A 57671-nucleotide genomic window follows, 5' to 3' on the forward strand; every position below is an offset into this window, starting at 1 on the left:
CGTGTTCGGCAGCACGTGGCGGAGCGCGATGCGCACCTCGCTCATGCCGATCGACTTGGCAGCTTCGATAAAGGGCAGCTCGCGCAGCGCCAGCGTGTTGGCGCGGACGACACGCGACACGGTCGGGATCAGCGGAATGGCAATGGCGATGATGACGTTCGGCAAGGACGGACCGAGTGCGGCGGTCATGATCAACGCCAGGACCAGCAATGGAAGCGCCTGGAGGACGTCGGAGACACGCTGGAACACCAGATCGACCCAGCCGGAGAGATAACCGGACGTCAGCCCGACGATCACGCCGATCGTGCCGCCGAGCGCGGTCGAGCCGATGCCGACGGCAAGCGAGATGCGCGAGCCATGAATGATGCGGCTGAAGACGTCGCGGCCGAAGGAGTCCGTTCCCATCCAGTGCGCCAGGCTCGGGCGAGCCAGCGCACGGGCGGCATCGATCGTCAGGGGGTCATAGCGTGCAATGAAATCGGCAAAGATTGCGGTCAGCACGAACGCCGTCATGATGACGAGCCCCGCAGCGCCGAGCACATGCCGCTGCGCCAGAAACAGCACGCGCCGCCAGCCCCCGGTCGCATGCATGCCGGCGCGTCTGAGTTCGAGATCATAGTCGATCGTGGCCAATCGGCTCTCCTAGTCCGTGTACCGGATACGCGGGTCGAACACCGCATACAGCATGTCGACGATGAAATTCGCGCTGACCACCACCACGGCGATCAACATCACGAGGTTCTGCACGATCGGATAATCGCGCCAGCGGATCGCCTCGACCAGGAAGCGTGCGACACCGGGGATGTTGAACACGGTCTCGGTGACGATCAGGCCGCCGATCAGGAACGCGGCCTCGATCCCGATCACGGTGATAACGGGCAGGATCGCGTTCTTCAGCGCATGCTGGTAGTTCACCGCGGCGTCGGACGCGCCCTTGGCGCGCGCGGTGCGGATGTAATCCTGCCGCAGCACCTCCAGCATCGAGGAGCGGGTGATGCGCATGGTCAGCGCCGAACTGCGGAATCCGACCACCATCGCCGGGATGCAATAGGTTGCGACCGCCTCCCCAAAACTCTGGGGGTTCGGATTGAACAGCGGCATCTGGCCGAACATCGCCACCGACGCCGTGAGGACCAGCAGCCCCAGCCAGAATGACGGCAGCGACAGGCCGGAAAGACTGACGACACGCAGCGCGTAGTCGAGCCGCGTTCCCTGCTTCACCGCGCTGATGACGCCCAAGGGAATCCCGATCGACGCCGAAAACAGCAGTGCCAGGCCGGCAAGCCGCGCCGTGATCGGGATCCGCGGCAGGATCTCCTGAAGCGCCGGCTTCTCGGAGACATAGGAGTAGCCGAAATCGCCGCGCAGGAAGCCGCTGATCCAGTGCCAATATTGCACCACCAGCGGCTGGTCGATGCCGAGCTCCTTCTCCAGATTGGCCTTGTCGGCGGGATCGACATAGCCGGCCGCGGCGAACAGGATGTCGACGATGTTGCCGGGCACGATGCGCAGCAGGAAGAAGATGACGACCGAGATCCCGAACAGGGTCACGAGCATCAGGAACAGGCGCCGCACCAGATAGGCAAACATCCCGCGCCCTCCCGTCGAACCGTTAGCGCGCTACTTGTCCATCCAAACGTCTTCGTACCGGTATCCATTATAGGAGCTGTTCGACATGACGGTCACGCCCTTGACATAGGGCTGCCAGCAACTGCCGGTGCGCGCGTGGAAGATGATCGGGCGCGCGACGTCCTCCTGCAACTTCTTGTCGATGTCCCACACCAGCTTCTTGCGTTTGGCGATATCGGTCTCCTGCGACTGCACGTCGAACAGCTTCTCGATCTCCTTGTTGCAGTAGTTGGTGTAATTGCGTTCGGAACCGCAGGAATAATTCTCGTAGAACGACTGGTCGGGATCGTCGACCGCGTTGCCGGTCAGGTTGAGCCCGAGCATGTAGTCCTTGCGCGCGATTTTCGGAAACCAGTTCGCGGTCTCGACCACGTCGAGCTCGCCGTCGATATAGATGCTCTTGAGCTGGTCGATCAGGATCACCGCGGGATCGCGGTAGACCGGAATGTTGCGGGTGGAGATCTTGACGGCGAGGTGCTTGTCCGGGCCGTAGCCGGCCTTCTGCATCAGCTTCTTGGCTTCCTCGCGGTTGGCGTTCACATCGGGGCCATAGCCCGGAATGGTCTCGAGCATCTCCTTCGGCATGCCCCACAGGCCGTTCGGCTGCGGCAGCATGGTGCCGCCGACATCGCCCTGGCCCTCGAACATGATCGAGATGAAGGCCTTGCGGTCGAGCGCCAGCGCCATGGCGCGGCGGATGTCGATGTTGTCGAACGGCGGCGAGGAGGAGTTGACGATGATGTTTGTCGCGACATTGTTGGGCTCGACCACGCAGACCGCGTTCGGCGCCTGGGATTTCACGTCCTTGAGCAGCGGAATGCTCACCTCCGTCGGGAAGGTCATGTCGAACTTGCCGGCGACGAAGGCGAGGATGGCGGTCGAGCGGTTCGGAATGATGGTGAGCTCGATGCCGTCGAGATAGGGCCGGCCCTCGCGCCAATAGTCGGGATTGCGGGTCAGCTTGATCGATTCATTGGCCTTGAACTCGACGAACTTGAACGGGCCGGTGCCGATCGGGTGCGTACGCATGTCGCCGGGCGAGACATGGCAGGGATAGACCGGCGTATAGCCCGAGGCGAGCAGCGCCAGCAGCGAAGGCTGCGGCCGCTTCAGGTTGAAGGAGACCTCGAGATCGCCGTTGGTCGAGATGTCGTTGACCTGGTCGTACCAGGTCTTGCGCGGGTTCTGCCGGAACTTCTGCTGCGATTTGCCCATCAGCATGTCGAAGGTGCATTTGACGTCCGCAGAGGTGAACGGCTTGCCGTCGTGCCATTTGACGCCCGGGCGCAGCTTGAAGGTCAGTGTCTTGTTGTCGTTCACCCAGGCCCAGCTCTCCGCGAGCTCGGGGACGATGGTGTCCATGCTGTTCTGCGCCACGTCCTGCTTGTAGATGACGAGGTTGTTGAACACAGGCATGAAGGGAACGTTGAGCGAGTAGGTCGCGCCTTCATGGATCGAGGCATTGCCGGGGCTGTCGCGGTGATACATCCGCAGGATTCCGCCCTGCTTGGGCCCGCCGGCCAATGCGATGGTCGAAAACGCCAGCAAAGATAGCGCCGCCGTCGCGGCAAGCGCCCGCACGCTCCGCATCCTCGTCCTCCTTGGACAACAGCCTTTTGCGGCCTGTTGAAGCGACGATAGCGACGCGCGCGTAGCGAGGCAACCGGCAAGGGTGGCGGCGCTCTCGACAATTCGGATGACGGAAGGCCGCAGGTCTCACTCTTTCACAATGAAAGAGTTCCCCCGGCGTCGTCCTGGCGAAAGCCAGGACCCATTACCCCAGGGAGGTGTTTGGCGAAGATCGTCGTCCGGTATTGCGACCTACAACAATCGCGAGATCACGCGGTATGGGTCCTGGCCTTCGCCAGGACGACACTGAATGTGTGGCGCAGGATTGCCCAAAACCGCTCACACAATCCGCGACGACTTGTTCCCCCAGTACCGGTCGCGCAGCAGCCGCTTGTACAGCTTCCCCGTCGGCAGCCGCGGCAATTCCTTCTCGAAATCGACCGAGCGCGGCACCTTCTGCCGCGACAGCGATTGGCCGCAGAAGGCGATCAGCTCCTCGGCAAGCGCCTCGCCCGGCACCACGCCCGGCATCGGCTGCACCACCGCCTTCACCTCTTCGCCGAGATCGGGATTGGGCACGCCGAACACGGCGGCGTCCGCAACCTTCGGGTGCGTGATCAGCAGATTTTCGCATTCCTGCGGATAGATGTTCACGCCGCCCGAGATGATCATGAAGGTCGCGCGGTCGGTGAGGTAGAGGAAGCGATCGGCATCGACATAGCCGACGTCGCCGACCGTGCTCATGCTGCCGTCGGCCGAGCGCGCCTCTTTCGTCTTCTCCGGATCGTTGAAATATTCGAACGGCGATGCGGTCTTGAACCACACCTGGCCCGGCGTGCCGGTCGGGCATTCCCGCATGTTCTCATCGAGAATGTGGAGGTCGCCCAGCAGCACCTTGCCGACGGTGCCGCGATGGCTAAGCCACTCTTCACTGTTGCAGGCGGTGAAGCCGAGGCCTTCGGTCGCGCCGTAATATTCGTGGATGATCGGCCCCCACCATTTGATGATGTCGTCCTTGACGAGGGCCGGGCAGGGCGCCGCAGCATGGATCGCGATCTCGAGCGAAGACAGGTCGTAGCGCTTTCGCACCTCTTCCGGCAGCTTCAGCATGCGCGAGAACATCGTCGGCACCAGCTGGGTGTGCGTGATGCCCCATTGCTCGACGAGCTGGAGGTAACGCTCGGGATCGAACGTCTCCATGATGATGACGGTGCCGCCCATGCGGATCGTGAGGTTCACGGCGGCTTGCGGCGCGGAGTGATAGAGCGGCGCCGGCGACAGATAGACCATGCCCTCGCGGTAGTGCCAGAGCTTCGTCAGGAAATCGAACAGCGGCAGATTGTGTTTCGGCGGCTCCTCCGGCAGCGGCCGCAGGATGCCCTTCGGCCGCCCTGTCGTGCCGGATGAATAGAGCATCGCGGTGCCGAGCCACTCATCCGCAATCGGGGTCTTCGGCAGACCGGCGGTCACTTCGGCAAGGCCGACGATGCGGTCACTCTCGCCGGGACCGTCGGCGACGATACAGAGCCTGATGTCGGGGCAGGCCTGGATCGCCTCACGCGCGATGTCGAGCTTCGCCACGGAGGTGATCAGGATTTTGGACTGGCTGTTGACCAGGAGATAGGCGAGCTCGCCGGGCGTGAGGAAGGAGTTGATGCAGGTGTAGTACAGCCCGGACCGCTCACCGGCGCCGCAGGCCTCGAGATAGCGCGAATTGTTCTCCATGAAGATCGAATAGTGATCGAGCCGCTTCAAACCGTGCTTGCGGAACAGGTGCGCCAGGCGGTTGCTGCGCGCCTCGAGCTCACGATAGGTGACGGTCTCGCCGGTCGCCGCCATGATGAAAGCGGGCTGGAGCGGGCGCAGGCGGGCATGGAGACCAGTGTACATCGATCCTCCGGCTTGAGGTTATGCGGCGAGAAGCAGGATTTCGCGCAACTGCGCGGGGCCGTCGATCTTGCGCGGGTTGCGCGGCACCCAGGGCGTGCGCATCGCCTGCTCGGCGATGGCGTCGAAATGCTCGGGCGACACGTGCACCTCCGCGAGGCTCCGCGGCATGCCGAGTGAGCGGATGAAGGCGTCCAGCACGTCGGCGGCGTTGTGGCCGGGAAAGCCCATGGCGGCGGCCACGATCATCTGGCGCTCGGCATTGTCGCGCGCATTCCAGCGCATCACCGCCGGCAGCATGATGCAGGAGGTGTAGCCGTGCGGCACGTCGAAGGCCGCACCCAGCACGTAGCCGATGCCATGGCTCGCCCCCATCGGCACGCCGGCCGCAAGCGCGCCCATCGACAGCCAGGTGCCGATCTGCGCATCCATCCGTGCGTCGAGGTCGGCGGGATCGGCCTTCACCCGCGGCAGCGCGTCGGCGAGCATGGCGAGGCCCTTGACCGATTGCGCGTCGGCATAAGGGTGCGTCTCGCGTGAGCAGATCGCCTCGACGCAATGGTCCACCGCGCGGATGCCGGTGGACAGGAACAGCCATTCCGGCGTGTGCACGGTGATGGCGGGATCGAGGATGGTCGCGCGCGGCACCGTGAGCGGATGCCGCAGCATCTGCTTCACATGCGTGCTGCGGTCGGTCACGCCCGCGATCGCGCTGAACTCGCCGCCGGCAATGGTCGTCGGCACGCTGATCTGCCGTACGGTCGGCGCGTTCATCTCCGGCGCGACGCCCTTGTGCACGCGGATGCGCTCGATGCCGTCGACATCGTCGATGCCGTTGGCAAGGCAGAGCTGCACCGCCTTGGCGCCGTCGGTGATCGAGCCGCCGCCAACCGTGACGATCAGGTCGGCGCCCACCTCGCGGGCCGCATTGGCGGCGGCGATCACCGCCTCGCGCGGCGTGTGCGCCGGCATGGCGTCGAACATGCCCGCACAGCGTGCGCCGAGCGCCTGTCTGATCTTCTCGATTTCGTCGGTCTGCCGGTTCAGCGTGCCGGAGACCATCAGGAAGGCACGGCGCGTCCCCAGCCGGTCCATCTGCGCGACGATGGCGCCTGCCGCAGGATGGCCGAAGACGACCTCCTCGATCGCGCCGTAAACGACACGTCCCTGGTGCACGTCTGTCCTCCCGGACAATTCGTCTTGTTCTTGTAGAGGTAATCTAGCCGAGCCTGCCCCGCCCGTCATGCGCGAAGACGCTGGCTACTCTTCTCCCTCTCCCCGCCTGCGGGGAGAGGGTTGGGGTGAGGGGGGCTCTCCGCAAGGGAGGTGACAGTTGGACTCGCGGAGACTCCCCCTCACCCGGATCGCAACTTGCGATGCGATTCGGCCTCTCCCCGCAAGCTGGGAGAGGCGAAGGAGCGCCATCTCCCTCCCTGTCAACCCGTCATCAGGCTAGGTCCTCTCGCCGAGCGTTGCGCGAGCCATCGTCTTGAAGATTTCATTATGGCAGCCCATCTTGTGTCCCCCGCGGGTAGGCGAGTACCCTGCGTTTTCTGCGGCTTTTATGCGAGGACCTGGGATGAGCGGACCGGATGGAAGCGAGCAACTTGTCAAAACGCACGATTTCGTTCGGCCGCGGCCTTACGCCATCGCCGGCCTTCTCGCCGCGGCGTTTGCACTCACCGGTTGCGGACAGCCGACCTCGCAGGCCGCGGCCCCGCCACCTCCGCCGGTGACGGTCGCCCAGCCGGTCAAGCGCACCGTCACCGATTGGGACGAATTCACCGGCCGCTTCGAGGCCGTGGAGGAGGTGCAGGTGCGCCCCCGTGTCGGCGGCTTCGTCAACTCCGTCGAATTCCAGGACGGCGCCATCGTGCACCAGGGCGATCTGCTCTACGTCATCGACCCGCGTCCGTTCGAGGCGGTGGCGGAGCAGGCGGACGGTCAGCTCTCCGATGCGCGCGCCAAGGTGGAGCTTGCCAAGCGCGAGCTCGATCGCGGCCTCAACCTGGTGCAGACCAGCGCCGTCTCCGAGCAGGTCGTCGATCAGCGCCGCCAGGCCTTGCAGGCCGCGCACGCGGCGGAAGTGCAGGCCGAAGGCGCGCTCAAGGCCGCCAAGCTCAACATCGAATTCACCCATGTGACCGCGCCCCTCACGGGCCGCGTCAGCCGCCATCTCGTCAGCCCCGGCAATCTCGTGCAGGGCAGCGATACCGGCACTTCGACGCTGCTCACCTCGATCGTCGCGCTGGATCCGATCTACGTCTATTTCGACATGGATGAGACGACGTTCATCAAATACAGCAAGCTCTGGTTCGAAGGTAAGCGCCCGAGCTCGCGCGATACGGCGAACCCGGTGCAGGTGACGCTGGCCGGCGAGACCAAGCCCTCGCATGAGGGCACCATCAACTTCCTCGACAACCGCCTCGATGTCTCCACCGGGACCCTGCGCAGCCGCGCCGTGATCAAGAACACCAATCTGTCGATCCTGCCCGGCCAGTTCGGCCGCGTCCGCCTGATCGGCAGCGCGCCCTACGAGGCGCTGCTGATCCCGGATGTCGCCGTTGCGACCGACCAGTCCCGCAAGATCGTGTTCGTGGTCAAGCCTGATGACACCGTCGAAGCGCGTCCCGTGGTGCTTGGGCCGATCGACGAAGGCCTGCGCGTGATCCGCGAAGGGTTGAAGGCTGACGACCGCGTCATCGTCAACGGCATCCAGCGCGCCCGCGTCGGCGCCAAGGTCGCTCCGTCTCCCGCGCCCGCGCCGGCCGGCGGCAAGCCCGGTGACAAGTCATGAACCTTGGCCGCCTCTCCATCAACCAGCCCATCCTGGCGATGGTGCTGTCGATCGTGCTGCTGATCGTCGGCGCGCTCGCCTATACGACGCTGCCGGTCTCCGAATATCCGCAAGTCGTGCCGCCGACCGTCGTCGTCACCACGCAATATCCCGGCGCCTCCGCGCAGACCGTGTCCGACACGGTCGCCGCTCCGATCGAGCAGCAGATCAACGGCGTCGAGGACATGCTGTATCTCTACAGCCAGGCGACCTCGAACGGGCAATTGACGATCACCGTCACCTTCAAGCTCGGCACCGACCTCGACAAGGCACAGGTGCTGGTGCAGAACCGCGTCGCGATCGCGCAGCCGCAACTGCCGGACGAGGTGCAGCGCAACGGCGTCGTCACCCGCAAGAACTCGCCCGACATCCTGATGGTCGTGTTCATGCTGTCGCCCGACGACAGCTTCGACCAGCTCTACATCTCCAACTACGCGCTGCTCCAGGTCCGCGACCAGCTGCTTCGCATCGACGGCGTCGGCGACATCCAGATCTTCGGCGCGCGCGATTATTCGATGCGGCTGTGGCTCGATCCCGACCGGATCGCCAATCTCGGCCTGACCTCGACCGAGGTGCTGGCGGCGATCCGTGCCCAGAACGTGCAGATCGCGGGCGGACAGATTGCCGAGCCGCCGATCGCCGATCGCGCCTTCCAGCCGAACCTCACCTTCACCGGACGCCTGAAGGACCAGAAGCAGTTCGAGGACATCCTGATCAAGGCCGGCTCCGACGGCCGCACGGTGCGGCTGCGCGACGTCGCCCGGATCGAGCTCGGGGCGCTGGCGTATTCCACCAACAGCTTCCTGTTGCGCAAGTCGGCGGTCGCGATGCTGGTGACGCAGCGGCCGGGATCGAACGCGCTCGCGACGGCCAAACACATCTCCGACACGATGACGAAGCTCAAGGAGAGTTTTCCGAAAGGCCTCGACTACAATATCGGCTACAACCCGACCGAATTCATCGCGCAGTCCGTCCATGAGCTGATCAAGACCATCTACGAGGCCATGCTGCTCGTGGTAATCGTGGTGCTGGTGTTCTTGCAGGGCTGGCGGCCCGCGATCATTCCGATCATCGCGATCCCGGTTTCGCTGGTCGGTACCTTTGCGGTGATGGCGGCGCTCGGCTTCTCCATCAACAATCTCACGCTATTCGGTCTCGTGCTCGCGGTCGGCATCGTGGTCGATGACGCCATCGTGGTGGTGGAGAATGTGGAGCGCCATCTTGAGCACGGCCTGAGCCGGCGCGATGCCGCGCTCAAGACCATGGAAGAGGTCGGCGGCGCGCTGGTCTCGATCGCGCTGGTACTGTGCGCGGTGTTCGTGCCGACCGCATTTCTGGGCGGCATTTCCGGGCAGTTCTTCCAGCAATTCGCCGTCACCATTGCGGTTGCGACCGCGATCTCCTGCTTCTGCTCGCTGACGCTGTCACCGGCGCTGGCCTCGCAGATCCTGACGCCGCACGAGGAGAAGCGGCCGCCGGCGAGCTGGAACGTCGTCGCGCGCGGCTGGAATGCCTTCACCGGCGTCTTCAACCGCACGTTCGACCGTCTCGCGCATGGCTATGCCGGCCTTGCCAATTTCGTGATCCGGCACTCGGTGGTGATGCTGCTAATCTATGTCGTGCTAATCGGCAGCGCAGGCTGGCTGATCGGGACGACGTCGCAGGGCTTCATCCCGGCGCAGGACCGCGGCTACGTCATTATCTCAGTGCAGTTGCCGGGTGCGGCATCGCTGGCGCGGACCACCGAGATTGTCCGAGAGATCGAGCGGATCTCGCTGGACACGCCAGGCATTATCCGCGTGGCGGCCTTCGCCGGCTTCTCGGGCGCGACACGAACGCAGGCCGGCAATGCGGCGGCGCTCTTCCCTGTGTTCGATGAGCCCGAGGTGCGGCTGAAGAAGGGTCTGACCGCGAATGCCATCACGGCCGAGCTGCGCAAGCGCCTCGCCGCGATCCAGGGCGCCTTCATCATCGTGATTCCGCCACCCGCCGTGCCCGGCATCGGCACGGGCGGCGGCTTCACCATCCGCATCCAGGACCGCCAGGGCCGAGGGCCCGAGCTGCTGGCATCCGCGACCGACGAGCTCGTCGCCGCCGCCCGCAAATCGCCCTCGCTGCTCGCTCCGACGGTGTTCTCGCCGTTCTCAGCCAACACGCCGCAGCTCTTCGTCGACATCGACCGCACCAAGGCGCAGAAGCTCGGTGTACCCATCGCCAACATCAACGACACGATCCAGACCTATTTCGGATCGACCTATGTCAACGACTTCAACCTGTTCGGCCGCACCTACCACGTCACCGCGCAGGCCGATTTCCCGTTCCGCAAAGAGCCGAGCGATCTCGCGCGGCTGCGCACGCGCAACGCCTCCGGCGACATGGTGATGCTCGGCAGCGTGGTCGACTTCAAGGATGTCTCGGGGCCCGACCGCGTCGCGCGCTACAATCTTTACGCGGCGTCCGAGCTCCAGGGCGAGCCGGCGCCTGGGACGAGCTCGACCACCGCGCTCAACGCCATCAAGAAGCTCGCCGACGACACCCTGCCGAGCGGCTTCACCTTCGAGTGGACGGATCTCTCTTACCAGCAGGTCACCGGCGGCAACGCGGGCCTGCTGGTATTCCCGATCTGCGTGCTGTTCGTCTATCTCGTGCTCGCCGCGCAATATGGCAGCTGGACCCTGCCGTTCGCGGTGATCCTGATCGTGCCGATGTGCCTGCTAGCGGCCACCATCGGCGTCCGCATCATGGGGCAGGACGTCAACATCCTCACCCAGATCGGCTTCGTCGTGCTGGTGGGACTGGCGGCGAAGAACGCGATCCTCATCGTCGAGTTCGCGCGCGACATCGAGAACGAAGGCAAGCCGCGGTTGGAGGCCGTGATCGACGCCTGCCGCCTGCGTCTGCGGCCGATCCTGATGACCTCCTTCGCCTTCATTCTCGGCGTGCTGCCGCTGGTGGTCTCGACGGGCTCCGGTTCGGAAATGCGCCAGGCCGTCGGCGTCGCCGTCTTCTTCGGCATGCTCGGCGTCACCCTGTTCGGGCTTCTGTTCACGCCGATCTTCTATGTGGTGGTGCGCAATCTGGCTGAGGGGAAGAACGACGGGAAGCCGAAGGTCGCAATGTGATGTTTCTCCAGCGTCGTCCTGGCGAAAGCCAGGACCCATTACCCCAGGGAGAAGTTGCGGCGCGAGCAGGTTGCGACCACCGGTCTTCGCCAAATTGCTCCCTGGGGTATTGGGTCCTGGATCTACGCTCCGCTTCGCTGCGCTTGTCCAGGACGACGGTCTTTTGTGGTGCCGCCCTTCATACTAACGACCAACACGCAATGGATGGGCATTCCCGGGGTTCTTCACTAGTATCCGCGCGATTTCAAAACAGAACACTGCTGGGAGCCAACACATGAAATCAGCCCTTTTGGCCGCCGTCGCAACCTCGGCCCTGCTGCTGGCAGCACCGGCCTCCGCGCAAGGCGTCAAGATCGGCATCCTCAACGACCAGTCCGGCGTCTATGCAGACTACGGCGGCAAATGGTCGGTCGAAGCGGCCAGGATGGCGATCGAAGATTTTGGCGGCGAGGTGCTCGGTCAGAAGATCGAGCTCGTCACCGCCGACCACCAGAACAAGCCGGATCTGGCGAGCTCGATCGCGCGGCGCTGGTACGATGTCGAGAACGTCGACATGATCACGGAGCTGACGACCTCCTCGGTCGCGCTCGCGATCCACGAGCTCTCCAAGGAAAAGAAAAAGATCGACATCGTCGTGGGCGCCGCGACCTCGCGCCTCACCGGCGATGCCTGCCAGCCCTACGGCTTCCACTGGGCCTATGACACCCGCGCGCTCGGCGTCGGCACCGGCGGCGCGCTGACCAAGGCCGGCGGCGACACCTGGTTCTTCCTCACCGCGGACTACGCCTTCGGCTACGCGCTGGAGAAGGACACCAGCGAGATCGTCACCGCCAATGGCGGCAAGGTGGTCGGCTCGGTGCGCGTGCCGCTCAATTCCTCGGACTTCTCTTCCTTCCTGCTGCAGGCGCAGAGCTCCAAGGCCAAGATCGTGGGCCTCGCCAATGCCGGCCTCGACACCACCAACTCGATCAAGCAGGCGTCCGAGTTCGGCATCGTCTCCGGCGGCCAGAAGCTCGCCGGCCTCCTGATGACGCTCGCCGAAGTGAACGGCCTCGGCCTGCAGGCCGCGCAAGGCCTGGTGCTGACCGAGGGCTATTACTGGGATCTCAACGACAAGACCCGCAATCTCGGCGAACGTTTCCTCAAGCGCACCGGGCGGATGCCGAGCATGATCCATGCCGGCACCTATTCGGCGACGCTGAGCTATCTGAAAGCGGTCAAGGCCGCCGGCACCAAGGATCCGGAAGCCGTCGCCAAGAAGCTGAAGGAGCTGCCGGTCGACGACGACTTCGCGCAGGGCGGCAAGGTTCTCGAGAACGGCCGCATGGTCCACGACATGTATCTGTTCGAGGTCAAGAAGCCCTCGGAGTCGAAGAAGCCCTGGGACTACTACAAGCTGCTCGCCACCGTCCCCGGCGACAAGGCGTTCTTCACCGCCAAGGACAGCGGCTGCCCGCTGACGAAGTAGGGGCGAGGACCGCGCTACAATCTCCGAGTCGTCCCGGCGCAGGCCGGGACCCATAACCCCAGGGAGAAGTGTGGCGCGAGATTCCCACTACGAGTCTTCGCAAAACCACTCCCTGTGGGTATGGGTCCCGGATCTGCGCTCCGCTTCGCTGCGCTTGTCCGGGACGACGGCGGAATGGCCGCAGCCCCCGCCTCACACCAGCCGCGACACCGCCGCCCCGATCGCCCCTACCCATAGCGCAATGGCTGCGATGGCCTGGATCAAGAAGCCCGGGCCGCGCTTTGCGGCGGCCTGCGAATAACCGATGAAATAGACGATGCGGCCGACGATCCAGAGCGCGCCGATCCCGGCTGCGAGGGCGTCGCTGATGTAGATCGCGAACAGCCAGAGCGACGGCAGGAAGATAGGCATCCATTCCAGCGTGTTGACCTGGATGCGGAAGGCGCGCTCGAAGTCCGGGTGTCCTGAGGTCGCCGGCACCTTGATGCCCGTCCTCGCTCGCGCGCGCGAGACGTTGATGGTGGCGAAGAAATAAAACGCAATCGCCAGCAGCGTGACGAGGGCGGTGAGGTGATACATCGCTCGCTTCCTTGAAGAGGTCGCGCTTCAATACCCGGTCAGCTCGAGATAGCCAACACCGTCATGCGTGCCGGCAAAGCTGATCGGCCCTTCCCAATAGGAGAAGCCGGTCCCCATCCAGGCCCTTGGATTGAGCGGCTTGCAGGAAATCGAGAACGAGCGCGAGGGAATGGCGATTTGCCACTCCACCGGCAGCTTGCGCCCCGCGACCTCGGCGGTCGCTCCCGGCGTCATCTGAATGTCGCTGCCCGAGATCATCTGCGTGCTGCCGGTGGCGGTGATCCAGTTGCCGAACGGATAGTCCTTGCCATCCTTCTGCCGCAGCCGGTACAGCATCAGCTTGTCGCCGGATGCAAGATGCAGCGACAGCCAGTCCCAGCCGGTCTGGTCGGCGTCGAGCGGCTGGCTGCTCCACTCGCGGTCCATCCAGGCCTGCCCCGACACATCGACCGGCTTGTCGTCGACGGTGAGCGTGCCGCGCGCGCGGTAGAACGGCTGGCTGTAATAGTAGGAGGCCTGGCCGCGCTCCGACTTGCGGCTGAAGCCGCCGTCACCCTGCAACACCACCGCACGATCGGCCTCCAACGTGAGCGCATAGCTGAAGTTCGTGCCGGAGGCCTTCAGCGTCAGGGGCGCCAAAGTGCGATCGTCGGTGCGCTCAAGACCCTTCATCTCCCAATCGTCGATCCACGCCGCGAAGGGCTTCACTTCGACGCCGGCCTGTCCGATCCCGCCGCGCGAAAACAGCTCGCTGAAGCGATGGGTGTCGGCACGCGTCACCGCGGCATGCGCCATCCAGATTTGCTGATTGGCCCAGCCTTCGCCTTGCGGTCCCGGCTGCGCCGCCTGACGGAACAGCGTCCATTGCAGGCCGCAAGCCGCGCCGCTGCTGTCGACGAGGTTCGCCGTGAGATACCACCACTCGATGCGAAATTCCGGATGCGGCCCGTGATCGGCGGGGAAGGCGAACGTCTTTCCCGGCGTGACCTTCGCAAAGCCGTCGGCCGTCTCGCCGAGCCCGGCATAGCCTTGCGCGCCGGCGCGGCGCGCAAGAGCGAGCGCGGCTATGCCGCCGGCAAATGCGCGCCGCGAGATCTTGTCAGCGCTCATTGGCAAACACCTTGACGAGGTTCGCCGGCTGCATCCGCGCCAGCCGTGCGACCGGCAGCAGCGCGGCGAGCAGCGAGGCGACCAGCGCGACCGCGACCAGCTCGACGAGTTGCAGCGGGAACACATGGAACGGCAGCCGCCAGCCGAACGCCTTCACATTCACGATCGCAATCAGGCACCACGCCACCAGCAGCCCGAGCGGCACGGCCAGCAGCGAGGTGAACAGCGCCACCGACAGCGTCTTGGTCAATTCGATCGCGGCGAGGCGCGGCCGCGTGATGCCGATCGCCCACAGCGGTGCGAGCTGCGGCAGGCGGGAGTTGGCCAGCGTCAAAAGACTGGTCAGCAGCGCGATGCCGGCGACACCGAGCGTGAAAGCGTTCAGCGCCGATGTCACCGCAAAGGTGCGGTTGAAGATGCGGATCGATTCCGCCTTCACCGTCGCCTGGTCGGCGACGCTGCGGTCGTCGAGTGCAAACCGCTTCTGCAAGGCCGCGATCAAGTCCGGAATCTTGTCCCGCGCGACGATGAGGCCGATCCGCGTCTGTGGCGTCTGCGGAAACTGACGGATCAGCGCCGCGACATTCACGGCCAGCTGTCCCTTGGGATTGCCGTAATCGGCATAGATGCCGACGATGTCGAGCTCCCAGGTCCCGCCCGGCGCCGGCACCTCGACGACGTCGCCGACGCGGACGTTGAGGCGGCGGCTCAATTGCTCGCTGATGAAGGCGGCATTGCCCGGCACCAGCTGGGTCCAGGCGCGTGGCGCAGTCTCCAGCAGCGGCCAGCGCTCGCGATAGAGTGCGTGATCGGGCAGGCCGAACAGCTCCACCGGCTGGCCCTGGACTTGCGTCTCGGCGCGGCCGCCCGACAGGATCGCCTGGACTTCGCTGCGCTCCTTCAGCCAGTTCCGGATCGCGACGCCGTGCGCATTGTCGGAAGCGCTGATGTAGACGTCGGCCGCGAGCCGCCCGTTGAGCCAGCCGACGAAAGTGCGGCTGAAGGTTTCCACCATGGTGGAGACGCCGACATTGACGGCGAGCGCGAGCAGCAGCGCCATCAGTGCCAGCGACAGCCCGGAGAGCTGCTGCCGGCTGTCCGCCCAGAACCACAGCGCGAGCGGTCCTCGCGCTGCGCGCTGGCCTATGAGCAGGATGATGTCGAGGAAGGCCGGCAGGATCAGTGCCGCGCCCAGCATCAGCGCCGCCAGCACGCCGAAGCCTGCGATCAGCGATTCGCCATAGTGAAGCAGCAGCAGCGCAACCGCGAACACCATGCACGCCGCAATGCTTTGCAGGATCAGCCAGCGGCGCTGCCTCTGCTGCCAGGCGTAAGGCTGCGCGGTCGCCAGCACCGGCATCCTGATCGCCTTGATCAGGCTGGTCGCCGCCGCAACGAGCGTGCCGGCAACGCTGATGCCGATGCCGGCGAGCCACCATTCAGGCCGCAACGTCAGTTGCCCCGGGATCTGCGCGCCATAGAGCCCGCGCAACGACGCCGCGACATCGGGCAGGAGTGCAGCCGCGATGAAATAGCCGCAGACGAGCCCGATCAGTCCGGCGACCAGCGCCAGCGCCACCAGCTCGATCACCAGCACCGTGTTGACGAGGCGAGCCGAGGCGCCGCAGGCCCGCAACGTGCGCAGCATCGGCAGTCGCTGCTCGAAGGCAAGACCCACGGCCGAATTGACGATGAACAGGCCGACGAAGAACGACAACAGGCCGAAGGCGGTGAGGTTGAGATGGAAACTGTCGGTGAGACGCTCCAGCTCCGTCTCCGCATTCGGCTCGACCCGTTGCAGCCGGTCGCCGACGACGCTCGCCAGCGGCGCAGGCTTGCCCTTCGGCTTGCCGATCAGCAACCGCGAGATTTGGTCCGGCTTGTTCAGGAGCGTCTGTGCCACGCCGATATCGACCACCAGCACGTCGGGCACGAGCTGCGGCTGCACGTGCAGCGGCGGCAGTGTTGCGCCGCTGCTGATCGGCGGCGCCGCGCCTTCCTGCTCCTGCAAGTCGGCCAGCGTCTCCTTCGCCACCAGCGTCCGGCCGGGCGGCGCGACGAAGCTCGTCAGGTCCGCGGCACCAAGGCGCGGCGCGTTGCCGACATCCACCGGCAGCGTCACCGGCTCGATGCCGAGCAGCCGCACCGAGCGCCCGTTGATCTGGACGCGGCCCTCCAGCACCGGCGAGACCGGCCAGCCTGCGCGGCGGAGCCTGACGAACAGATCTTGCGGAAAGGTCGCCGCATTGGGTGCGACCAGCATCGGCGTCCGCACGCCGCCGAACGTCGCCGCGGCGCGGTCATAGGCATTGCGGGCCTGCTGGTTGATCGCCTGCACGCCGCTCCACAGCGCAGTCGCGGCGATCAGCCCGATCAGAAGTGTCGCGAACTGCATCCTGTGCCGCCGCCAATGGCTCAGGAGCACCGCGAGGACCCACAGCGCGCGCCTCATGCGATTCGCCCCGCATGCAAAGTGAGGTGGCGGTCGAGCGTGCCGGCCAGATGCAGGCTGTGCGTCACCATCAGGAATCCGCAGCCGGTGCGCGTGACGAGGTCGCGCGTCAGCGCCAGCACGTCCTCGGCGGTCGCTTCATCCAGATTTCCGGTCGGCTCGTCCGCGAGCAGCAGCGAGGGTCTTGTCGCCAGCGCCCGGCCGATCGCGACCCGCTGCTGCTGGCCGCCGGACAATTGCTCGGGATAGCGCTTCAGGAGGGCGCCGAGCCCGAGCCGTTCGACCAGTTCACTGGACCAGGCCGCGTCGTGCCGGCCGGCGATCCGCGCCTGGAAGGCCAGATTGTCGGCAACCGACAGGCTCGGGATCAGGTTGTACTGCTGGAACACGAGGCCGATCCGGTCGCGCCGCAGGCTGGCGCGCCCCGCGTCGGACAGCTTGGTGACCTCGGTGTCTTCCAACCGGATCGAGCCGCCATCGGCGGCATCGAGCCCCGCGATCAGGTGCAGCAGCGTGCTCTTGCCGCTGCCGGATTCGCCGGTCAGCGCGACGCGTTCGCCGGCCCTGAGGTCAAGGTCGACGCCGCGCAGCACGTGGACCGGTTCGGCGGCCGAGGAGAACGTCTTGGAGAGATTTCGGATGCTCAGCACGATGAATGGCGCCGGACGGAATTAACGGAAATGCTGCGTAGCACACCTGCCGCGGAAATGCCGGGGTTGCGTTGCCGTCGAAGCCGTTGTTAGCTCCGACAACGGCCAAATCAAAAAACTGCCAAAAAGACAGACGGGGAGAACGATGAGCGCTCAGGGAACGCCCATGGTGGCGGGCAAGACGACGACATCCAGGGAAACACCAAAGGGCGCCTGGACGGTCACCTTTCTGCTGTTTCTATTTATGCTGGTTAACTTCGCCGACAAGATCGTCGTCGGCCTCGCCGGCGTGCCGATCATGGCGGACCTGAAGCTCTCCCCGGAGCAGTTCGGCCTGCTCGGGTCTTCGTTCTTCTTCCTGTTCTCGATCTCGGCCATCGTGGTCGGCTTCATCGTCAACAAGGTGCCGACGCGCTGGGTGCTCCTGACGCTGGCGGTGGTCTGGGCGCTGGCGCAGTTTCCGATGGTCGGCACCGTCTCCTTCACCACGCTGCTGATCTGCCGCATCGTGCTGGGCGCCGGCGAAGGCCCGGCCTTCTCGGTCGCCGCGCACGCCATCTACAAATGGTTCCCCGACGAGAAGCGCACGCTGCCGACTGCGATCCTGTCGCAAGGCTCGGCTTTCGGCGTCATCCTGGCCGTGCCGGCGCTGAACTGGGTCATCGTCAATCACTCCTGGCACTACGCCTTCGGCGCGCTCGGCGTCGTCGGCCTGATCTGGGTCTGTGCCTGGCTCGCGCTCGGCAAGGAAGGCCCGCTGGAGGACACGCACACCCTTGCCGCCACCGAGACGAAAATTCCCTATCTCCAGCTTCTCACCTCGCGCACCTTCGTCGGCTGCGTCGCGGCAACCTTCGGGGCTTATTGGGCGCTGTCGCTGGGCCTGACCTGGTTCACGCCGTTCATCATCAAGGGCCTCGGTTTCTCGCAGAGCCAGGCCGGCTGGATTTCGACCCTGCCCTGGGTGTTCGGCGCGACCATCGTGATCCTGACGGGTTGGATCTCGCAACTGATGATGGCCCGCGGCTCGACCACGCGCGTCGCCCGCGGCGTGCTCGGCTCGGTCCCGTTGATGGTCGGCGGCCTGATCCTGGCTGCGATGCCGTATGTTCAGGGCGCCGGCCTTCAGCTCGCCTTGCTCGTGGTCGGAACGGGCCTGTGCGGCGCGATCTACGTCGTCTGTCCGCCCATGCTCGGCGAATTCACGCCGTCGTCGCAGCGCGGCGCGATCCTGGCGATCTACGGCGCGCTCTACACGCTCTCGGGCATCATCGCGCCCGCCGTGATGGGCACCGTGATCCAGCGCGCCGGCAGCATGCTCGACGGCTACATGACCGGCTTCACCATCAACGCCGTGATCATGGTCGGCTCCGGCCTGCTCGGCCTGGCCCTGCTCTGGCCGAACAGCGAAAAGGCTCGGCTGACGCGCGCTGCCGCCCCGCAGGCAGCGGCGCTGAAAGGCGCGGTGTCGCCGACGTAAGGGGTGGCAGGCGTTCAAGGCCCGCCACAAACACCGCTGTCGTCCCGGCGAAGGCCGGGACCCATAACCACAGGGAGTGGATTGAGGCGAAGCTGATAACTCCAAGTCTTCGCAAAACAATTGCCGGGGCGTATGGGTCCCGGCCTTCGCCGGGACGACACCGAATGTGAGGCGCGGCCTTCGCGTCTCACATGCATCCTACCGCGCTAGTTCACCACCCCCTGCGCGCCCCGAATCAGCTTCCCCGGCCGGCGCCCCGTGGCCGCGCCATGCCGCCGCGTCACCACGCCCGACACGATGGTCGCTTCATAGCCGTCGACGTCCTGCAACAGCCGCCGCCCGCCGACCGGCAGATCGTAATGCACCTTCGGCGGATGCAGATGCAGGCGGTCATAGTCGATCACGTTGACGTCGGCCTTGTAGCCGGGCGCGATCAGCCCGCGATCGGTGAGGCCGACCGAGAGCGCGGTCTTGCGTGACTGTGCCGCGACCACGAACGGGATCGTGAGCTTCTCGCCGCGCTTGCGGTCGCGCGTCCAGTGCGTCAGCAGATAGGTCGGGAAGCTCGCATCGCAGATGATGCCGCAATGCGCGCCGCCGTCGGACAGGCCCGGCACCGATTGCGGATCGATCAGCATCTCGCGCGTCGCATCGAGATTGCCGTCGGCATAGTTGAGGAACGGCACGTAGAGCATGCCGCGGCCTTCGTCCGACAGCATCGCGTCATAGGCGAGTTCCTCGGGCTTCCGGCCCTGCTTGCGCGCCCGCGGCCCCAGCGCGTTCTCCGGCGGCTGCTCGTAATCGGGAGGATCGCCGAGCAGGAACATCTTGTCGTAGTTGGGCCGGAAGAACAGCGGATCGTCGGTCGCGGTCGCCGTCTCGCTCAGGATCGCCTGGCGGATCTCGCTCTGATGCAGCCGCGCCAGCCGCTCCTTCAGCGGCAGATGTGCGATCGCCTTGTAGCTCGGATGGGTCTGGAACGGGTTGCGCGACAGCTCGAGCCCTAGCAGCAGGCCGACCGGGCGCGCCGCGATCTGCGCGGTGATGGAGAGGCCGCGCTGTGCGGCGGCATTGATCTCGTCCAGCGTCTGGCGCCAGCGCTGCGGCGCCTTGTCGTTCTGCGTGATCGAGAACGAGATCGGGCATTTCGTCGTGTCGGCGACCCGCAGCATCATCGGCAGGTCTTCGTCGATGGTGGAGAGATCGAGCACGAATTGCAGCACGCTGCGGCCCTCGCGATGCATCGCACCCGCGATCGCGGTGAGCTCGTCCTCGCCGGCCTTCAAGGTCGGCGTGAAGTCGCCGGTCGAGGTGCGGTGGTTGAGCGTGCGCGAGGTCGAGAAGCCGAGCGCGCCGGAGCGGACCGCTTCGCCCGCGAGCTTTGCCATCGCCGCATTGTCTTCCGCCGTGGACGGATCGCGGCGCGCGCCGCGCTCGCCCATGACATAGACCCGCAACGCCGCATGCGGCAGTTGCGCGCCGACGTCGATGTCGAAATCGCGCTTCGACAGCCAGCCCATGTAGTCCGGAAAGCTCTCCCAGGCCCAGGGAATGCCGGCGCTCAGCACCGGCTCGGGAATGTCCTCGACGCCTTCCATCAGCTGGATCAGGCGGGTGTGGTCGGCGGGCTTGCACGGCGCAAAGCCGACGCCGCAATTGCCCATGATCGCGGTGGTGACGCCGTTCTGCGAGGACGGCGTGATGTCCTGGCTCCAGGTGACCTGCCCGTCATAGTGGGTGTGGATGTCGACGAAGCCCGGCGTCACCAGTTTTCCGCGCGCGTCGATTTCTTCTTTGCCCTTGCCGGAGATCTTCCCGACCTCGCTGATTCTGCCGCCGGTGATGGCGACGTCGGCCTCGAACAGCTCGCCGCCGTTTCCATCCGCGACCGTGCCGCCGCGGATCACGAGATCAGGATTGGTCATGGTGTTTCTTCCCGTTTTGTTTTTGTTACGCGCAGTTCTCTCTACTCGTCCCGGACAAGCGTCAGCGCAGATACGGGACCCATAACCACAGGGAGTAGTTTGGCGAAGACTCGGAGTGACCAGTCTCGCGCGACAGATTCTCCCTGGGGTAATGGGTCCTGGCTTTCGCCAGGACGACAGTTGAACTTGTCGCTACGCCGCAGCCTGCCGCTTCCGCTCGGTGAACGGCGACAGCACCACGGTCGCCAGCATGAAGATCACGGAGGCGCCGAACACCCAGTGCGGCGCGCTCTGGTCCATGATCCAGCCAAACAAAAGCGGGCTGACGATGCCGCCGAGATTGAAGCCGGTGGAGACGATGCCGAAGGCGCGCCCCGCAGCGCCGGCGGGAGCGGCATTGCGCACCAGCATGTCGCGCGAGGGCGCGATCACGCCGGAGAGGAAGCCCGCCGCCGTCATCGTCGCGGTCAAAGCCCAGCCGGGCAATGTCACCAGTGCGATCAAGAGCACGATCGCCGCATTCGCGGCAAAGCAGGCGGCGGCGACATAGCCGTGACGCTCGGTGTGATCGGCGAGGAAGCCGCCTGCGAGCACGCCCGCGGCGCTGGCGCCGAGGAATGCGGTCAGGGCGATGTTGGCGATCGAATAAGAGGCGCCGTAGCCGCTCATCAGCGCCACCACGCCGAAATTGTTGATACCGGCCACCGACAGGCTGAGCAGCATGAACAGCGCGGTCAGCGTGATCAGCGCCGGCGTGATGACGGCCTGCTTCGGCGCGCTCTCGTGACCGGGCTTTTTCTTGTGCGCGCCGGCCTCGGGAATGCTCATGGCGACCAGCAGCAACGCCACCAGCACGCCGATCGCGCCCGACGCGATCAATGCGCCGACGCCACCCGATACGGTGACCAGCGCGGCGACGATCGCCGGCGTCACGGCGCCGCCGAGATAGCCGGCAAAGGTGTGGATCGAAAAGGCGCGGCCCATCCGCGCCTCGTCCATGTGCTCGGCCAGGATGGCGTAGTCGGCGGGATGATAGACGCTGTTGGCGAGCCCGAGCAGCACGGCGCAGGCAATCAGCGAGGCGTAGCTCAAATGCAGGCCGAGCAGGATCAGCGCGAAGCCGCCGAGCGTCAGCCCGATCAACAGGATCCTGCGCGCGCCAAAATGGTCGACGAGATAGCCGGTCGGCGCCTGCGTCAGGCCCGATACGACGGCAAGGGTCGTGAGCGCGAAGCCGAGCTCGACATAGCCGACGCCGAGCCTGTCCTTCAGGAACGGAAACAGCATCGGCAGGACCAGCAGATGGAAATGGCTGACCCAATGCGCGATCGAGATTCCCGTCAGCGTGCGCAGCGCGCTGTCCGCCTTGCCTTGCTGCGGTGCGGCGAGAACATCGACCATTGCAGTTCCGTTTCACTCCCTGAAGGGAGCGCAAACTATCGGGGACAGCGGTTATTTGTCCATGAACGCAGGCGCATGGCAGGTAGTGCGGGTGGCGCCGCTGTCTCAATCATTACCCGACGATGCGATCGGGCACACTGCGCGCCCTCCGCCCTTGCGGGGGAGGGCGGGAGAGAGGGGTAGCCCAGCAAAAGGTCTATCCGTGGTCGATGCAAAGATCGTCGCGCTCTCGAAAGAGTGTGCCGTGTGGCACCCCTCTTCCCGCAAGGGGGGAGGGAACGCACCATTCGTGGGGCAGGCTTCAACTCACAACGGCTCGTCATCGGGACCGTACCGGTCACGCTTCGGTGTTGCGATGTCGCCGTCTTCGTAATCGTCGTCGTCGGTGTCGCGCGGCAGCGGCTTCTTCGCCTTGTCGTCCGCCGGCTTCTCGCTGGCGGTTTTGGGCGGCGCGCTCGGCTTGGCGGTCTTGTTGACGGTCTTGGCCATGGCTGTTCCCGGATGGTGATGCTGCATCCGATCCTAGTCCCAATATGTGGGCGGTTCCTGACTTATCTCAAGAACGGCGCGTCGGGGCGTCAGTGCACCACCGGTCCGCCCGCCTTCTTCCAGGCATCGATACCGCCGGCGATATGGGCGGTATTGGCGAGGCCCGCCTCCTTCGCCGCCGCGACGGCCATCGCCGAGCGTTCGCCGAAGGCGCAGAAGAACACGATGCGGCGGCCGGTGGCGGCCGCGACCTCGCGCAGCATGCCGCCGGGCTTCAGGCTCTCCTCGACGGACGGATAGGGCGTGTGCAGGGCGCCCTCGAGCATGCCGTGTTTCATCCGCTCGTTGGTCTCGCGCAGATCGACCAGCAGGATATCAGGCCGGCCCAGGACGCGGATCGCCTCGCTGGCGGTCAGCGCGCGGCCCTCCTTCTCCAGCTCCTCCTGATGCAGGCCGACGCGCATGTTGGCGGGCACCGCCACGTCCATCATCTTCGGATTGGGCAGCTTCAGGTTCGCCATCAGCTCGATATATTCGTCGACCGAGCGCACTTGGAGCCGCGGATTGTAGCGCTTCTCCTCGCCGATGGTGGAGACGGTGTCGCCCTTGTAGTCATGCGCCGGGAACACCATCGTCTCGTCCGGCAGCTTGAGCAGGCGATTGAAGATCGAATCGTACTGCGCGCGCGAGGAGCCGTTCTGGAAATCGGTGCGGCCGGTGCCGCGGATCAGCAGCGTGTCGCCGGTGAAGACGCGGTCGCCCATCAGGTAGGAATAGGAATCGTCGGTGTGGCCGGGCGTGTACATCACGTCGAGCGACAGCCCCTCGATCGTCACCTTGTCGCCGTCGGCGACGCGCATCGCCACCACGTCGGCCTTGGTCTGGTCGCCCATCACGGTCATGCAATGGGTGCGGTCGCGCAGCTCGCCGAGGCCGGTGACGTGGTCGGCATGAAGGTGGGTATCGACCGCCTTGACCAGCTTGAGGTCGAGCTCGCGCAGCAATTGGCAATAGCGATCGACCTTCTCCAGCACGGGATCGAGGATCAGCGCCTCGCCGCCGTGGCGGCTGGCAAGGACGTAGCTGTAGGTGCCCGAAACACTGTCGAAGAGCTGGCGGAAGATCATGGCAAGACCCGGCGTGGAACTGGCTTCCAAGATTCTACTATGTTCCGGGTTAGAAAGAGAAGCAATTCACTGTGTGAACAGGTAAATTTGGAAGATTTTTATTGCTGGCGAGGCGGGGATAAGCGCCACACACTCAGTGTCGTCCCGGCGAAGGCCGGGACCCATACCGCGTGATCCTTCGGGAGGGGCGGTGGGAGTACCGAACGACTGATCTTCGCCAAACACCTGCCTGGGAGTATGGGTCCCGGCCTGCGCCGGGACGACAGGGGAGTGTGACGCCCTGGCGCCCCCTACGGCCGCACCACCGTGTACCCATTCTCCGCCAGGAACAGGATCTGTCCGACCCCGACCTGCACCGGCGTCGCGGCGGGGATGAACTCCGGCCGCTTGCCTGTCTCCCGCTCGACCGTGTCGACGGTGTTGAGGCAGATGTCGAAGCGCACGCCTTGCGCGATCAGGCTCTCGACCTGCTTGCGGCGCTCGCTGTTCGACAGCAGCAGGTCGATGCCGGGTCCGAATGCCACCACCTCGATCGCGACCTTGTCGGGGGCGTAGGCCTTCAGGAGATTGTTGGCGACGCTGAGCACCAGCGCCTGCTTCCTGGCGTCGCCGTCGGAGAGCTGCAGCACGATCTTGTGCTCGGCGAACGGCTTGTCCTGAAGCGGCACCTGCTGCGCAAAAGCCGGCGGCATCGCGGCCAAGGCGAGCAGCGCCAGCATCATCGCGCGAAACATTTGCGAGCGCGTCATCCCTGTCCCGCAATGCCCGGATTGTTCTCGACGCCCTTCAGCGTGACGCCGGAGCCGAGCCGCTCCGAAAGCATCCGGCCCGAGCGCAGATATTTGGCCACCACGTCCCACACCGGTGCGCCCTGCTGGCCGTTGACCGAGGCCCAGCCCGCGACCTTGTAGCGGTGGTTGGCGCTGATCGCCTTGCCGTTGTTGAGCTTCAGCTCAGAGATGCGGCCGCCGATCGCACCCGCCGGCGTGCAGGTGTAGCTGAGGCCGCCGGCGCGCACCATGTCGCCGCCCTGCTGGTAATAGGGATCGGCGTTGAAGAGATTGTCGCAGATGTCCTCCAGCACGTCCTTGATCTGGGCGCCGGTCATTTCCTGCACATAGGTCTCGGGATAGCTGATCGCGGTTTCCGCGAGCACGTCCTCCATGGTCAGCGCCTGGCCGGACAGCGCGGTGACGCCCCAGCGGAAGCCCGGCGACAGCGCGATCTCGGCGTCGAGCTCGCTGCGCAACGCGGTGCAGATCAGCTCGTCGACCGGGCCGGAGAAATTGCCGCGGCGATAGAGCAGGCGGTCGAGCGTTGCGATCTTCTCCGACCAGTCGGCCACGTGCGGCGCGCGAACCCGGCCGATCAGCTCGGCCATCGCCGGATCAGGCTTCAGCAGCTCGGAATAGACCGGCAGCAGGTGATATTTGACGCCACTGACCTTGCCCTTGTCGAGCGCGAGATCGAGCACGCCCAGAAATTTCCCGTTGGAGCCGGCATTGGTGACGAGTGTCGTGCCGCCGGCGTTCGTCACGGGAATCGGCTGCGGCACGGCGTCGTGGGTGTGGCCGCCGAGGATGACGTCGATGCCGGTGACGCGGCTCGCGAGCTTGAGGTCGACGTCCATGCCGTTGTGCGACAGCAGGATGACGGCATCGACCTTCTCGGCGGTGCGCAAGGCATCGACATGCTTCTGGAGCTCTTCCTCGCGGATGCCGAAGGTCCAGTCCGGCGTGAACCGCTTTGGATGCGCGATCGGCACGTAAGGGAAGGCCTGGCCGACGATCGCGATGCGATGACCGCCGAGCTCCTTGATCACGGAGGGCTTGAAGACGCGCCCCGTCGCCTTGTCGAAGGCGCGGGCGTCGTTGAACGCGGCTTCCTCGGTCAGGAACACGTTTTGCGCCAGGAACTCGCCCTTGAAGCGCTCGAGATTGTCGCGCAGCGCCTGCTCGCCATAGGTGAATTCCCAATGCCCGGTCATCGCCTCGATGCCGAGCAGATTGGCGACCTCGACCATGTCGCGGCCCTGCATGACGTTGGCGAGCCCCGTGCCCTGCCAGAGATCGCCGCCGTCGACGAGCAGCGAATCTCTTTCGCCGACATCGCCGCGCAAGCGATCGACCAGCGTCTTCAGATGGGCAAAGCCACCGAGCTTGCCGAAGCGCGCCGCAGACTTCTCGAACTCGAAGCAGGTGAAGGCATAGGCATCGGCGCTGTCGGGCCGGATTCCGAACCGCTCGAGAAAGGCGCGGCCGACCAGATGCGGCGGCCGTCCCGCCATCTCCCCGATTCCGATATTGACGCTGGGCTCGCGGAAATAGATCGGGTTGAGCTGCGCATGCGTGTCGGTGATGTGCAGGATCCGGGCATGGCCGAAACGTTCGAGGTCGTAAATGCTCGCCGCTTCAGTGCCGCGCGCAAGCCGCGGCAGGCCGAGCGATGCTGCGGCAACGCCTGCACTCTTCAGGAAATCACGGCGGCGGATCGCCATCCAGAATCCTCCGCGCCTCATCGGCAGTTCAACTGAGGTCCAGTCTAGCGGATTTCCATCGCCTTCCAGGCCTCTTTTTCGGACGTGGCCTGGAAGATCGACGCCTTCGCCAGCGCCTCGGCCTCCTTGGCTGCGGCCAGGGCGCGGTCGAAATCGCCGCCATCGGCTGCCTTCTTCGCCGCCGCCAGCGTCGAGACGGTCACGGTCCACTGATTGCGCATGCCGGCTGCCTCCTTGGAGGCGGCTTCGGCGGCGGCATAGGCCGCCTTGTAATCCGCCTCATTCGCCGCGCGCGCCGTTGGCGCGAGGCTAAGGGCGAGCAGCATGGCGAGAGGAAGTGACCGCTTCATGGCCGCGCTCCCGGTCCTGATATCGGCAGTCCGTTGGCGACGTAGGACAGGAAATATTCGACGTCGCGATATTCATCTGCCTGCGGCTCCAGCGGAACCGCCCGGGTCTGGCTGTTGCAGGTGACGAAGCGGCGGCTGGTCGTGCCCATGCCGCTCCATTCGGAGCGGTAGATCGGCATCGCGTTCAAAATGCCGAGCGCAGGCGCCAGGATCTCGGCGCGGATGCGCTCGCCCGGGCCCTGCACATGGCAGCTGGCGCAGGAGAAATTCATCTGGCCGCGCCGCGTGTAGAAATAGCGCTTGCCGTTCTCGAACGCGGCGAGCGCGCGGGGATCATCGGGAATCTTGATGTCCATCAGCTTGCCGCGCGAGGTGAAGGCCATATAGGCGGTCAGCGAGGCCATCTCGTCCTTGACGTAGGAATAGGGCGCCTCGCCGTTGGCCTCGCGGCAGCGGTTGAGCGCGAGCTCCAGCGTGACGACCTTGCCCTCCTTCTCATCGAAGTAGGGATAGTTCTGGCGGATGCCGATGCCGCCATTCGGGAAGCAGTCGGCATAGGTCTTGCCGTTCTTGAACGGGGTGGCGAACATTTCCTTGCCGGCGTCGAGCGCGAACTCGTAGGGCGGGAATTCCTCCTTCTCCTGCCACTGCCGCTTCATGTCCTCGTTCATGGAATAAGGGCCGTTGACGAAATCCTCGTGCTTCACGGTCGGAAACTTCTGGAAGAAGAAGTTCTGGAACGCTTTTGCGTCGGCAACTGGATCGACCTTGTCGGCCGCGATCACGCGCGGCGAGGTGAGGGCGACCGCGACGAGCGCGGCGCTGAGCGAACCAAGCAGGAGGGCGGAGCGGGCCTTCATCACGCGATCTTCGCGGTGGTCGTATCCGACCCGCCCTTGTTGTCGGTCCAGGAGATCTTGATGTCGTCGCCCTTCTTGGCGCCCTTGAAGCTGAACTTCACATAGGGGTCCTTGGAGATGGCGGTGCCCCAATCGGCGACGAAGACGTCCTTGCCGTTACATTCGAACTTCAGCTGCTGGATGAAATGCGCGGGGATCACCTCGCCCTTGGCGTCCTTGACCAGGCCGGTGTCCATGGGGTGCTGGATCAGCGCCTGCACCTCGGTGATGTCGCCGTTTGCGGTCGCGCGCACGCGAATGCTGGATGCCATGTCGATCTCCTTAGCCGCCGCAGCCGCCGACGGTGACTTTGACTTCCTTGGTCGCGCTGTAGAGCTTGCCGTCGGCTTCCACGATCGCGGTCACGTTGGTGGTCTTCGCCATCTTCAGCCGGTTGGCGACAGCAGGGATCGTGCCGTCGGGAATCTTGTAGGACGCGGCGAGCGCGTTCGGGTTCTCGGCCACGAAGAACGAGATCGAGGTCACCTTCTCCAGCGTCGTCGTCACCGAGATCGGAACCACGCCGCCATTCTCGGCGATCTCCGGCGCATCCAGCTTGACCTTGTCGGAGGGCTCGGCAGTCTTGCCGTAGAGCGCCTTGATCGCGTCCGCTTCGTTCTTCAGCTTGAACGCTTCTTCCGGATATTTGTCGTTGGCCGCGGCGTACGCGGGCGCCACGCCGAACGGCAGATTGCCGAGGCCGAGCAGCGCGACGGAGGCTGCGCCCTGAAGGATCAGGCGCCGCGTCGCAAGGGGGCCGGTGGTCGTGGTCATCTGAGCTCTCCTGGCGTGCCTGAAGTCACAGGGTTTGCAGGAAATCAACGATTGCGCTGATCTCCTGGTCGGTCAAAATCCGGTTCCGGCCGAACGGCGGCATCATGGTCTGCGGATTGCGTTTGGTCTCGTCGAAGATGATCGCGGCCAGCTCGTTGCGATCAGGGTATTTCGCCTTGAGGTCCTTCAGCTCCGGGCCGATCGTTCCCGGCAGGTCGCCGCCCTTGATGACGTGACAGGTCAGGCAATTGCCCTTGCCACGGTCGAAGGCGAGCTTCTGGCCCTCGGCCACGGCGGATTGCGCCCGCGCCGGGCTGGCGAGGCCGGCGGCGAAGGCCAGCAAAAGGAGCAGGGCAGGCATCCGGGAAAAGGCGGTCAAGGCGTCATTCCGAGGCGTTATGGCGATGCACTCGATCGCGGAAATAGCAGCGTTCCAAAGCACAAAGGGCATCACCTGACAATCAGGACTATGCACGCGGCAAAATGGAGTTAATATCTTCCGCATTGCAACTAAAGAGATTATTTGTTCGGCCGATTTGGCCGCGAGAGTAAGGTCCGTGAGCGCGGCCGGCTGTTTCGAGGGCGTTTGGGCGCTCCTGCTGTTTTCATCGTGTTCTCGTTTTTTCAAGGGGACGTCACTTGGCTGAATATGTCGTCGAATTTGGCAGGGACGGCGGACGGGTCGAGCCCGATGGGCGGCTCGATGCACCGGCATTCCATCGCAATCACGAGCCGCTCCGGGCGGCTCTGGAAAAGCACCTTGCCGGCTGTTCCGGAAACGTTGTCGAGGTCGGCAGCGGAACCGGCCAGCACGTGGTCCATTTCGCCCGCCATACGCCCGACCTGGTCTGGTGGCCGAGCGACCTCAATCAGCGGCACGTGAAGAGCATCGAGGCCTGGCGCGTCCATTCGGGCCTGCCAAACATCCGCTCGCCGTTGCGGATCGATCTCTCCGATCCCGGCTGGTGTCCGGAAATGCGAAGCGGGCAGGGGCCGACGAACCTCGCCGCCGTGTTCTGCGCCAACGTCATCCATATCGCGCCATGGACCGTGGCCGAAGGCCTGTTCGCCGGCGCCGGTCGCTATTTGAGGGCCGACGGCAAGCTGTTCCTCTACGGCCCGTTCAAGCGCGACGGCAAGCATACCGCGCTCAGCAACGCCGTGTTCGACACCTCATTGCGCGAAGGCAATCCCGACTGGGGCGTGCGCGACATCGGCGATGTCGAGACGCTCGCGCGAGGCGCCGGCCTTGGTCTCGTCGATACGATCGAGATGCCGGCGAACAATCTGACGCTGGTGTTTGCGCGCTAGGTTGGCGCTTCTGACTTGGGTCCGGGTGCACGCCACAGCGGCGGTGCGCTCCCTCCCCCCTTGTGGGGGAGGGCGGGGGAGAGGGGTGGCCCGGGAAAAGGCCTATCCGTCTGCGACTGTACGGCGCGCGCAAATCGAGAGAGTCCCCGTGTGATACCCCTCTCCCTGCCCCTCCCCGCAAGGGGGAGGGAATGAGAGAGCGGTGCCCGCCTCACGTCGTGAAGCTACACACGCGCAGAGGACGTATTGACTACGCCTCCCCATCCTTCCATCCGATCTTGTCCCTGAGGAATCGAAAGCCCAGCACCTCAAAACCGGCGCGCTCCTTGTTGTCCTTGCCGTAGCCGTGACCGCCGGCTGCCGGCTCGTAGAGCCAGGCCTCATAGCCCATCGCCTGGAGTTTTGCCGCCATCTTGCGGGCATGGCCGGGATGGACGCGGTCGTCGCGCCGCGTGGTGGCGATCAGGATCGGCGGATAGGCCTGGCCGGGCTTTGCGTTGTGATAGGCGGAGTAGGTCTTCAGCCACTCCCATTCGTCGGGCTTGTCGGGGTCGCCATATTCCGCGATCCAACTCGCGCCTGCGAGCAGCTTGGTGTAGCGGCGCATGTCGATCAGCGGGATGGTGCAGAACAGCGCGCCGAAGCGTTCGGGGTAGCGCACCAGCATGTTGGTGATGAGGATGCCGCCGTTCGATCCGCCCTGCGCTGCGATGCGCTTCGCGCTCGTCACGCCGCGGCGGACGAGATCGGCGGCAACGGCGGCGAAATCGTCATGCGACAGCTTCTTGCCGGCGAGCCGGCCGGCATCGTGCCAGCGCGTGCCGAATTCGCCGCCGCCGCGCAGATTCGCCTGCACCGTGGTGCCGCCGCGCTCCAGCCACAGCTTGCCGAGCGAGGCGTTGTAATACGGCTTCACCGCGACGGCGAAGCCGCCATAGGCGCTCATATAGACCGGCGCATCGCCAGTCTCCTTGGCAGGACCGGTCTGCACATAGGGAATGCGCTCGCCGTCGATCGAGATCGCCTCGTGTTGCGTCACCACGAGGCCGTCGGCGGTGAACGTCTTCGGCGCCTGCTTCAGCACGGTCGGGCTTGCGACGCCGCGCTCCAACAGCAGCAGCGAGGGCGGCGTGAGCGGATCCTGCACATTGGCGAGCAGGTCGCCATTGCTCTCGGAGGGATGACGGTCGAGCGGCCAGATGTCGACGACGCCGATCTGCGGGAGGCCGGGAAGCGTGGCGCGGCTCCAGCCCGCGGCGGACGGCGTGCAGATCTCGAATTGCGGCTTGAGCTCGTCGAGGATCGACAGCACCAGCTTGCTGCCCGCCCAGAACAGGCCCTGCAATGCGCGCCGCGGGCCGGGCTCGAACAGGACCACGAAATCGCGGCTGCCGGCGAGGAACGCCGAGAGCGAGATGCCGAGCACGGTGTCGGTGGCAAAGGTTCGGCCTCCGGCCGACCAGTCCTTGCGCAGCTTCATCGCGAACCAGTCGCCATGCGCCTGCATCCAGACGCCGGTCGGCAGGTCGAGCTTCGTCGTCGCACCGGTCGCATCGCGCAGCCAGATCGCGTGATTGAAGAAGTCGATCTGATCTACGATCCAGACCCGCGGCGCCGATCCGGTGTCGTCGGCCATGCCGGAGACCGCCATGTGATCGGCGGTGGTCTCGATGATCACCTGCGCCTGATCGGCAGGCTGGCCACGCCGCCACAGGCGAACGGTCCGCGCATATCCGGAGCTCGTCGCCATGCCCTCGCCATGCGCGCTCGACAGCAGAAGCGTGTCCTGATCGAGCCAGTCAACGCCGCCCTTGGCTTCCGGCAGCGTAAAGCCGTCCGCCACGAAGCTCTTCGTGTCGAGGTCGAATTCCCGCAAGGTGACGGCGTCGCTGCCGCCGCGCGACAGGCTCAGAATCGCCCGCGAGCTTGCCGGCATCGTGACGATCGAGCTCAGCAGCCAATCCTCGCCCTCCTTTGCCGCGAGCTGGTCGATGTCCAGCATGATCTCCCACGCCGGGCTTGCTTTGCGAAACTCCGCCAGATTGGTTCGCCGCCACAGGCCGCGCGGGTTGGTGGCGTCCTTCCAGAGGTTGTGCAGATCGCTGCCGCGCCGGCTGACATAGGGGATGTTGTCGGGACGATCGTAGATCGCCGCTAGGATATCGCGGTCGCGCGCGAAGGCCGCTCCGCCGAATGCGTCGAGCGTCAGGCTGTTCTGCCGCTCCACGAAATCGAGCGCGTGCTTGCCTTCGATCTCCTCCAGCCAGAGCCAGGGATCGTCGTCGGGAGCGCTGAGCGTAGGCCTGTCGTCGACCGTCATGAACGAAACTCCCAAAAGTCGCGGCGGATAGGATTTGATCGAGCGCAAGCCGTCAAGAGCGCAGCCCGCTATCATCTGCCCGATTGCGTCAGAGGCATGGCCTGCGCCCGTTTGCGCCGGTTGCCCGCCCTCCCGCGCCGCTCCATAGTGCCGGGAATCAACAAAGCCCTTGTGAGCCCGTTGGGGCGGAAATGCCGATGCTTGATGTGACTTCAGCCAATCAGATCGCCGCCGACGCCCGCGTGCGTGCCAACGTGGTGCGCCTTGCTGCCGCGCAGGCGCTGACCGGCGCCAACTCGGCTGTGATCTTCGCCACCGGCGCGATCGTCGGCGCCACGCTCACGCCCGACATGTCGTTCGCGACCGTGCCGATCTCGATGTATGTGGTGGGCCTTGCCGCCGGCACGCTGCCGACCGGCGCGATCTCGCGCCGCTTCGGCCGCCGCGCCGCCTTCGTCATCGGTACCGGTCTGGGCGCGCTCACCGGCCTGCTCGGCTCGTTCGCCATCCTGCACGGCTCGTTCGCGCTGTTCTGCATCGCGACCTTTCTCGGTGGCCTCTATGGCTCGGTGGCGCAGTCCTATCGCTTCGCCGCCGCCGATGGCGCCAGCGTGGCCTACCGGCCCAAGGCGGTGTCCTGGGTGATGGCGGGCGGCGTGTTCGCCGGCGTGCTCGGTCCGCAGCTCGTGCAGTGGACCATGGATGTCTGGCAGCCCTATCTGTTCGCCTTCAGCTTCCTGGTGCAGGCTGCGGTGGCGCTGGTCGCCATGGGCATCGTCGCCGGCGTCGACATGCCGAAGCCGGCGCCGGCCGATCTGCATGGCGGCCGGCCGCTGCTCACGATCGTGACCCAGCCACGCTTCATCGCGGCGGCGCTGTGCGGCGTCATCTCCTATCCCATGATGAATCTGGTGATGACCTCGGCGCCGCTCGCCATGAAGCTCTGCGGCCTCAGCGTCAGCGATTCCAATTTCGGCATTCAATGGCACATCGTCGCCATGTACGGGCCGAGCTTCTTCACCGGCGCGCTGATCGCGCGCTTCGGCGCTCCCAAGATCGTCGCCGCCGGGTTGCTGCTGGAAGCAGGCGCCGCCACCATCGGCCTCTCCGGCCTCACCGCGATGCACTTCTGGGCCACCCTGATCGTGCTCGGCGTGGGGTGGAATTTCTCCTTCATCGGCGCCTCCGCCCTGGTCTTGGAGACGCACCGGCCGCAGGAGCGCAACAAGGTGCAGGCCTTCAACGATTTCCTGGTGTTCGGCATGATGGCGATCGGCTCGTTCTCGTCAGGGCAATTGCTCGCCAATTACGGCTGGTCCGCGGTGAACATGGTGGTGTTCCCGCCGGTCGTGCTGGGGCTTGCCGTGCTCTCGCTCGTCTCCTGGGCGCGCCGCCGCAAGGCGCGGCTGGATGCCGCCATGGGCGAGTTCCCGGACGCGGTCTGATGGCGGGAGGCTGTCAGCAACGTTGATACTTCGATCCAGGTCGAAGTGATTTTCGGGAGCCGCGTTGTTACATGATGCTCGTCATGAACAGGCTCGTCAGGCCAGCAACGTCCTTCATTTTCTGCCGTCATTCCGGGGCACCCGAAGGGTGAACCCGGAATCTCGAGATTCCGGGCTCGATGCTTTGCATCGCCCCGGAATGACGGCGAGGAGCAAAGAAATGCTCGACAATCCCCGCCACGCAGCTCCGATCGACGAATCCTCCCTCCGCTATGAAGGCTGGCGCATCGTCGCGGTCTGCTTCCTGCTCGCGACCTTCGGCTGGGGGCTCGGCTTTTATGGCCAGAGCGTCTATGTCGCCGAGCTCCAGCGCGCGCGGGGCTGGCCCGCCTCGCTGATCTCCGCAGGGACGACGTTCTTCTATCTGTTCGGCGCGCTGCTGGTCGTCTTCGTCGGCGAGGCCGTCCGAAAATACGGCCCGCGCCTCTGCCTGATCGCGGGCACGCTGGCGATGGCCGCCGCGGCGGTCGCGATCGGCGCGGTGCGCGAGCCCTGGCAGCTTTATCTCGCCGACGCCGTGCTCGCCTTCGGCTGGGCCGGCACCAGTCTCGCCATGATCACCAACACGATCAGCCTATGGTTCGACCACAAGCGCGGCATGGCGATCAGCCTCGCGCTGAACGGCGCGAGCTTCGGCGGCATCGTCGGCGTGCCGCTGCTGGTGACCATGATCAGCCATGTTGGATTCGCGACCGCGATGTACGCCACATCAGGCGCCATGCTGGTGCTGCTCGTGCCGGTGATCCTGCTCGCCGTCGGCCGGCCGCCCGGGCACCATGGCTGGCATGCGGCAGCGAAGGCAAAGCCGCAATCGTCGGCGCAAATCCGCGCGCACGCGCTGCGCGACGTCGGCTTCCTCACGGTGACGATTGCCTTCGCGCTGGTGCTTTTCGCGCAAGTCGGCTTCATCGTGCACCTGATCTCGTTCCTCGACCCGGTGATCGGCCGCGAGCGCGCCGCCGTGGCGGTTGCGGTGCTGACGGCGATGGCGGTGGTCGGCCGCGTGCTGTTCTCGATGGTGATCGACCGGCTCAATCAGCGCCTCGCCTCGGCGCTGTCGTTCCTCAGCCAGGCCGCGGCGCTCCTCGTCGTCATCAACCTGCACAACGACTACGTGCTGATCGCGGCCTGTGCCGTGTTCGGCTTCTCGGTCGGCAACCTCATCACGCTGCCCTCGCTGATCGTGCAGCAGGAGTTCGATTCCGCCTCGTTCGGCGTGCTGATCAGCCTGAACACCGCGATCAACCAGGTGACCTACGCGTTCGGCCCCGGCGTGGTCGGCTTCCTGCGCGATTTCTCCGGCGGCTATGCGCTGCCGTTCTATCTGTGCATCGCGCTGGAGGTGGCGGCGGCGGCGCTGATCATGGTGCGGGGGAAGCCTCATAGGGTGGGCAAAGGCGCATAGCGCCGTGCCCACCATCTTCTCAACGAGTGCCGCGAGAATTGGTGGGCACGCTTCGCTTTGCCCACCCTACGACATCACGCCTCCCGCTGCCGCAACAACGCCTCGACATCCAGCCGCTTCGTAATCATCGCAAGCTTGCCATCCGGCCCGAACGGCCATTGCTCCCTCGGCCGATCCCAGTACAGCTCGACGCCGTTCTGGTCGGGATCGCGCAGGTAAAGCGCCTCGCTGACGCCGTGGTCGCTCGCGCCGTCGAGCGCAATGCCGACCGAAAGCACCCGGTGCAGCGCATCCGCCAGCGCGGGGCGCGTCGGGTAGAGGATCGCGGTGTGAAAGAGCCCGGTCGTGCCCGGCGGCGGCGGCGAGCCGCCCTTGCTCTCCCAGGTGTTGAGCCCGATGTGGTGATGATAGCCGCCGGCCGAGATGAAGGCCGCGCCAGAGCCCATGCGCTGCATCAGCTCGAAGCCGAGCACGCCGCAATAGAAGCCGAGCGCGCGATCGAGATCGGCGACCTTGAGATGAACGTGGCCGATCCGGGTGCCGGCATGGACGGCTGGGTTCTGCGACATGACAATGCTCCGTTGATCAACCCCACATAGGCCGCGCCCCGGGACAGTGCCACTGGCCTATCCCGAAACCCAGCGTTTCCGGATGCGAAACTAAGAGAGCTCCGGCTCCTCGCCCTCGGGCAGCCCGAACTCGAACGTGTTCAGCGTCATCGACACCATTGTGTAGTAGCCGCACAGCCCGATCACCTCGACCACGCCGCGTTCGCCGAGCAACTTCACCGCCTCATCATAGAGGCCCTTCTCGACGCCGCGGCCCTCATGCAGCGACTTCGCGACGTCGTAGATCATCCTGGCCTTGGGGTCGTCGAACTCAGGCGTGCGGCGGTCGCGGATCGCGTCTATGATTTTTGGATCCATGCCGCCTGCAAGCGCGAGGCGCTTGTGCGCGTACCATTCGTAATGCGCGGTCCAGTGCCGCGCCGTCACCAGGATCGCGATCTCCGAGAGCTTGGCGGGGAATATCGTGTCGAAGCGCAGCACTTCGCCGAGCCGCGTGGCGTGACGGGCCATCTCCGGGCTGTTGAGTCAGGCCATCATCGGTGCCGGCGGCTTGCCGCGCTTGCCGGCAATCGACTCGTCATAGGTCTGCCGCTGGCTCTCGTTCATTTCGCCAGGCGAAAGAAGTGTCAGGCGCATTCTCGTTTCCTCTTTGTTTTCAAGCACCGTCGTGGTCGCGACTATAGCCGAATGCGCCTGCGGAAGTGGTTGAATTCCACGGTGCGATGGCCCAGAGTCGCGCCCAACAAGTCGATTTTGATTGATGGAAACGACCAATGACTGACTCTAAAACCAGCGATTCTGAAACGGCCGATCTCGAAACATTCCGCAACGAGACGCGCGCCTGGCTTGAAGCCAACTGCCCGCCGGAAATGCGCAGGCCCGCAACGTCGGACGCCGACGTGTTCTGGGGCGGGCGCAACGCAAAGTTCTCGTCCGAGCCGCAGCGCATCTGGTTCGAGCGCATGCGCGACAAGGGCTGGACCGTGCCCGACTGGCCGAAGGAATATGGCGGCGGCGGATTGAGCGCTGCCGAGCACAAGGTGCTGCGCGCGGAGATGGCCAAGATGGGCGCGCGTCCACCGCTGTCGAGCTTCGGCATCTGGATGCTCGGGCCGGCGCTGCTGAAATACGGCAACGAGGCGCAGAAGAAGGAGCACCTGCCAAAGATCGCGGCGGGCCTGATCCGCTGGTGCCAGGGGTATTCCGAGCCGAACGCCGGCTCCGATCTCGCTTCGCTCCAGACCCGCGCCGAGAGCGACGGCGATGATTTCGTCATCACCGGCTCGAAGATCTGGACCTCCTACGCCAACTATGCCGACTGGATCTTCTGCCTCATCCGCACCGATCCGGCCGCTAAGAAGCACGACGGCATCAGCTTCATCCTGTTCGACATGACCTCGAAGGGCGTGACGACCAAGCCGATCCTCCTGATCTCCGGCTACTCGCCGTTCTGCGAGACCTTCTTCGACGGCGTCCGCGTGCCGAAATCGCATGTGGTCGGCACCGTCAACCGCGGCTGGGACGTCGCGAAATATCTGCTCCAGCACGAGCGCGCGATGATCTCGGGCATGGGCGAGCGCGGCGTCGGTCGTCCGCTCGGCCAGATCGCAGCCGATTCCGTCGGCAGCGATGCGCAAGGTCGCCTCGACGATGCGATGCTGCGCGGCAAGATCGCGAGCTTCGATGTCGATGAAGCCGCGCTAGCCGCCTGCGCCGAGCGTGCCGTCGATCTCGCCAAGGCGGGGCAGGCGCATCCGGCGTTCTCCTCCGCGATGAAATATTACGGCACCGAGCTCAACAAGCGCCGCTACGAGATCCTGATGTCGGCCGGCGGCGTCGATGCGCTGGAATGGGAGAGCGAGCGCTCGAAGCAAGGCGCCCGTCCGCGCGCCTGGCTGCGCACCAAGGCCAACTCGATCGAAGGCGGCACGTCCGAAGTGATGCTCGGCATCGTCGCCAAGCGCATCCTCGATCTGCCGGGGGCCTAACCGTCGTTCCGGGGCGGTCCGCAGGACCGAACCCGGAACCTCGAGATTCCGGGTTCGCGTCTTCGACGCGCCCCGGAATGACACCAACAGATTTACAAAGACGCTAGAGACTGAAAACCATGGCCCTCGTCCTCACCGAAGAACAATCGATGCTCCGCGACTCTGCGCGCGGGCTGATCAGCGACAAGGCGCCGGTGTCGCACCTGCGCCACTTGCGCGACTCCAGGGATCCGACCGGCTTCTCCAAGGAGTTCTGGCATTCCTTCGCCGAGATGGGCTTTGCCGGCTTGCTGGTGCCGGAAGAGTTCGGCGGCTCCGGTCTCGGCTTCGTCGAGGCCGGCGTCGTGATGGAGGAGATCGGCCGCACCTTGATGCCGTCGCCCTTCCTCGCCACCAGCGTGGTCGCAGCCTCGGCGTTGAACCGCGGCGGCAATGCCGCGCAGAAGTCGGAATATTTGCCGAAGATTTCCAACGGCTCGCTGCTGGCGACGCTCGCGATCGACGAGGGCGCCAAGCATCGCCCGCTCCGGACCAGCCTCCAGGCCGTGCGTGCCGGCAACGGCTTCAAGCTCTCCGGTGCCAAGGCCCTGGTGGTTGACGGCCACGTCGCGGATCTCCTGATCGTCGCGGCGCGCACCGCGGGCTCCGCCGGTGAGCGCGACGGCCTGACGCTGTTCCTGGTCAACCCCAAGGCCAAGGGCGTCGCGATCGAGCGCACCATCATGGTCGATGCGCACAACGCTGCGCGGATCGAGCTTGCCAATGTCGAGGTCAATGCCGACAGCGTGCTTGGCGAGGTCGATCAGGCCGCCGGTCTGCTCGACGGCGTGCTCGATATCGGCTGCGGCGCGGTGGCCTCCGAAATGGTGGGCCTCAGCGACGAAGTGTTCAATCGCACCGTCGAGTACCTGAAGAGTCGCAAGCAGTTCGGCAAGCTGATCGGCGAATTCCAGGCGCTGCAGCATCGCGCCGCCGAGCTCTATGTCGACATCGAGATCACCCGCGCCGCGGTGATGAAGGCGCTCCAGGCGCTGGATGCTGACGTCACCAAAGCCACGTCAGCCGTCGCGGTCGCAAAAGCCCGCGCCGGCACCACCGCCACGCGCGCGGTGCAGGAAGGCGTGCAGATGCATGGCGGCATGGGCATGACCGACCAGTTCGACATCGGCTTCTTCATGAAGCGCGCGCGGGTCTGCGAGGAGCTGTTCGGGGATGCGAACTACCACACCGAGCAGTTGGCAAGGGCGCGGGGGTATTGAGGCGGGTGGACGTGAGGCGCAGGACGCCGCCTCACAATCAGTGTCGTCGCCCGGCTTGACCGGGCGACCCAGTACGCCGCGGCGTCTCGATCAACAACAACTGGCTCTGGAATACTGGATCGCCCGCCTTCGCGGGCGATGACGGTTGAGAGTGTGGAAAGCTCGTGCCTCATCTCGTCATTGCGAGCGCAGCGAAGCAATCCAGACTGTCACCGCAGAGGGATTCTGGATTGCTTCGTCGCTGCGCTCCTCGCAATGACGGCGGAGGAACCGCCGTTACCGCATCGGCGGCGCGTACTGCACGCCACCGGCGTTCCACAGCTGGTTCATGCCGCGCGGGATCTTCAGCTTCGACTTCTCGCCGATATTGCGCTCGTACATCTCGCCGTAATTGCCGACATTGCGGATGATGCGGACGACCCAGTCCTTGGTGAGGCCGAGCTGCTCGCCGTAATTGCCTTCCGTGCCGACGAGGCGCATCACTTCCGGCTTTTTCGACTTCAGCGCCTCGTCGATGTTCTCGGAGGAGACGCCGAGCTCTTCGGCGTTGATCATCGCGTAGAGCGTCCACTTCACGATCATCATCCAGTCGTCGTCGCGCTGGCGCACCACGGGGGCGAGCGGCTCCTTGGAGATCATGTCCGGCAGGATCATGTGATCGCCGGGCTTCGACAGGTTCAGCCGCAGCGCGTAGAGCTGCGAGACGTCGGCGGAGAGCGTATCGCACTTGCCGGTGTCGTAGGCCTTCACCACGTCGTCCAGCTTGTCGAACTTCACCTCTTCGTACTTCATGTTGTTGGCACGGAAGTAGTCGGAGACGTTGAGCGCCGTCGTGGTCCCGGTCTGCACGCAGACCTTGCTGCCGGTCAGGTCCAGCGACGTTTCCTTGTTGCGCGAACGCGGCAGCATGAAGCCTGCGCCGTCGTAATAGGCGACGGCGGGGAAATAGAGGTCGTAGTCGAGCTCACGCGCCATGCTCCAGGTCGAGTTGCGCGAGAGGATGTCCACCTTCCGGCTCTGCAATTCCTTGAAGCGCTCGCTGGCGTCGAGCGCGACGAACTTCGCCTTGGCCGGATCGTTGAAGATCGCCGCCGCCACCGCGCGGCAGAAATCGACGTCGAAGCCGGTCCAGTTGCCCTTGTCGTCGGGGATCGAGAAGCCCGGCAGGCCCTTGTTGACGCCGCACAGCACTTCGCCGCGGCGAACCGTACGCTTCAGGGTGCGGGTGTCGTAGAACTCGTAGATGACGGCGAGCACGCCGACCAGCACGGCGACCGCGAGCCCGATGAGCAGGCCGCCTCGAAAAGTGCGCATGATGTCTCTCTCTCGAAATAATCGGGAAGAAAAGGAAGTGTTGCGAAGGCGGGGAACTTAGAGTTCGGGCTTCTGCCGGATGACCACCTTGGTGCCGACAGGGACGCGATCGTAGAGATCGGCGACGTCGTTGTTGACGAGACGGAAGCAGCCCGAGGACACCTTGGTGCCGATCGTATCGGGACGGTTGGTGCCGTGAATGCGGTACACGGTGGTGCCGAGATACATGGCGCGGGCGCCGAGCGGATTGCCGGGGCCGCCGGCCATGAAGCGCGGCAGATAGGGCTGGCGCTGGATCATCTCGGGCGGCGGCGTCCAGTCCGGCCATTCCTTCTTGTTGGTGATGTTCACCAGCCCCTGCCACTGGAAGCCGTCGCGGCCGACGCCGATGCCGTAGCGGATCGCGCGCCCGCCCGGCTGCACCAGATAGAGGTGGCGCTCTGCGGTGGAGATGATGATGGTGCCCGGCGTCTCGGTGGTGCGGAAGTAGACCACCTGCTTCTGCCATTCCGGCTCGAGCTGGTAGGCGTCGTCAGCGACCAGACCCGGCTCGTCGCCGCGGTCGGGCTGCTGCGCGATGGCCTGTGGTGCGGACAGGATCAGGCCGATCGTGGCCACGAACATCCCGGTCAGGCGACGAAAATCCGTCATTTCAAGCTCTCCCCGCTGCCACAGCGCAAATCATTCAAAGCCATCAAATCTCAGGGGCATGTTCATGGCAAGTTGATGGCGCGCCCGGCTGGTATGTCACGAGAATGCTTTGCTTTTTTGACGGGCCCACGGCAATGCCACAAACAGGGGATGGCGCGAAAAGCCTAGATGGCGGCCGCCAGGCCGGTGCGCTCCCTCCCCCGCTTGCGGGGGAGGGTCGGGGAGAGGGTGCTTCTACAATCAAGGACCCCCAAGAGGCGAGAGCCCTCACCCGCCGCGCTCGGGACGATGCTTCGCATCGCCCGGGGCGCGTCGGCCTCTCCCGCAAGCGGGAGAGGCAAAGGGACCTCGCCAGGCGGCGACCCGTCAGATCTTGTTATTCTCCGCCGCGATCCCGAGCCGCCGCACGATTTCGGCTCCCACGGCGCGGGCCTCGAGCCGCGAGCCGATGCGGGGGCTGCGAAAGCGTCGGCCCGAGCGCAACCGGATCGTGACGATGCAGTGCTCGTCCTCGGACCGGCCGCGGCGGTCGACGGTGATCGTCTTCACCTCGTGCCCCTCGATATGGTCGGTGCGCGGCTGGCCGTCGCCCCACAGGCGTTCGACGCGGATGTCGCCCTCGCGGATGATCCAGAACGCGCCGGTCACGAGGTTGGCGTAGCGATACACGGCGAACGCCGCGATCGCGCCGAGCGGCAGCAGCAGGATATCGACATGGCTCGGCGGCCATCCGCGCCAGAGCTTGTAGGCGTAGGGCACGGCGGACAAGGCGACGGCGATCAGTGCGACGATCCTTATGTCCCGTGCGGAAAACGCCTCGAGCGGCTCGCCGAGATGCATCTCGGAATTGCTGGCATCGAGCGGATTGACCGGCTCCTCGACGTGGGGAACGTCGAATTGCGTGGCGATCCGTGCCACGGTGTCGCGCACATGCGTGACATCCGAGATCGGCGGCGACGTCAGGCGCTCGCCCGAGACAAGCGTGAAGACCAGCTGAAAGCGGGCCTTCACCCGCTTGCTGCCGGGAACTTGCAACCCCGTGATGTCGTCCTTCGGAACGATCCGCGTCTGGAGTTTTCCGAAGGGACGCTGATGCCCGATCAGGATCTCGTCGGGTGTGATGATCCACACCACCGCCGGCGCCATCATGATGCCGACGACAAATCCCGCTCCACCAGCAGCGCGACCACCGAGATGATGATTTCCAGCGTGTCGTGCGTGAACAGGCCGGGCGTGAAGCAGAGCGCAACGGCCGCCGCAGAGCCGGCCACGACCAGCCGCTGCGCGATCGATGAGCCTTCACGAAGGCGGATGTCGTTGCTGGTGGTCGCGTCGTCCATTGCGGGCGGCTGATTTCGAGGCTCGCGAAACTCCACGGACCGGTCCGTGGAGTCAAGCAACAAGGCCGTCAGGCGAAACCAGCCGCGCGATGTCCGGGCCGCATCAGCTGCTGGCGTTCAGCAGCCTTGCCACCGTGCGGTCGATCTCGTCGTAGCGGCCTTCGCCGGCGTGCTGGAACACGATCTTGCCGGTCTGGTCGATGACGTACTGCGCCGGCCAATACTGGTTGCTGTAGGCGTTCCAGGTCTTCGAATCGTTATCCTGCGCCACCGGATAGGTGATGCCGTGACGCTTCAGGGCGGCCTGCACATTGGAGGCCGAGCGCTCGAACGGGAATTCCGGCGTGTGCACGCCGACCACGACCAGGCCCTTGTCCTTGTATTTTGCATAGAGGTCGGTGACGTGCGGCAGCGTGTTGACGCAGTTGACGCAGCCATAGGTCCAGAAATCGACCAGCACGACCTTGCCGCGGAGATCGGCGATGCTCAGCGGCTTCGAGTTGAACCAGGTGTTGATGCCGGTGAAGTCGGGCGCGGTCTGCTGGCTTGCGGCCGCGCTGACGACAGGCGCAGCGCGTGCGGCCTCGTCGCAGATGCCGGGGATCACGGCGCCGGTCACGGCCATGCCGATCAGGGCTGCGGATACGGCGAGCAGTTTCAAGGTCATGGAAGCGTCCTCCGTTGAGATGCGAAGCAATTACAGGCCGATCTGGCCGGTGGGATAGAAGCCGGTGAGCCACGCCACGATCAGCGTGTCGTATTGGAAGTAGGCGGCGACCGCGAAGCCGATCACGACGACGCCAAAGCCCTGCTGCAGGCGTGGCGAAATGCGCGCGAGGCTGCGCACGCGCGTCGTCGCGGCCTGTCCGCCATAGGCGATCGCGAGCATCGGGATCGCCGCGCCGATGGCGTAGGCGACCAGCAGCGTGCCGGCCCAGGTCGCATTCTTCGTCGTCGCCACCAGCGTCAGGATCGAGCCGAGCACGGGCCCTGCGCAGGGCGTCCAGACCAGGCCCAGCGTGGTGCCGAGGATGAGCCCGCCAAGCGCGCCCTCGCGCTGCGCGGCGCTCGCAGCACCAAGATCGAGCCAGCCATTGAGTCGGATCGACAGCCATTCGAACGGCGCCGGCCACAGCATCAACAGGCCGAAGCCGAGCAGCAGGATGGACGCCGCTTCGCGCAGCACGTTCGGATCGAAGTCGAACAGCCGGGTGATCGCGCCGAGCAGCAGCGCAGTCGCCGAGAACGAGATGACGAATCCGAGCGCGATCATCGCCGGCCGCAGATGCCCCGCGCGTCCGATCGAAGCGCCAAGCAGGATCGGCAGCATCGGCAGCGTGCACGGCGCAGCGATGGTGAGGACGCCGGCAAGGACGGCGAAGATCAGGTCGAGCATGGGCCACTCGCGAGGGAGGTCACGAGGGCAGTTCGGGATGGGAGGGGCAGTCGTTACGTGGCGTCACGGCTTCGTGACGGGGTGCCCATCGGGGTGACGGTGCGCTCCCTCCCCCGCTCGCGGGGGAGGGTTGGGGAGAGAGTGTCTCCGCAACGGGATACTCCCCGAGAGGAGAGAGCCCTCACCCGCCGCGCGCGGGACGATGCTTCGCATCGCCCGGGCACGTCGGCCTCTCCCGCAAGCGGGAGAGGCGGGGCTCGCGGTGGCCACCTCAGGCCCAAACACAAAACGACCCGGAGGGGGGCATCCCGTCCGGGTCGTTGGAAGTCTTGGGAGGTTTAAGCAAAACCGTATGTGAGCTTTATAGGAGGGAAGTTTTTCCGCCTGATGTTGTGGTTTGTTTCAATTGTTTCGTCCGCGGTAACACTTCCGTGTCCGGGAATAGGGCCGCTGGTCAGGTCCTATCCCTTTGAAATCATGAGCTTTCAGGCAGCGAAGCGGTCGACGCCGCAGCCCTTAAGCAAATCCGCCAATTGCTTGCGGGCATAGAACATCCGCGTCTTCACCGTGCTCTGGGGGATGCCGATGATCCGACCGACCTCCTCCACGGACTTCTCGTGGTAGTAGACGAGGGTGATGATCTCGCGATGCGCGGGCGACAGTTTCTGCACGCAGGCGCGCAGGATGGCGCTGGTGTCGCTGCGGTCGAGCGAGGTCTCGGGCGTGTCGGTGTCGTCAGGGATCTGGCGCACGTCTTCCTGGTCGATGTCCTCGAAGCGGCGCTGGCGCATCGCGGTCAGCGCCTTGAAGCGGGCGATCGACAGCAGCCAGGTCGAGACCTGCGAGCGGCCCTGGAACTGGCCGGCGGTCCGCCACACGTCGAGGAACACCTGGCTGACAAGGTCTTCCGCGGTGGTGGAATCACGCACGATACGCAGGATGAAACGGTAAACCCGCACATTGTGCCGGCAATACAGGATGTGCATCGACGTCCGGTTGCCGTCGGCAATGCTCTCCAGAAGCATATCGTCCGAAGTCGCCTGAGCGGCGATGATGCTCTGGCTGGCCTGGGCGTTGATGGCGATGACGTTCGGCATAGACTTGGCTCCCCGTAGCGCCGCAACCGAGCGGCGTTTCCTTGGACCAAAGTGTTAATCAGCCACCGTTTCGGGACGTCTGCGCGAAAAGCGGAAAATGGTTTCGTGCGCCGCCAAATTGTTTCGTCGGACAGGGCGCGACGAAACATTCGGGGCAAAAAAGCGTGGAATTTCAATGTACGGAAAATACGGGGGTGGGGATTTGGCAGCGAGCGGAGGCGCCGGGAACGAATTTTCGGGGTTTGCGTTCAGTCGCGCCCCGCACTCCGCCGTCGTCCCGGACAAGCGCGCCAAAAGCGCGCGCCGATCCGGGACCCATAATCACAGGGAGGCGTTGTGGCGCGAAGCTGGTAACTCCGAGTCTTCGCCAAACCCAATTTCGTGGCTATGGGTCCCGGATCTGCGCTGGCGCTTGTCCGGGACGACAGCTGTATTTGCCGCGCGCCCCTACGTCTTCTCGCCAGCCGGCGAGAACAGATAGCCGCCGCCGCGGATGGTGCGGATCACGGCGGGTTTTGCCGGGTCGGGCTCGATCTTGCGGCGGATGCGCATGATGCGCAGGTCCACGGCGCGGTCGAACGCCTCGGCGTCGCGCGCATTGGCCAGTTCGAGCAGGCGCTCGCGCGACAGCACGCGCTTCGGATTGGCCGCGAACACCTTGAGCAGCCCGAACTCCGATGCGGTCAGCGGATGCTCGTTGCCCTCGTCGTCGCGCAGCGCCTGGGCTTCGAGATCGAGCCATTTGGTGCCGAAGCGGACCAGCTGATCCTTGCCCGATTTCGCCGCCGCAGCCTCCGGCGCCGCGGCCTTGGCCGGCCCGCTTCTGCGCAGTACCGAGCGGATGCGCGCCATCAGCTCGCGCAGCTCGCAGGGCTTTGCCACGTAGTCGTCGGCGCCAAGCTCGAGCCCGACGACGCGGTCGATCGGGCTCGCGGTCGCCGTGAGCATGATGACAGGCACGTTGATGCGGCTCTTGAGGTCGCGGATGATCGACAGCCCGTCTTCCTCGGGCATGTTGAGGTCGAGCACGACGAGATCGGGCATGCCGCCGTCGATCGCGGCGCGCAACGACTTGCCGCCGTCGCACAGCGTCACGGTGAAGCCGTGCATCTTGAGGTAATCGCCGACCATCTCCCGGGCCGGGGCCTCGTCGTCGACGATCATGATGTGCTGGCTTTGGGTCATGGTCTTGAGATCACGGCAGTTCGGTCGCGGGGAGGGTAATGGTGAAGGTCGAGCCCCTGCCGGGGCCGTCGCTGTCGGCGGTCACCTCGCCGCCATGCATGTCGATAATACGCTTGACGATGGAAAGCCCAAGCCCCGTCGAGCTCTCGCCGGCGGTCGGTTTTGCCGACAGCCGCTGGAACCGGCCGAACAGGCGGCCGAGATCCTCCGGCGACAGGCCGGCGCCCTCGTCGCTGACGCGGACGATGGTCTCGCTGCCCTCATGGGCGACGGCCACGCTGATCTTGCCGCCGATCGGTGAGTACTTGATGGCGTTGCTGATGAGGTTGTCGATCGCCTCCCGGATGCGGTCGGTGTCGCACATGGTGACGATGTTGGACGGCGCGGCGACGCTGATCGCCTGCTGCTTGTTGACGGCGAGCGGCTGGTTGGCGTCGGCGACCTCCTTGACCAGGGCGGCGACGTCGACCGGCTCGCGGCGGATGGTGATGTCGAAGGCATCGGCCATCGCGTCCGAGATCAGGTGATCGACCATCGTGGTCAGGCGCTTCGTGGCGTCGCGGATGTGATCGACCTGGGCGACCACGCCGCTGGACGAGGCGCCGGTCGAGATCAGCTCCTTCAGCATCTCGGTGCGGCCGAGGATGACGCCGAGCGGATTCTTCAGATCGTGCGCGACGGTACCCAGGATCTCGTTCTTGAAGCCGTTGGCGCGCTGCAGCCGCAGCCACTGCGCCGAGAGGCGGCGGTTGGCCTGCATCAGGGCGCGGGTGCGCTGGGCGACGCGGTCTTCCAGCTGCGTGTTGGCGTCCTGGAGCTGCTGATAGAGGATGACGTTGTCGAAGGCGATCGAGAGCCGGCTGGAGAAGATCTCGACCAGCGAGCGGTCGGTCTCGGACAGCTCGCGCTCGGCCTGCAGCAGCACGACCACCTCGCGGCCGCTTCCGGTGCGCAAGTAAATCACGCTGCGGTGGTCGGCGAATTCGTTCTTGCGGCGCTGGAAGGCGGCCTCGACCATCTCGCGCAGGTCGGGGTCGAGCGCCTTCGACGTCGTGGTGCCGATGAAGCGGCTGTAGCAGCCGCTGCCGGCGAGCACCGAGAGCTCGGGGTCGACGCCGCCATTGTCGCGCAGGACCAGTATTCCGGCGCAATCGACATTGAGCAGCGAGGCGAGCTGGGTCAGCACGCCCTCGGCGAGCCGCTGCATCGACTTGAAGTCGTACAGCGTCGAGGCCGCGTCGATGATGATCTCGAGCCCGCGCCGCGTCTGCACCATGCGCTCGAGCTGCTGATAGGAGCGCAGCGCCGCGGTCAGCGAGGTGAACAGCTTGTCGGCGGTGAGCTCGGTCTTGGCCTTGTAGTCGTTGATGTCGTACTGCACGATCACGCGCCGCTCCGGCGCCTGGCCGGGTTGGCCGGTGCGCAGGATGATGCGCACGGTCTCGTTGCGGATCTCGTTGCGGATGAACTCGACCAGCTCGAGGCCGGCGACGTCGGTCTCCATGATGACGTCGAGCAGCACCGCGGCGATGTCGTTGTGCGCGGCCATCAGCTTGCGGCCTTCGGCCGCGGAATAGGCGGAGAGGATCTCCAGGCCCTGGCCGTTGAGGCTGTAATCGGACAGCGCGAAACGGGTGCCGTCATGCACGGCCGGATCGTCGTCGATGACGGCGATCTTCCACTTCCGGGCGTCCGTATCCTCCGACGCGGTGCCGGTGTCGTCGATCAGGTGGAGGACATCGTCCTGTTCGGCCATTGAGAAGTCCCGTCAGTCTCTGTGCTTTGCGCGCCGCCCTTGGCGACCCGGGGCATGATAATGCGAAAAGTAGTGCCTTGTCCCAGCTTGGATTCCAGCATCATCCGCCCGCCGAGCTGCTGGGTGACGAGGTTATAGACGATATGGAGGCCAAGTCCCGTACCACCTTCATTGCGCCGGGTGGTAAAGAATGGGTCAAAGGCCTGGCGCTGCACGTCCGGGGTCATGCCGGCCCCGTCATCGGTGAAGATGATCTCGATGTCGTCGGCCCCGCGCGGCCGCGCCGAGATCGTGATCGTGCCGGCGCGCCCGTCGGCGAAGGCGTGGTTGGCGGCGTTGAGGAAGAGGTTGGTCAGGATCTGGCCGTAGGAGCCGGGGTAGCCGTCGAGCAGCAGGCCCTCGGGTACGTCGACCTGGAGCGTGATCGGCGAGCGCTTCAGCACCGGGCGCAGGCTGGCGATGATCTGGTCGGTGGCTTCGCTCAAGCTGAACTGCCGCCGCTCGGCATGGGAGCGGTCGACCGCGACCTGCTTGAACGACTGGATCAATTCGCCGGCGCGCTGGAGGTTGGCGACCAGCTGCTGCGAGGCATCGCGCGAGGCCTGCACGAACTCTTCGAGCTGCGAGCGGCGCAGGCCGCCCTCGCCCTTGAGCTGGGCCTCGAAGATATCGCTGCGCCGGGCAAAGCTCGACGCAACGGTGAGGCTGATGCCGATCGGGTTGTTGACCTCGTGCGCGACGCCGGCAACGAGGCCGCCGAGCGCCGCGAGCCGCTCGGCGTCGATCAGGTTCTGCTGCGCGGTGTTGAGCTCGATCAGCGCGCTCTCGGCCTTCTCCTTGGACGCGCGCAGCTCGTCCTCGGTCTCACGCTTGGCGATCGCGTTCTCGCGGAACACCTCCACCGCGCGGGCCATGGCCCCGACCTCGTCGCGTGCCTTGGTGCCCTGCACCTCGCGGTCGAGGTCGCCGAGCGTGATCGCGCGCATCGCCGCCATGATCTGCTGCAGCGGCAGGCGGATCGACAGCGCGATCAGCACGCCGGCGGTGAGGATGATGCCGAGGAAGATCACCGCGATCGACAGCACGCGCCGCGAAATATCCGCCAGCGTGCGGTCGAACGTCTCCTGCGCCTTCTGCTCGCGCTGGCGCATCTTGGTCGAGAGGTCGTCGATGGCGCCGATCGCCTCGGCCTGGCTGGCGTCGATGGTGTTGCGCAGCAGCTCGGTGCGGCTCATCAGCTGCTCGGAGAGTTTTGCAAAGCCCTCGCGCAGCGCCACGGTGCGGGTCGCGAGCCGTTGCAGCGCCATGCGCTGGAGGTCGTTGTCGGCGAGGTCGATCATCACGGGGATGGTCTTCTCGATCGTCTCGGTGTTGTGGCGCGCGTCGTCGGCCGCGCCTGACGACTGCGACAGATAGTAGGAGTTGGCCGCGACCAGCATCGCGGTGAAGGCCTCGCGCGACTTGCCGAGCGAGGGCCAGATCAGCGCGTCGCGATGGCCGGTGGCGCCTTCGATGATGGAATACAGGCCCGCCATGTCCCTGGCCGGGCCCTGCACCTGGTCCTCATAGGTCTTGGCGATGGTGGCCTGGACGCTGCGCAGCTCGCCGAAGCCGTTGAGGAAGCGGTCGGTGGTGCGCTCCAGCTCCTCGACCGAGCCCGACAGCATCGGGTCCTTGGCGGCGCGGTTGGCGAGGGTCCCCAGCACCGCCTCGCGCAGCAGCAGGATCTCGGCGAACAGGTCCGGGCTCGGCTGGTTGATGTAGCGGTGGATCAGATTGTGCAGCCGCCCGGTCTCGCTTTCGAGCAGCGCCAGGATCCGGTCGGACTCGCGCACCTGGCGCACGTCGTCCCAGGCCGAGCCCAGCACTTGCGAGCCGTTCCAGATCAGCGCCACCAGCACCACCACCACGGCGGAGTTCAGCGCCGCGATCGACAGGATGCGCCAGCGGATCGGCACCGCCCGAAGCGCGCCGACGAGGCGCGCGCGCAGCCGCCCGAGCGGCCCGGGCTGCCTGTCTGCGTGCTCGCTGTGTCCAGCTGCGGGCAACGAGGCTCACTCCACCTTGCGAATGCGTTCGATCAGTGCGGCCGCGGCGGGATCGCGCCCGGCCTTGGCGTAGATCGCCGCCATCGCGTCCTCGAACGGCTTGCGATCGATATCCCTGACGATGGTGACGCCGGCTTCCTCCGCCTTGCGCTGCGACTGCTCCTCGAGGTCGCGCCACTTCTCGCGCATGAAGCGGCTGGAGCGCTGCGCGGCCTCCCGGAAGATGGTCTGGTCGTCCGCCGACAGGCTGCTCCAGGCCTTGAGCGAGATCACCAGCACTTCGGGGCTCATCGTGTGCTCGGTGAGCGCGAGGTAGCCGGCATGTTTGTAATGGTCCGTCGTCACGAAAGATGGCCAGTTGTTCTCGGCGCCGTCGATCAGATGATTGGCAAGCCCGGCGAGCACCTGCCCATAGGGCATCTCGACCGGCTCGGCGCCGAGCGAGCGCATCATCTCGCTCATCAACTCCGATTGCTGCACCCGGATCCGCAGGCCCCGGAGGTCTGCGATGCTTCTGACGGGGCGGGCGCCGTTGTAGATCGAGCGCGCCCCGGAATCGTAGAAGGCGAGCCCGACGAAACCGTAGGGCTCGAAGCTGCCAAGGATCTCGCTGCCGATCGGCCCGTCCAGCACCTTCTGCATGTGCTCGATGGACCGGAACAGGAACGGCATGGCGAGCACGTTCATCGCCGGGACGAAATTGCCGATCAGCGCCACATTGGTCCGGTTGAGGTCGATCGCGCCGGCCCGGGTCTGCTCGATGGTCTCCTTCTCCTCGCCGAGCTGGCGGGAATGAAAAACCTTGATCTCGTGGCGGCCGCCGGTGCGCTCGGCGATCAGCGCGCCCATGTAGCGCAGCGCCTGGACGGTCGGGTAATCCTCGGTCTGGGTGTCGGCGGCGCGAAATTCACGCGCAACGGCGCTCGTCGCGCAAATGGCGAACAAAAGCGCGACGAAAACCACCCCGGTCCGTGAGAGTTCGGCACGGTTCAACACTGGCACACTCAACCCCTCAGTGGTGGAGTCTATGGCGAGACCAAAAGGTTCAATGCAATCTAGCAGATGGTTAAGGGAAGGCCATCCCGCCGCGGCCCGCGGGGTGATTGTGCGGCGCGGCCGGCCCTCATTCCCGGTTGAAACTGGAAATGCCGCGCCGTAAGCAGGACAGGGTCGCCTTTTGCCGCGCGACATGGAAAGAGCCATCGTGATTTCAGCATTGCGCTGTTTGCAGGTCGTTGCCACCGCCGCGGCCTTCACGTTCACCGCGCAGGCCAACGCCGCCACCGACATCGCGTGGTGGCACGCCATGTCGGGCGAGCTCGGCCGGCAACTGGAAAAGCTCGCCGCCGACTTCAACGCCTCGCAGTCCGATTACCGGATCGTGCCTGCCTACAAGGGCAACTACACCGAGACGGTGACGGCGGCGATCTTCGCCTTCCGCTCGCGCAGCCAGCCCGCGATCGTCCAGGTCAACGAGGTCGCCACCGCCACCATGACCGCGGCCAAGGGCGCGATCTATCCGGTGTTCAGCCTGATGCGGGACCAGGGCGAGCCGTTCTCGCTCAACGACTACCTTCCTGCCGTCTCCGGCTACTACACCGATGCGGCCGGCAATCTGTTGTCGTTCCCGTTCAATTCGTCGACGCCGATCCTCTACTACAACAAGACCATGTTCCGTGACGCCGGCCTCGATCCGGAGGCGCCGCCGAAGACATGGCCGGAGCTTGGCGCGATCGCAAAGCGTCTGCGCGACCGCGGCGCTCCTTGCGGCTTCACCACGTCCTGGCCGTCCTGGATCCACATCGAGAATCTCTCCGCCTTCCACAACCTGCCGCTCGCGACCCGCACCAACGGTTTTGCCGGGCTCGATGCCGAGCTGACCATCAACAATTCGGTCGTCGTCAAGCACGTCGCCCAGCTGGCTGAGTGGCAGAAGACCAGGCTGTTCGACTATGGCGGCCGCGGCCAGTCGGCCGAGCCGCGCTTCCAGAACGGCGAATGCGGCATCTTCATCGGCTCCTCGGCGACGCGCGCCGACATCAACGCGAACTCGAAATTCGAGATCGGCTACGGCATGATGCCGTACTGGCCCGAGGTGAAGGACGCGCCGCAGAACTCGATCATCGGCGGCGCCACGCTGTGGGTGCTGCGTGATCGGCCGCGCGCGGAATACAAGGGCGTTGCGCGGTTCTTCGCCTATCTGTCGCAGCCCGGCGTGCAGGCGGCCTGGCACCAGAACACCGGATATCTGCCGATCACCCGCGCCGCCTACGAGCTGACGCGCGCGCAAGGCTTCTACGAGCGCAATCCGGGCTCGGCGATCTCGTTCGAGGAGATCACGCTGCATCCGCCGACGTCGAACTCGAAGGGCATCCGGCTCGGCTCCTTCGTGCTGATCCGCGGCGCGATCGAGGACGAGCTGGAGCAGGCCTTTGCCGGCCAGAAGAGCGCGCAGGGAGCTCTGGATTCCGCCGTCGAGCGCGGCAACAAGCTGCTGCGCCAGTTCGAGCGCGCCAGCCCGGAGCGATAGGCGCTGCTCGGCCCGCTGCGCGCGCACGCGACTCCACATCACGAAATTTGAAGCGATGCACGGATCCGCGGGCGGGCCGCAAATCCACGCTCTCGAAACAATGACGCCCGTGTGAGCCACATCACTTGTGCCGCGGGCGCGCAGCGATAATCTTGAGGTTGTTTCACCTATCATTTTTCCGGAAAAGTTGTGATGGAGATCGCTTATGTTTTGCTCATGTTGCATCATCCCGAACGACGTTCTGACCAGACTTTCCCAGGACAAGAAGCTGTCCGCCGTGCTTCGCAAGCAGATGGTCGACACCGTCCAGGTCAGTCATGAACTGCGCGAATTGCGGACGCAGACGGCGAAACTGACCAGCGTCGTGGCGGCGCGCGCCGCAGGTCTGGTCACGCTGGCCGCGGCGCCGTCGGTCACGGTCTACGACTGCAAGCACACGCAGACGCTGCCCGGCACGCCCGTGCCGAAGCCGAAGACGTCCTCGGACGGCTCCGTCAAGCGCACCTTCAACCAGACCACCAAGGTGGCCAGGTTCTACCAGCAGGTCTTCAACCGGAATTCGATCGACGATCACGGCATGACCATGATGTCGTCGGTTCATTTCGGCGAGAAGTACAACAACGCGATGTGGAACGGCTCGCAGATGGTCTATGGCGACGGCGACGGCAGCATCTTCCTCGACTTCACCCGCGGCAACGACGTCATCGGCCACGAGCTGACCCATGGCGTGACCCAGCACAGCCTCCAGCTCGCCTATAGCGGCGATGCCGGCGGCCTGAACGAGAGCATCTCCGACTGCTTCGGCTCGATGTTCCGGCAGTGGGAGGCCAAGCAGGACGTCAAGAAGGCCGACTGGCTGATCGGGCGCGACATCATGGGGCCGGCGGCCAAGAAGAAGGGGTTCGCCTGCCTGCGCGACATGGCCGATCCCGCCGCCAAGCACTGCCTGGCGCCGCAGCCGACCAAGTATTCGCAAGTGACGCCCGGCATGGACCCGCATTACGCGAGCGGGCCGCCGAACCTCGCCTTCTACACCGCCTGCACGACGCTTGGCGGATACAGTTGGGCCAGGATCGGGCAGGTGTGGTACCATTCGCTCACTGGTTTCGGGCCGACGCCGAACATGACGATGAAGGCATTCGCGGCGCGGACCCGGCAGGGTGCCCACACATTGTACCCTGGCGATGCCGCAGTCCTCGCCGCCGTCGATACCGGATGGAAGAAGGTCGGGCTCTAAAGCGTGCGATACGAAAGGAAGGAAGCGTGGATCGCTTGAAGATCGAGCGCGTCGGAGGGTTCGCCGGCTTCGGCGGCCCTCACCTGAAAAGTCGTGGTGAAGTGGCGCTGTCGGATCTGTCCGCCGCCGATCAGAAGACGGTGGAGCAGCTGTTTGCCGATCCGAAGAAAGTCGCGCCCGCACATCCGGGTCAGGCCGACGCGTTCAGTTACCGGATCACGCGCGGTGCGCAGACCATCGAAGTCCCCGAGCATGCGGTCCCCTCGGCCATCAAGAACAGCGTCAAGGATGTCCTGGAATAACACCGGGCGGAGCCGGGCGCTGTGATGGAGGAGATGCTGCCGCCGGATTCCGCCGCTGCTTGTTCGGCAGGTGCTTGTTCGGCGGGTGCCTGGGGCGTGTCCGCGTCGACGAGCCTCGAGGCCTACCGTGCCTTGCGCGCCGACCAGTCCCGATGGCTGCCGATCGCGCTCGACATCGCGCGCAGCCACGGCCTCGACGTCGGCGCGCCGCAGGTGTTTGTAACAGGTACCAATCTCGTGGTCGGGCTCGGTGAGCGCCTGATCCTGAAGATCTTCCCGCCGCTGCTCCACGCGCAATTCGTCTCCGAGCGCGGTTCGCTGACGCAGCTTGCGGGACGTCTTTCCTTGCCAATTCCGCAGGTCGTCGCGGAAGGGATGCGCGACGGCTGGCCCTATCTCGTCATCACGCGTCTTGCCGGCACGCTCGGCTCGGAGGTCTGGCCGTCTCTGCCGGAACAGCAGAAGGAGCGCCTGCTGCGCCAGATCGGCGAGACCATCGCGGCCGTGCAGCGCGCGCCGCTTGGCCCTCTCGCAGCAATAGAGCCGCGCTGGGACGAGTTCATGCGCGCCCAGATGCAGGGGTGCCGCGCCAGGCACCAGCGTCTCGGCCTTGCGCCCAAATTCCTTGGAGGCCTCGACGATCTCCTGCGCGATGCGGCCCGCCTCGTTCCGATGGACGCGCCGCCGGTGCTCCTGACCGGCGAATACATTCCGGAGAACTTTCTGCTCGCCTGCCATGACGGGCAATGGTCGCTCGCCGGCCTGTTCGACTTCGGCGACGTGCGGGCGGGATGGCGCGACTACGACCTGCTCGGCCCCGGCGCCTTCATGGCGGCGGGCCGGCCGGGGAGGGTGCGCAGCCTGCTCGAAGGGTTTGGCTATGCGAAGCTGGACTATGCGCTCAAGCGGCGCCTGATGGCCCTGATGCTGCTGCACCACGCCAGCGATCTCAACAGCCACATCTGCATCGAGGGCTGGCAGGACAAGGCGAAGGATCTCGTCGAGCTGCAGGACCTGATCTGGGCGGAGTGAGTGCTCCGGCCCCACCCCTCTCCGTCATTCCGGGGCGCCGCGAAGCGGCGAGCCCGGAATCCATTTTCCCACGCATTCTGTGGCCCGATGGATTCCGGGCTCGATGCTGCGCATCGCCCCGGAATGACGGCCGGGCCTGGTGGCTTCAGCACGGGCGCCGCGCTACCTGCGCGATGAGTCCTGCCGTCGCCTCCCGAATGGGCTCTCACGCTTTATCGATGAAATTTTGAGCAATTCTCCGTCTTTGTATGCAAGCAGGAACTGCGCCGCTCTCCGGAAAATCAGGCAAAAATCAAAAAGATCAAGTGAGATCAGTTGATTAGCGCGAGACTAACGCCTCGTTAAGCTCTGGCACGAACCTTGCGAATCCAGTTCCAACCAGAAACTTTTGTGTTGGAGCGATTTCATGAAGCGCCGCGATTTCCTCAAGTCCGTTTCCGGATTGGCCGCAGGCGCGGCGCTTCCGGCCATGCCGTCCGTGATCTCCTCGGCCAAGGCCGACGCTCGCTCGGAGACGCTGCTGATCGTCTCGGAGGGCGGCCCCAACAATCTCGATATCCACGGCGTCGGCACCAACGTGCCCGGCTATGAGGTGTCCTGGAATTGCTACGACCGGCTGATCAGCCACGAGATGAAGAGCGGTCCCGGCGGCGTGCCCTATTACGACCGCGACAAGTTCAAGGGCGAGCTCGCCGAGGACATGAAGATCGACGACATGTCGGTCACCTTCAAGCTGAAGAAGAACGCCAAATTCCACGATGGCGCGCCGGTCACCGCCAAGGACGTGAAGTGGTCGTTGGACCGTGCCGTCAGCGTCGGCGGCTTCCCGACCTTCCAGATGAGCGCGGGCTCGCTGACCAAGCCCGAGCAGTTCGTCGTGATCGACGACTACACCGTGCGCGTCGATTTCCTGAAAAAGGACAAGCTGACGATTCCCGATCTCGCGGTGATCGTGCCCTGCATCGTCAACTCCGAGCTGGTGAAGAAGAACGCCAGCGAGAAGGATCCCTGGGGTCTCGAATTCACCAAGCAGCAGACCGCGGGCTCCGGCGCCTACAAGGTGACGAAGTGGACCGCCGGCACCGAAGTGATCATGGAGCGCAACGAGGATTGGGTCGGCGGGCCCTTGCCGAAGATCAAGCGCGTGATCTGGCGCATGGTGCCGCAGGCGGGCAATCGCCGTGCGCTGCTGGAGCGCGGCGACGCCGACATCTCCTACGAGCTGCCGTTCAAGGATTTCCAGGAGATGAAGGCGAGCGGCAAGCTCAACGTGGTGTCGCTGCCGTTCTCCAACGGCATCCAGTATATCGGCATGAACGTCACCAAGCCGCCGTTCGACAACGTCAAGGTGCGGCAGGCGATCGCCTATGCGCTGCCCTACCAGAAGATCATGGACGCGGTGCTGTTCGGGCTCGGCAATCCGATGTTCGGCGCCGCCAAGGACAAGCCGACCGAGGTCGCCTGGCCGCAGCAGCACAAATACAACACCGACATGGAGAAGGCGAAGGCGCTGCTGACGGAGGCCGGCTACGCCAACGGTTTCGAGACCACGATCTCGTTCGACCTCAATTTCGCCGGCGTCAACGAGCCGCTCTGCGTGCTGGTGCAGGAATCGCTCGCCCAGCTCGGCATCAAGACCACCATCAACAAGGTGCCCGGCGCCAACTGGCGCACCGAATTGAACAAGAAGGAGATGCCGCTCTTCACCAACGTGTTCTCGGGTTGGCTCGATTACCCCGAGTACTTCTTCTACTGGTGCTATCACGGCAACAATTCCGTCTTCAACACCATGAGCTACAAGTCGGCGGAGATGGACAAGCTGATCGACGGCGCGCGCGTCGCGGCCGCGAGCGGCGACACCGCGACCTACGATACCGACGTGAAGGGTTTCGTCGATCTCGCCTACAGCGACATCCCGCGCATCCCGCTGTACCAGCCCTTCGTCAACGTCGCGATGCAGAAGAACATCAGCGGCTACCAATACTGGTTCCACCGCCGCCTGGACTACCGCGCGATGGCAAAGGGGTGAGGTGTCATGCTGATGGTCGGCGACGCATCGGCATGTGTTGGTCTCTTCCACTGGAGTGAGGTGGGCACTGTCATCTCATTCCCTCCCCCCTTGTGGGGTCCGAGGCGAGCGAAGCTCGCTCTCGAGGGCAGGGAGGGGGGTAGCCACGAACTCCGACCCCTCCCGGAGCCACCCCCCTCCCTAGCCCTCCCCCACAAGGGGGGAGGGAACGCAGCTGAGCAGGTCGTTCGAATTTGCTTCCAATGGCTAGGCAGAAGGAGAGCACTCCCATGCTGACCATGATCGGCAAGCGCCTGATGTTCGCGATACCCTCGCTGATCGGCGTCGTCATCGTCACCTTCCTGCTGACGCGCGCGCTGCCTGGTGATCCCGCCGCGTATTTCGCCGGTCCCGCCGCGACGAAGGAGGCCGTCGAGCAGATCCGGAAGAAGCTCGGTCTCGACCGGCCGCTGATCGAGCAGTTCTTCCGCTACACCACCGATCTCGCCCATGGCGATTTCGGCAACTCGCTCACCACAGGCCAGCCGGTCGCGGCCGAGATCCGCAACCGCCTGCCGGCCTCGGCCGAGCTGACGCTGCTCGGCCTCATCGTCTCGATCGTGATCGCCATTCCGCTGGGCGTGCTGGCGGCGACGCGGCCGGGGTCATGGGTCGATCACCTCTGTCGGGTCACGACGACGGCGGGCGTCTCGCTGCCGGTGTTCTTCACCGGCCTCGTTCTCGTTTACGTTTTCTATTTCCGGCTCGGCTGGTCGCCCGCGCCGCTCGGCCGTCTCGACGTGTTCTACAGCGCGCCGCCGACGGTGACCGGCTTCTATCTGATCGACACCCTGATCGCGCGTGACCTCGAGGCGTTCCGCTCGGCGCTGAGCCAGCTCATTCTTCCGGCGACGACGCTTGCGATCTTCTCGCTGGCACCGATCGCGCGCATGACCCGCGCCTCGATGCTGGCGGTGCTCGCCTCCGAATTCGTCCGCACCGCGCGCGCCAGCGGCCTGTCGCCGGCGACCGTCATCGTCACCTATGCCTTCCGCAACGCGATGCTGCCCGTGATCACCACGCTCAGCATGGTGTTCTCGTTCCTGCTCGGTGCGAACGTGTTGGTGGAAAAAGTGTTCGCCTGGCCCGGCATCGGCTCCTACGCGGTGGAAGC

Annotated in this window: 46 protein-coding genes and 2 pseudogenes (2 of these 48 only partly in view); 15 read left to right on the forward strand and 33 right to left on the reverse strand. The window is 65.3% G+C overall.

The features are described from left to right. The 5 genes from EI171_RS07375 to EI171_RS07395 form a co-directional block, all read right to left on the reverse strand. A protein-coding gene (locus tag EI171_RS07375) for an ABC transporter permease (protein WP_028172662.1) crosses the window boundary here: on the reverse strand, positions 1-633 show its 5' portion. Its footprint begins 261 nt before the window's first position; 633 of the gene's 894 nt are visible here — the first part of the coding sequence; it begins with the start codon at positions 631-633; the stop codon falls past the left edge of the window. Positions 634-642: 9 nt separating this feature from the next. Then, on the reverse strand, positions 643-1590 hold the full coding sequence (locus EI171_RS07380) for an ABC transporter permease (RefSeq protein WP_011083812.1): 948 nt from the start codon (positions 1588-1590) through the stop codon (positions 643-645). Between the two features lie 30 nt (positions 1591-1620). Beyond that, positions 1621-3219: an ABC transporter substrate-binding protein gene (locus EI171_RS07385; protein WP_028172663.1), complete on the reverse strand. Its 1599-nt coding sequence runs from the start codon at positions 3217-3219 to the stop codon at positions 1621-1623. 318 nt (positions 3220-3537) lie between these two features. Further along, positions 3538-5088, reverse strand: coding sequence for an AMP-binding protein (locus EI171_RS07390; RefSeq protein WP_161532957.1), 1551 nt, complete (start codon positions 5086-5088; stop codon positions 3538-3540). Between the two features lie 18 nt (positions 5089-5106). After that, positions 5107-6261, reverse strand: coding sequence for an iron-containing alcohol dehydrogenase (locus EI171_RS07395; protein ID WP_161532958.1), 1155 nt, complete (start codon positions 6259-6261; stop codon positions 5107-5109). 403 nt (positions 6262-6664) lie between these two features. On the opposite strand from EI171_RS07395, the gene EI171_RS07400 reads away from it, so the two are divergent. The 3 genes from EI171_RS07400 to EI171_RS07410 all read left to right on the forward strand — a co-directional run bounded on the left by EI171_RS07400 (position 6665) and on the right by EI171_RS07410 (position 12511). After that, on the forward strand, positions 6665-7882 hold the full coding sequence (locus tag EI171_RS07400; protein ID WP_161532959.1) for an efflux RND transporter periplasmic adaptor subunit: 1218 nt from the start codon (positions 6665-6667) through the stop codon (positions 7880-7882). Next, positions 7879-11043 carry an efflux RND transporter permease subunit gene (locus EI171_RS07405; protein ID WP_011083817.1) on the forward strand — a complete coding sequence of 1055 codons (3165 nt, stop codon included), beginning with the start codon at positions 7879-7881 and terminating at the stop codon, positions 11041-11043. Before EI171_RS07400 ends, EI171_RS07405 begins: the two co-directional genes overlap by 4 nt. Before the next feature lie 274 nt (positions 11044-11317). Beyond that, complete coding sequence (locus tag EI171_RS07410; protein WP_161532960.1) at positions 11318-12511, forward strand: ABC transporter substrate-binding protein; 1194 nt, start codon at positions 11318-11320, stop codon at positions 12509-12511. Positions 12512-12703: 192 nt separating this feature from the next. Here the strand turns inward: EI171_RS07410 and EI171_RS07415 are convergent, their stop codons facing one another. From EI171_RS07415 to EI171_RS07430, 4 genes are read right to left on the reverse strand one after another with little or no spacing between them, the layout of a single operon-like run. Further along, on the reverse strand, positions 12704-13090 hold the full coding sequence (locus EI171_RS07415) for an MAPEG family protein (protein ID WP_011083819.1): 387 nt from the start codon (positions 13088-13090) through the stop codon (positions 12704-12706). A gap of 27 nt (positions 13091-13117) precedes the next feature. Continuing rightward, the gene (locus tag EI171_RS07420) at positions 13118-14200 is read right to left on the reverse strand and encodes a lipocalin-like domain-containing protein (RefSeq protein WP_161532961.1); all 1083 of its coding nucleotides are present in this window, start codon (positions 14198-14200) and stop codon (positions 13118-13120) included. Next, positions 14190-16652 (reverse strand): FtsX-like permease family protein, encoded by a 2463-nt coding sequence (locus EI171_RS07425; RefSeq protein ID WP_161532962.1) that lies wholly within the window; start codon positions 16650-16652, stop codon positions 14190-14192. The genes EI171_RS07420 and EI171_RS07425 overlap by 11 nt, the downstream gene beginning before the upstream one ends. Beyond that, positions 16649-17302: an ABC transporter ATP-binding protein gene (locus EI171_RS07430; protein ID WP_161532963.1), complete on the reverse strand. Its 654-nt coding sequence runs from the start codon at positions 17300-17302 to the stop codon at positions 16649-16651. The genes EI171_RS07425 and EI171_RS07430 overlap by 4 nt, the downstream gene beginning before the upstream one ends. Before the next feature lie 145 nt (positions 17303-17447). Here EI171_RS07430 and EI171_RS07435 point away from each other — a divergent pair, with 145 nt between their 5' ends. Continuing rightward, positions 17448-18782, forward strand: a complete 1335-nt coding sequence (locus tag EI171_RS07435) for an MFS transporter (protein WP_011083823.1) — start codon at positions 17448-17450, stop codon at positions 18780-18782. A gap of 206 nt (positions 18783-18988) precedes the next feature. On the opposite strand, the gene EI171_RS07440 is transcribed toward EI171_RS07435, so the two are convergent. The 11 genes from EI171_RS07440 to soxX form a co-directional block, all read right to left on the reverse strand. Further along, positions 18989-20707 (reverse strand): amidohydrolase family protein, encoded by a 1719-nt coding sequence (locus EI171_RS07440; protein WP_161532964.1) that lies wholly within the window; start codon positions 20705-20707, stop codon positions 18989-18991. A 192-nt stretch (positions 20708-20899) separates the two neighbouring features. Beyond that, positions 20900-22108, reverse strand: a complete 1209-nt coding sequence (locus EI171_RS07445) for an MFS transporter (RefSeq protein WP_161532965.1) — start codon at positions 22106-22108, stop codon at positions 20900-20902. A 306-nt stretch (positions 22109-22414) separates the two neighbouring features. Further along, positions 22415-22597: a hypothetical protein gene (locus EI171_RS07450; RefSeq protein WP_161532966.1), complete on the reverse strand. Its 183-nt coding sequence runs from the start codon at positions 22595-22597 to the stop codon at positions 22415-22417. 89 nt (positions 22598-22686) lie between these two features. Then, positions 22687-23724 carry an MBL fold metallo-hydrolase gene (locus EI171_RS07455; protein WP_011083827.1) on the reverse strand — a complete coding sequence of 346 codons (1038 nt, stop codon included), beginning with the start codon at positions 23722-23724 and terminating at the stop codon, positions 22687-22689. A gap of 290 nt (positions 23725-24014) precedes the next feature. Then, positions 24015-24473, reverse strand: a complete 459-nt coding sequence (locus EI171_RS07460; protein ID WP_161532967.1) for a hypothetical protein — start codon at positions 24471-24473, stop codon at positions 24015-24017. Further along, positions 24470-26221 carry a thiosulfohydrolase SoxB gene (gene soxB / locus EI171_RS07465; RefSeq protein WP_161532968.1) on the reverse strand — a complete coding sequence of 584 codons (1752 nt, stop codon included), beginning with the start codon at positions 26219-26221 and terminating at the stop codon, positions 24470-24472. Before soxB ends, EI171_RS07460 begins: the two co-directional genes overlap by 4 nt. Positions 26222-26265: 44 nt before the next feature. Next, positions 26266-26571, reverse strand: coding sequence for a hypothetical protein (locus EI171_RS07470; RefSeq protein ID WP_011083830.1), 306 nt, complete (start codon positions 26569-26571; stop codon positions 26266-26268). Continuing rightward, positions 26568-27431 carry a sulfur oxidation c-type cytochrome SoxA gene (soxA, locus tag EI171_RS07475; protein WP_161532969.1) on the reverse strand — a complete coding sequence of 288 codons (864 nt, stop codon included), beginning with the start codon at positions 27429-27431 and terminating at the stop codon, positions 26568-26570. The genes EI171_RS07470 and soxA overlap by 4 nt, the downstream gene beginning before the upstream one ends. Then, entirely contained in the window at positions 27431-27742 is a 312-nt protein-coding gene (gene soxZ / locus EI171_RS07480) for a thiosulfate oxidation carrier complex protein SoxZ (RefSeq protein ID WP_011083832.1), read from the reverse strand. Before soxZ ends, soxA begins: the two co-directional genes overlap by 1 nt. Before the next feature lie 10 nt (positions 27743-27752). After that, positions 27753-28244 (reverse strand): thiosulfate oxidation carrier protein SoxY, encoded by a 492-nt coding sequence (gene soxY / locus EI171_RS07485; RefSeq protein ID WP_011083833.1) that lies wholly within the window; start codon positions 28242-28244, stop codon positions 27753-27755. A gap of 25 nt (positions 28245-28269) precedes the next feature. Then, positions 28270-28623 carry a sulfur oxidation c-type cytochrome SoxX gene (soxX, locus tag EI171_RS07490; protein WP_028172677.1) on the reverse strand — a complete coding sequence of 118 codons (354 nt, stop codon included), beginning with the start codon at positions 28621-28623 and terminating at the stop codon, positions 28270-28272. 260 nt (positions 28624-28883) lie between these two features. On the opposite strand from soxX, the gene EI171_RS07495 reads away from it, so the two are divergent. Further along, entirely contained in the window at positions 28884-29555 is a 672-nt protein-coding gene (locus EI171_RS07495; RefSeq protein ID WP_038965227.1) for a DUF938 domain-containing protein, read from the forward strand. Between the two features lie 250 nt (positions 29556-29805). Here the strand turns inward: EI171_RS07495 and EI171_RS07500 are convergent, their stop codons facing one another. Continuing rightward, a complete protein-coding gene (locus EI171_RS07500; RefSeq protein WP_161532970.1) occupies positions 29806-31875 on the reverse strand; it encodes a prolyl oligopeptidase family protein in 2070 nt (689 codons plus the stop codon). Positions 31876-32072: 197 nt separating this feature from the next. On the opposite strand from EI171_RS07500, the gene EI171_RS07505 reads away from it, so the two are divergent. Continuing rightward, entirely contained in the window at positions 32073-33320 is a 1248-nt protein-coding gene (locus tag EI171_RS07505) for an MFS transporter (protein WP_161532971.1), read from the forward strand. Between the two features lie 220 nt (positions 33321-33540). After that, complete coding sequence (locus tag EI171_RS07510) at positions 33541-34785, forward strand: MFS transporter (RefSeq protein ID WP_161532972.1); 1245 nt, start codon at positions 33541-33543, stop codon at positions 34783-34785. A gap of 74 nt (positions 34786-34859) precedes the next feature. On the opposite strand, the gene EI171_RS07515 is transcribed toward EI171_RS07510, so the two are convergent. Next, the gene (locus EI171_RS07515; protein ID WP_161532973.1) at positions 34860-35354 is read right to left on the reverse strand and encodes a VOC family protein; all 495 of its coding nucleotides are present in this window, start codon (positions 35352-35354) and stop codon (positions 34860-34862) included. Positions 35355-35444: 90 nt separating this feature from the next. Continuing rightward, positions 35445-35990 (reverse strand): annotated as a pseudogene (locus EI171_RS07520) (carboxymuconolactone decarboxylase family protein). 137 nt (positions 35991-36127) lie between these two features. Here EI171_RS07520 and EI171_RS07525 point away from each other — a divergent pair. Together EI171_RS07525 and EI171_RS07530 are read left to right on the forward strand one after the other, a co-directional pair. Further along, positions 36128-37342, forward strand: coding sequence for an acyl-CoA dehydrogenase family protein (locus EI171_RS07525; protein ID WP_161532974.1), 1215 nt, complete (start codon positions 36128-36130; stop codon positions 37340-37342). A 119-nt stretch (positions 37343-37461) separates the two neighbouring features. After that, on the forward strand, positions 37462-38601 hold the full coding sequence (locus tag EI171_RS07530; RefSeq protein WP_161532975.1) for an acyl-CoA dehydrogenase family protein: 1140 nt from the start codon (positions 37462-37464) through the stop codon (positions 38599-38601). A 276-nt stretch (positions 38602-38877) separates the two neighbouring features. Here EI171_RS07530 and EI171_RS07535 read toward each other — a convergent pair whose 3' ends face one another. The 10 genes and pseudogenes from EI171_RS07535 to EI171_RS07580 form a co-directional block, all read right to left on the reverse strand. After that, entirely contained in the window at positions 38878-39915 is a 1038-nt protein-coding gene (locus EI171_RS07535; protein ID WP_011083843.1) for an amino acid ABC transporter substrate-binding protein, read from the reverse strand. A 57-nt stretch (positions 39916-39972) separates the two neighbouring features. Beyond that, positions 39973-40566, reverse strand: coding sequence for a L,D-transpeptidase (locus EI171_RS07540; protein WP_011083844.1), 594 nt, complete (start codon positions 40564-40566; stop codon positions 39973-39975). Positions 40567-40932: 366 nt separating this feature from the next. Then, a pseudogene (locus tag EI171_RS07545) lies at positions 40933-41906 on the reverse strand (hypothetical protein). A 103-nt stretch (positions 41907-42009) separates the two neighbouring features. Continuing rightward, positions 42010-42573 (reverse strand): thioredoxin family protein, encoded by a 564-nt coding sequence (locus EI171_RS07550; RefSeq protein WP_161532976.1) that lies wholly within the window; start codon positions 42571-42573, stop codon positions 42010-42012. Between the two features lie 30 nt (positions 42574-42603). Further along, positions 42604-43302: a cytochrome c biogenesis CcdA family protein gene (locus EI171_RS07555; RefSeq protein ID WP_011083847.1), complete on the reverse strand. Its 699-nt coding sequence runs from the start codon at positions 43300-43302 to the stop codon at positions 42604-42606. Between the two features lie 485 nt (positions 43303-43787). Then, on the reverse strand, positions 43788-44399 hold the full coding sequence (locus tag EI171_RS07560; RefSeq protein ID WP_161532977.1) for a sigma-70 family RNA polymerase sigma factor: 612 nt from the start codon (positions 44397-44399) through the stop codon (positions 43788-43790). A gap of 447 nt (positions 44400-44846) precedes the next feature. Beyond that, positions 44847-45584 carry a response regulator gene (locus tag EI171_RS07565; RefSeq protein WP_161532978.1) on the reverse strand — a complete coding sequence of 246 codons (738 nt, stop codon included), beginning with the start codon at positions 45582-45584 and terminating at the stop codon, positions 44847-44849. A 10-nt stretch (positions 45585-45594) separates the two neighbouring features. Then, positions 45595-47340 (reverse strand): DUF3369 domain-containing protein, encoded by a 1746-nt coding sequence (locus EI171_RS07570; RefSeq protein ID WP_011083850.1) that lies wholly within the window; start codon positions 47338-47340, stop codon positions 45595-45597. Beyond that, positions 47310-49388, reverse strand: coding sequence for a HAMP domain-containing sensor histidine kinase (locus EI171_RS07575; protein WP_161532979.1), 2079 nt, complete (start codon positions 49386-49388; stop codon positions 47310-47312). The genes EI171_RS07570 and EI171_RS07575 overlap by 31 nt, the downstream gene beginning before the upstream one ends. Before the next feature lie 6 nt (positions 49389-49394). Next, entirely contained in the window at positions 49395-50390 is a 996-nt protein-coding gene (locus EI171_RS07580) for a TRAP transporter substrate-binding protein (protein ID WP_161532980.1), read from the reverse strand. A 187-nt stretch (positions 50391-50577) separates the two neighbouring features. On the opposite strand from EI171_RS07580, the gene ugpB reads away from it, so the two are divergent. The 6 genes from ugpB to EI171_RS07610 form a co-directional block, all read left to right on the forward strand. Then, positions 50578-51918 carry a sn-glycerol-3-phosphate ABC transporter substrate-binding protein UgpB gene (gene ugpB, locus EI171_RS07585; protein ID WP_038965236.1) on the forward strand — a complete coding sequence of 447 codons (1341 nt, stop codon included), beginning with the start codon at positions 50578-50580 and terminating at the stop codon, positions 51916-51918. Positions 51919-52123: 205 nt separating this feature from the next. Next, on the forward strand, positions 52124-53155 hold the full coding sequence (locus tag EI171_RS07590; RefSeq protein WP_161532981.1) for a M4 family metallopeptidase: 1032 nt from the start codon (positions 52124-52126) through the stop codon (positions 53153-53155). Positions 53156-53181: 26 nt separating this feature from the next. Further along, entirely contained in the window at positions 53182-53457 is a 276-nt protein-coding gene (locus EI171_RS07595; RefSeq protein WP_060909434.1) for a protealysin inhibitor emfourin, read from the forward strand. A gap of 24 nt (positions 53458-53481) precedes the next feature. Continuing rightward, on the forward strand, positions 53482-54489 hold the full coding sequence (locus EI171_RS07600; protein ID WP_246740615.1) for a phosphotransferase: 1008 nt from the start codon (positions 53482-53484) through the stop codon (positions 54487-54489). 406 nt (positions 54490-54895) lie between these two features. After that, positions 54896-56518, forward strand: a complete 1623-nt coding sequence (locus EI171_RS07605; protein WP_011083856.1) for an ABC transporter substrate-binding protein — start codon at positions 54896-54898, stop codon at positions 56516-56518. A 269-nt stretch (positions 56519-56787) separates the two neighbouring features. Then, positions 56788-57671, forward strand: the 5' portion of a protein-coding gene (locus EI171_RS07610; protein ID WP_161532983.1) for an ABC transporter permease. The gene runs 130 nt beyond the window's last position; only the first 884 of its 1014 coding nucleotides appear in the window; it begins with the start codon at positions 56788-56790; its stop codon lies off the right edge, out of view.

The sequence above is a fragment of the Bradyrhizobium sp. LCT2 genome, assembly GCF_009931255.1.
GTDB lineage: Bacteria > Pseudomonadota > Alphaproteobacteria > Rhizobiales > Xanthobacteraceae > Bradyrhizobium > Bradyrhizobium diazoefficiens.

Coding starts and splice junctions, on each gene's coding strand:
- EI171_RS07380 (WP_011083812.1), bottom strand. CDS start 1,590: ATGTTTGCCTATCTGGTGCGGCGCCTGTTCCTGATGCTCGTGACCCTG.
- EI171_RS07385 (WP_028172663.1), bottom strand. CDS start 3,219: ATGCGGAGCGTGCGGGCGCTTGCCGCGACGGCGGCGCTATCTTTGCTG.
- EI171_RS07390 (WP_161532957.1), bottom strand. CDS start 5,088: ATGTACACTGGTCTCCATGCCCGCCTGCGCCCGCTCCAGCCCGCTTTC.
- EI171_RS07400 (WP_161532959.1), top strand. CDS start 6,665: ATGAGCGGACCGGATGGAAGCGAGCAACTTGTCAAAACGCACGATTTC.
- EI171_RS07405 (WP_011083817.1), top strand. CDS start 7,879: ATGAACCTTGGCCGCCTCTCCATCAACCAGCCCATCCTGGCGATGGTG.
- EI171_RS07410 (WP_161532960.1), top strand. CDS start 11,318: ATGAAATCAGCCCTTTTGGCCGCCGTCGCAACCTCGGCCCTGCTGCTG.
- EI171_RS07415 (WP_011083819.1), bottom strand. CDS start 13,090: ATGTATCACCTCACCGCCCTCGTCACGCTGCTGGCGATTGCGTTTTAT.
- EI171_RS07420 (WP_161532961.1), bottom strand. CDS start 14,200: ATGAGCGCTGACAAGATCTCGCGGCGCGCATTTGCCGGCGGCATAGCC.
- EI171_RS07425 (WP_161532962.1), bottom strand. CDS start 16,652: ATGAGGCGCGCGCTGTGGGTCCTCGCGGTGCTCCTGAGCCATTGGCGG.
- EI171_RS07435 (WP_011083823.1), top strand. CDS start 17,448: ATGAGCGCTCAGGGAACGCCCATGGTGGCGGGCAAGACGACGACATCC.
- EI171_RS07440 (WP_161532964.1), bottom strand. CDS start 20,707: ATGACCAATCCTGATCTCGTGATCCGCGGCGGCACGGTCGCGGATGGA.
- EI171_RS07445 (WP_161532965.1), bottom strand. CDS start 22,108: ATGGTCGATGTTCTCGCCGCACCGCAGCAAGGCAAGGCGGACAGCGCG.
- EI171_RS07450 (WP_161532966.1), bottom strand. CDS start 22,597: ATGGCCAAGACCGTCAACAAGACCGCCAAGCCGAGCGCGCCGCCCAAA.
- EI171_RS07455 (WP_011083827.1), bottom strand. CDS start 23,724: ATGATCTTCCGCCAGCTCTTCGACAGTGTTTCGGGCACCTACAGCTAC.
- EI171_RS07460 (WP_161532967.1), bottom strand. CDS start 24,473: ATGACGCGCTCGCAAATGTTTCGCGCGATGATGCTGGCGCTGCTCGCC.
- soxB (WP_161532968.1), bottom strand. CDS start 26,221: ATGGCGATCCGCCGCCGTGATTTCCTGAAGAGTGCAGGCGTTGCCGCA.
- EI171_RS07470 (WP_011083830.1), bottom strand. CDS start 26,571: ATGAAGCGGTCACTTCCTCTCGCCATGCTGCTCGCCCTTAGCCTCGCG.
- soxA (WP_161532969.1), bottom strand. CDS start 27,431: ATGAAGGCCCGCTCCGCCCTCCTGCTTGGTTCGCTCAGCGCCGCGCTC.
- soxZ (WP_011083832.1), bottom strand. CDS start 27,742: ATGGCATCCAGCATTCGCGTGCGCGCGACCGCAAACGGCGACATCACC.
- soxY (WP_011083833.1), bottom strand. CDS start 28,244: ATGACCACGACCACCGGCCCCCTTGCGACGCGGCGCCTGATCCTTCAG.
- EI171_RS07500 (WP_161532970.1), bottom strand. CDS start 31,875: ATGACGGTCGACGACAGGCCTACGCTCAGCGCTCCCGACGACGATCCC.
- EI171_RS07505 (WP_161532971.1), top strand. CDS start 32,073: ATGCTTGATGTGACTTCAGCCAATCAGATCGCCGCCGACGCCCGCGTG.
- EI171_RS07510 (WP_161532972.1), top strand. CDS start 33,541: ATGCTCGACAATCCCCGCCACGCAGCTCCGATCGACGAATCCTCCCTC.
- EI171_RS07515 (WP_161532973.1), bottom strand. CDS start 35,354: ATGTCGCAGAACCCAGCCGTCCATGCCGGCACCCGGATCGGCCACGTT.
- EI171_RS07525 (WP_161532974.1), top strand. CDS start 36,128: ATGACTGACTCTAAAACCAGCGATTCTGAAACGGCCGATCTCGAAACA.
- EI171_RS07530 (WP_161532975.1), top strand. CDS start 37,462: ATGGCCCTCGTCCTCACCGAAGAACAATCGATGCTCCGCGACTCTGCG.
- EI171_RS07535 (WP_011083843.1), bottom strand. CDS start 39,915: ATGCGCACTTTTCGAGGCGGCCTGCTCATCGGGCTCGCGGTCGCCGTG.
- EI171_RS07540 (WP_011083844.1), bottom strand. CDS start 40,566: ATGACGGATTTTCGTCGCCTGACCGGGATGTTCGTGGCCACGATCGGC.
- EI171_RS07550 (WP_161532976.1), bottom strand. CDS start 42,573: ATGACCTTGAAACTGCTCGCCGTATCCGCAGCCCTGATCGGCATGGCC.
- EI171_RS07555 (WP_011083847.1), bottom strand. CDS start 43,302: ATGCTCGACCTGATCTTCGCCGTCCTTGCCGGCGTCCTCACCATCGCT.
- EI171_RS07560 (WP_161532977.1), bottom strand. CDS start 44,399: ATGCCGAACGTCATCGCCATCAACGCCCAGGCCAGCCAGAGCATCATC.
- EI171_RS07565 (WP_161532978.1), bottom strand. CDS start 45,584: ATGACCCAAAGCCAGCACATCATGATCGTCGACGACGAGGCCCCGGCC.
- EI171_RS07570 (WP_011083850.1), bottom strand. CDS start 47,340: ATGGCCGAACAGGACGATGTCCTCCACCTGATCGACGACACCGGCACC.
- ugpB (WP_038965236.1), top strand. CDS start 50,578: ATGGAAAGAGCCATCGTGATTTCAGCATTGCGCTGTTTGCAGGTCGTT.
- EI171_RS07590 (WP_161532981.1), top strand. CDS start 52,124: ATGTTTTGCTCATGTTGCATCATCCCGAACGACGTTCTGACCAGACTT.
- EI171_RS07600 (WP_246740615.1), top strand. CDS start 53,482: ATGGAGGAGATGCTGCCGCCGGATTCCGCCGCTGCTTGTTCGGCAGGT.
- EI171_RS07605 (WP_011083856.1), top strand. CDS start 54,896: ATGAAGCGCCGCGATTTCCTCAAGTCCGTTTCCGGATTGGCCGCAGGC.